Source organism: Pseudomonas sp. DR208 (genome assembly GCF_019823005.1).
Taxonomy (GTDB): domain Bacteria; phylum Pseudomonadota; class Gammaproteobacteria; order Pseudomonadales; family Pseudomonadaceae; genus Aquipseudomonas; species Aquipseudomonas extremorientalis.
Genome location: NZ_CP081944.1, coordinates 5,923,349 through 5,981,019, shown reverse-complemented (window position 1 = coordinate 5,981,019; position 57,671 = coordinate 5,923,349). Strand labels below are relative to the sequence as shown.

Genomic DNA, 57,671 nt, shown 5'->3' with positions numbered 1-57,671 from the left:
TCACCCAGCAAACCGTAGCCATGGCCCACGCCTGCGGCGTGTCTGTTGAAGGCGAGCTGGGCTGCCTGGGTTCCCTGGAAACCGGCATGGCCGGCGAAGAAGACGGCATCGGTGCCGAAGGCGTGCTGGATCACAGCCAAATGCTGACCGATCCGGAAGAAGCCGCCGACTTCGTGAAAAAGACCCAAGTCGACGCCCTGGCCATCGCCATCGGCACCAGCCACGGCGCCTACAAGTTCACCAAGCCACCTACTGGCGACGTGCTGGCCATCGACCGAATCAAGGAAATCCACAAGCGCATCCCCAACACTCACCTGGTGATGCACGGTTCTTCCTCGGTGCCGCAAGAGTGGCTGGCGATCATCAACCAGTACGGCGGCGACATTAAAGAAACCTACGGCGTGCCGGTTGAAGAAATCGTCGAAGGCATCAAGTACGGCGTGCGCAAGGTCAACATCGATACCGACCTGCGTCTGGCGTCCACCGGTGCGATGCGTCGCCTGATGGCCACCAACCCGAGCGAGTTCGACCCGCGTAAGTTCTTCGGTGCGACCGTGACCGCGATGCGTGATGTGTGTATCGCTCGCTACGAGGCCTTCGGTACTGCCGGCAATGCTTCGAAGATCAAGCCGATCTCGTTGGAAGCGATGTATCAGCGGTATTTGAAAGGTGAGTTGAACGCTAAGGTGAACTAAGCCAATAGCGCCAAAAAAACCCGCAGAAATGCGGGTTTCTTATAGGTATGAAGTATTTTTCTAAGGGCAGTGAACAGTTTTTCATCGTGGGTAACGCAATAGTTTTTCAGGTGTTGGATAAGCCATCTTAGTAATTACTATAGTTATACAACTGTAAATCTCAGGTTCTGTCCGATCTCCGTATATGTTTGAGATGCATTTTCAAGCTCCCAGTAAACATCATAGACTCCTGGGTTTGGAAGGTAGCAGGGTATTTCCTTCTCAAAATGTTCGCGTTTATTGTTGATGTAAATTTGTAGCAGCGCGGCAGTAAGAGTTATTTGTTCCAGAAACATCGTAGGAAGACCTGCGGACGGCACAGGGTAGCAATAATAAGTCAGCACATCGCCTATCCTGGTGTTGTTGCTCAATAAGTGTGACAAGACGAGATACCTGAAGGGCCTGGTGACAACTGGCATGTTTTGGGGCGGCGTCGCAAAAGAACCAGGTGGGGTGGCATTGTATATTTTTGGTTGCGACCCGGCGCCAAACCCCGAGACGGCAGGTTGGTTAATGGTGGCTATCGTTGGCATGTGTTTAACTCCTGAATGGGTACATGAGTCGGACGCACATGATTTTATAAGATGTGCCCTAGGGTGCGCACTGCAAGAAGTACTATTTTTATGCTGTTTTGCTATAGGGGTAAGACGATCGTCGGAGTTCGTTATATCCAAGTAATCATTCCCCCGCCGTAGCGGGGGATGATTGAAATAATCTTGCTCGTGATCAATATCCAACTTGGCGAACGTCACCCGCGCCCCTTCCTTGCTGTCGCCACTGTTGTCCTGCACATACGCTCCCGCCTTGAAGTACAACGGCTTGGCGCCCCACGCCGCGCCGATGCGTTCGTTCCACTCGCCGTCCGCGGCATACACACTGAGAAGCCCCGCCTTGTTGAGGTTGATCACATAGGTGAAGGTTTTTTCCAGCGGCACATTCGATGCCACGGTGATCACCCGGCCTTCATCCTCATCCGGGCGCATGCGCACCTTGGCGACGATGTTGCCGGTCTGGGTTTTCTCCTTGAATTGATACTCCAGCTTGATCAGTGGTTTCTGGCTGTCATAGGCGTGAATCTGCCCGATCACGATTTTGCCGGAGGACGGCACTTGATTGACGGCCAGAGTGGCACGCAGGAAGTTGTCCGCATCCGGATAGGTCCAGTTGCGCAGGCGGCCATCGGCGTAGGTCTCGCGCAATTCACTGCGCGGGTAAATGGCGTTTTCGGTACGGGTGCCGGTGACCGGGGTCCAGAATTGGACGTTGCTGCCTTCGGCCTGGAAATATTGGTCGTTGAAGCCGCTCACCAATCTGGGGGTTTCGATGGTCGCGGGTGGAGAGCCGACAGGGATGCTGAGGTTCCAGGTGGATAGGTCGATCATGGCGTAGGCCTTTTTACAGAGGGGTGTAGGCTATGGCCCTTGGGCCAGACAGGTTCTTTATAGGTGGTGTTAACCGTCTTGTTAAATCATTGCTGGCAACTTATTGGCGCCAACGGAATGCCAAAAAGCCATGTTTCCCGTGGTTCGTGGCTTGTAGCGGTTGACCGTTAGTCGGCTTCCTGAACTTTGGCGCAATGATGGCACTGAGGTTACTTCTGCTTTTTCTGAACCGGGGCTAGAGTGAGGCCTCAGTGTTTGTCCGGGTTTTCTGTCAGAAATGACCGGAGTAGTCCTAAGGAAGAGACGTAGCATGGAATGCGCTCCACACCACGGCGATGGTCATTCGGTTCTTCTTGTGGTCGATGACTACCCAGAGAACCTGCTTAGCATGCGAGCGCTGTTACAGCGTGAAGACTGGCATGTGGTGACCGCTGCGTCCGGTGTGGAAGCCCTCGAGAAGTTGCTCAAGCACGAAGTCGACCTGGTGCTGCTGGATGTGAAGATGCCCGGCATGGACGGCTTCGAGGTGGCGCGCCTGATGCGTGGCAGCCAGCGCACGCGCATGACCCCGATCATTTTCCTCACCGCCAATGCCCAGTCGCCCGCCGCAGTACTCGAAGGCTATGCCAGTGGCGCCATCGATTACCTGTTCAAACCGTTCGACCCGCATATCCTCAAACCCAAGGTCCAGGCGTTGCTGGAGCATCAGCGCAATCGCCGGGCCTTGCAGCGTCTGACTCATGAGCTGGAGTCCGCACGGGCGTTCAATGCCTCGGTGTTGGACAACGCCGCCGAAGGCATTCTGGTGGTGGGCGAGGGCAGTGTGATCGAGTATGCCAACCCGGCCATTTCGCGACTGCTGAACGCTACCATGGCCGAGTTGCGAGGCGAGAGTTTCCTGAGCTTCCTGCAAAAACCCCATGTGCCGGCCTGGCTGGGGTTCGAGATGTACCTCGCTTATCGCCAGGGCCAGACCTGGCGCTTGCACGATGCGATCCTGCGTACCAGCCGCGGCCAGCAGGTGCCGGTGGCGTTGTCGTGTGCGCCGCTGCCGGCTGAACAGAAGGCCATGGTGGTGACCGTGCTGGACATGTCCGAAGTGCGTCACCTGCATCAACAATTGGAGTTCCAGGCAGTCACCGACCCGCTGACCGGGCTGTTGAACCGGCGCGGGTTTTACCAGGCGGCGGAGAACATTTTGCTGCGCAGCGAGCGCAACGAGCAGTCTCTGGTGCTGCTGTACCTGGACCTTGATGGCTTCAAGCGGGTCAATGATTCTCTCGGTCATGACGCCGGCGACCGGGTGCTGCGCTGGGTGTCGGAGCAGTTGCAGGGTTGCCTGCGTTCCTACGACATTCTCGGGCGCATGGGCGGCGATGAGTTCACCGCGCTGCTGGAGCTGGAGTTCCCCGAGCAGGCGGCGAAGATTGCGGAAAAACTGATCGAACGGGTGTCTATCTGTCAGCAGGTTGACGGTTTGGATGTGATGCTCGGTGTCAGTATCGGTATCGCCACGTTCCCGGATTGCGGCTCGGACGTTAACGGCCTGTTGCGCGCGGCGGACATCGCCATGTACGAAGCCAAGCGCGCAGGTCGTCAGCAATATCGCTATTACGACCAGGAAATGAACGGCCGCGCCCGTTCGCGCCTGATGCTCGAAGACGGCGTGCGCACGGCGATTCAAAACAAGGAGTTCACCCTGGTGTACCAGCCCCAGGTGGCGTTGGCGGACGGACGTGTGCGCGGCGTGGAAGCGCTACTGCGCTGGCAGCACCCCAGTGTCGGTGATGTGCCACCCGGTCTGTTTTTGCCGTTGCTGGAAGAGGCCCGGCTGATCAGCCAACTCAGCACCTGGATTTACCAGCAGGTCGGCGGCCAGCTCCAGGCCTGGCACGCCGGCTTGGATGATGAACTGGTGTTGAGCGTGAGCCTGAGCAGCAGTCAGTTCAACATGCCCAACCTGGCGAGCCAACTGCAGCAGGTGCTTGAGCGACATGAGCTGCAGGGGCGGCAACTGGAGGTGGAAATCAGTGAAGACTGCCTGATGAGCAACCTTGAAGAGTCGATCAAGCAGCTCAAGTTGCTGCGCCAGATCGGCGTGCGCACCGCCCTGGATGACTTTGGCCTGGGCAACTGTTCCCTGGCGCACCTGCGCGACCTGGCCTTCGACACCCTCAAGCTCGACCCGCAATTGGTCGCTCGCCTGCCAGGCTCAGCGCGGGATGAGGTGATGGCGCGCAGCATTATCGAGCTGTGCGGGCATTTTGATGTAGTGGTGGTGGCTGAGGGGGTGGAAACCCAGGAGCAGGCCCAATGGCTGAAGGCTAATGGCTGCCCTTTCATTCAGGGGCCGATGGCGGCACAGCCGTTGGTGGCTGAGGAAGTGGCACACTGGTGCCACGCTCGCCTGCGCTGAATTCGTTACACTGGCGCCTATCCGAATCTGTTGCAGACCCCATGACCGCGCTGAAATACCTCCAGGCCTATCCCGCCGCCCTTCAGGAACAAGTGCGCCAACTGATCGCCAAGGACCAGTTGGGTGCCTACCTGGAGCAACGTTACCCCGAACGCCACGCGGTGCAGAGCGACAAGGCCCTGTACGCCTACGCCCTGGCCTTGAAGCAGGAACATCTGCGCAATGCGCCGGCCATTGACAAGGTGCTGTTCGATAATCGCCTGGACCTGACTCATCGCGCCCTCGGCCTGCACACCACCATCTCGCGGGTACAGGGCGGCAATCTGAAATCGAAGAAAGAGATCCGCATTGCTGCGCTGTTCAAGGAGGCCGCGCCGCAGTTCCTGCGCATGATCGTGGTGCACGAACTGGCACACTTCAAGGAGTCGGACCACAACAAGGCGTTCTATAAACTCTGCGAGTACATGATGCCGGGCTACCATCAGGTGGAATTCGACCTGCGGGTGTACCTCACGTACCGCGACCTGCTGGGCAAACCCTGACCGCACAAGGCAACCGACCATGGATGTGAGCAAGACCAAGAGCAGCTTCTACCGTCGCCTGTACGTGGCCTACCTGATCGACAGCGGCCAGGCCAGCAGCGTCCCGGCCCTGACCGACGCCACCGGCATGCCTCGGCGTACGGCGCAGGACACCATTGCGGCGTTGGCCGACCTGGATATTGTGTGTGAGTTCGAGCAGGAAGACGGTGCCCGCAACCATGCCGGGCACTATCGGATTCGCAGCTGGGGCGCGATTGATCGGCGCTGGATCGAGGCGAACCTCGGCCAGATCAAGCAGGTGCTGGGTTATCCCTAGTCCTTTCGCATGCCGATGTGTGGAATATCATCCTCAAGGTACTCCTCACCTGCCACGACAAAACCATACCGCCCGTAGTACCCCTGCAAATGCGCCTGGGCTGACAGGAATATCGGTGTCTCGGGCCACGTATCGGCAATCTGCTTGAGCGTCTCTTCCATCATCCGATGGCCCAGCCCGGTGCCGCGCGCCACCGGCGCTACGATCACGCGGCCGATCACCACGTCGCCGCCCTGGGATTCCGGGTCCAGCAGGCGCAGGTACGCCACCAGTTGGTCGTCTTGCCACGCCATCAGGTGGTGGGTATCGCCCGATAAATCCTGCCCATCGAGATCCTGGTACACACATTTCTGCTCGACAACAAACACCTCGTTGCGCAAGCGCAGGATCGCGTAAAGCTGCTCCTTGCCCAGGTCATCGTGGTGTTTGCACACCCATTCAACGGTCATGGCCAGTTCTCTTATCAATGTCTGATGCGGATAGTAAGCGCAGCGGGCAATGCTGTCTAAATCAACTATTTTTGTGAGTGAAATCAATTTGCCATCATTGAGTGCGTTCGGTGCCGGTTTCTTTGTGTAATCTGAGCTACTGTTAGAACCTCGGGCCGCGCCTGAGCCAAGGCCACCGCCTGCCTGCCAAGGACTTTGAGCATGCCGCGATTCTCTCGTGCCGTTGCTTTGATTGGAGTGTTGCTGCTGGCCCAGCCGGCATTCGCGCAGCGTCTGCGTCTGGTGGCAGATGCCTGGCCGCCTTTTACCGATTCCACCTTGATCAACGGCGGGCTGGCCACCGATATCGTCAGTACCGCCCTGGCCCGTGCGGGTTATGCCAGTGACTTCGAGCAAGTGCCCTGGGCCCGTGCGCTGATGGGGGTGGGCGACGGCCGTTATGACGTGCTGATCAACGCCTGGTACGACGATGCCCGTACGAAACTGGGCCAGTTCTCAGGTGAATACCTGCTCAACCGTGTGCGCTTTATCAAGCGCCGCGACGATCCCATCGAATTCCAGAACCTTGCGCAATTGCACGACTATCCCATCGCCGTGGTGCGTGGCTATGCCTATTCGGCGGCGTTCGATGGGGATGCGCAGTTGCAGAAAGTCCCGGTGCACAACTTCGCCATGGCCGTGCGCATGCTCGCGGCGCAGCGGGTGCGGCTGACGCTGGAGGATGAGTATGTGGCGCGCTATTACCTGTCGCGCGAGTCGGCGCGGGTGCGCAACGCAGTGGAGTTTTTGCCCCAGCCGCTTAGTGAAAACAGCCTGCATATCCTGGTCAGCCTGAAGAACCCGGAGCATGAGCAGATCGTGGCCGGGTTTGATCGGGAGATTGCCAAAATGAAGGCTGACGGTAGCTATGAGCGGTTGATGAAGCAGCACGGTATGTAGCGGGTGCCTCTTGTGGCAAGCCCGCTCGCCACAGGTCAGGCCGCGCTGGTGTCCTTGATCAAATGCGCCGCCAAGGTGCGCAACGGCCCCAGTTGCCGGCAAATCAACGCCAACTGCGTCTGTACCAACCGCTGCCCTTCATCGATCTCATCCGGCATCTGCTCCAGGTCCGCCGCCAGCGCTTCCTCGGCATCGCTCTGGATCGCGATCGGCTGCTTGTTGGCCAACCCCGTGGCGATCTCATCGATGCTCGCCGCCAGGGTCTTGCCGGCGCCATCGATCAGATGCTCACGCACCTCGGCCGGCAATTGGGTTTCACGGTGCGCGCCCAGCCCTGACAAATAACTGAGCAAAGTGTGCGACAACACCAGGAACCGAAAACCCACGTCCGCTTCCTTACGGAAGTGCCCCGGTTCCATCAGCATGTTCGCCAGGGTGGTGGACAGCGCGGCATCGGCGTTGTGTGCGTTGCGTCGGGCCAGGCGGTAGGCCAGGTCGTCGCTCTTGCCGGCGGCGTACTGCTGCATGATCTGGCGCAGGTAGATGCTGTTGCAGGTCAGGGTATTGGCCAGCACTTTGTTCAAGCGGCGACCTTGCCAGTCCGGCAGGAACAGGAACACCGCGAGGCCGGCGATCAGGCTGCCGAGCAAGGTATCGAACAGGCGTGGCAGGAATAGTCCGTAGCCATCGCCGACCTGGTTGAAGCAGAACAACACCATCAAGGTGATGGCGGCGGTGGCCAGGGTGTAGCGGGTGGTGCGGTTGATAAAGAACACCAGGCCGGCGGCGATGGCGAACATCGATTGCACCAGGGGGCTCGGAAACAGGTCGAACAGTGCCCAGGCCACGGTCAGGCCGATGGCCGTACCGATGATCCGCTGGCCGAGCTTGCGCCGCGTGGCGCCATAGTTCGGCTGGCACACAAACAGCGTGGTGAGGATGATCCAGTAGCCCTGGGACGCGTGGATCGCATGCAGCATGCCGTAGCCGACGGTCAGCGCCAACGACAGGCGCAACGCGTGACGGAACAGCAGTGACGTCGGCGTCATCTGCGTGCGCAGGCGCGTCCACATTTCCTTGAGGTTGCGCGGGGCGCGGTCCAGCAGGTTGCTGTCGGTGGCGTCCGCCAGGCTGTCGGGGTTGCTGGCGTCGCCGAGCAGGCGGTCCAGGGTCGACAGGTTGGCCGCCAGGGCGCGCAACGAACGCAGCAGGCCGCGCCAGGCTGGGTTGCTCTGGATGCGCAGGTGTTCCAGGGACGCGTTGAGGTCGCCCAGGGCTTCGGCGAAGCTGTCGTCATAGATGAACGGTTGGCGCATCTGGATCGATTCGGCCAGGGTCTGGCAGGCCTTGCCTTGCTGGCGTAGCAGGCGCTGGCAACGGAAGAGTACGTCGCTGTGGAAGAAGGCCTCGGCCAGGGCGTTGTACGGGTAGTGCGACGAGCTGGCGCGTTCGTGGATGTCCTGGGCTAGGAAGTAGAGCTTCAGGTAACGGCTGACTTTCGAACCGGGTCGACCATTGCCCACGCGATGCAGGATGATTTCCTTCGCCGCATTCAACGCCGCCACCACGCGACCGTTCTGCTGGGCCAGTTCCAGGCGCCGCGCTTCCACGTCCAACTGGCGGATTGGCTCGAACAACGATGACTTGAGCTTGAGGTACCGTCCAAGCTCACGGAACAACCGCGCCAGGCTCTGTTGCACCGGCTGGTTGGAAAACAGCGCCTGCCACAGCACCGACAGCGCGCCATACCAGGCTGCACCGGCCACCAACAACAGCGGCTCATGCCAGAAATCGCTGACGGCGCCGCCGCGCTGGTCCACGCCGATCATGGTGTATACCGACAGAATCAACGTTGCCGAAGCAATCGCCCCATAGCGCTCGCCCAAGGCGCCGAGCATGGTCAGGCAGAAGGTGGCCAGGGCCAGTGAGACCGCGAAGATCAAGGGATAAGGGAACAGCAACTCTACCGACAGCGCGGCGATGCTGAAACACACCAGCGTCACCGCCAGGGCGTTGAGGCGGCCCTGCCAACTGTCATCGGTCTCGGCCAGGGCGCTGGCGATGATCCCCAGGAACAACGGGATCAGCAGTGCCATTTCATCCTGATACCAGCACAGCGCCATGCTGCCGGTGAGGGCAATGAATACCCGAATGCTGTAGCTGAATTTATCCAGTGCCCACAGGCGCCGCAGGGACTGCTTGAACGAGGTCGATGACATGAAGTCTGGAGTCTTCCGGGACGATGCCGCTAAATTGAGCTATCAAGGACGCTGCGGCAAGCGTGGCGATCACATCCAACAGCAAAATTTATTCCATGTGGGAGGGGACTTGCCCCCGATAGCGGTAGATCAGTCACAGTCGTACTGATTGACACACTGCCATCGGGGGCAAGCCCCCTCCCGCATTTGACCGATTACACTCTTCAGGCGTACTGCGCCGCCGCGTAACCCGAAGCCCAGGCCCACTGGAAGTTGAAGCCGCCCAGGTGACCGGTCACATCCAGCACTTCACCGATAAAGTACAGGCCGGGGCTTTTCAGCGATTCCATGGTCTTGGACGACACTTCCCGTGTGTCCACGCCACCCAATGTGACTTCCGCCGTGCGATAACCCTCGGTGCCCGCCGGCACCCATTGCCAGTTGCCGAGTTTTTGCGCGATGTCGGCAATTTCGGCATGGGTGTACTGCTTCATCGGCTTGGACACGAACCATGTCTCGGCCAACAGGTTGGCCATCTTCTTGGTGAAGATCTCGCCCAGCAGGGTTTTCAACTCGCTGTTGGGGCGCTCGACTTGTTGCTGTTGCAGCCAGGTGTGAGCGTCGTGGTCGGGCAGCAGGTTGATTTCAACCGTGTCGCCGGATTCCCAGTAAGAAGAAATCTGCAGAATCGCCGGCCCGCTGAGGCCACGGTGGGTAAACAGGATGTTCTCGCGAAAGCTCTGGCCGTTGCAGCTGACCAGGCAATCCACCGACGTCCCCGACAACTCGCCACACAAATCCTTGAGCTGGTCGGTGATGGTGAACGGCACCAGCCCGGCGCGGGTCGGCAGCAATTCGTGGCCGAACTGTCTGGCCACCTGGTAACCAAAACCGGTCGCGCCCAGGGTCGGGATCGACAGGCCGCCGGTGGCGATCACCAGGGATTCACAGCGCAACTCGCCCAAGGTGGTCTGCAACTGGTAGCCGCTGTCCAGCTTGGCAATCTCCTGGACCGACGTGTCCAGGTGCAGGCTCACGCCGACCTGGATGCACTCATCGAGCAGCATGCCGAGGATGTCGCTGGATTTGTTATCGCAGAACAACTGGCCGAGTTTTTTCTCGTGGTACGGCACGCCGTGCTTGGCCACCAGCCCGATGAAGTCCCACTGGGTGTAGCGGGCCAGGGCGGACTTGCAGAAGTGTTCGTTGTGCGACAGGAAGTTGGCCGGCTCGGTGTACAGGTTGGTGAAGTTGCAGCGGCCACCACCGGACATCAGGATCTTCTTGCCGGCCTTGTTCGCATGGTCGATCAACATCACCTTGCGCCCACGCCCGGCGGCGGTCAGCGCGCACATCAAGCCTGCGGCGCCGGCGCCAATGATCACAACTTCGGTCGAGCGCAAAACGGTGTCCTCATACAAGTTCTGATTTGGAATACAGTCAAATGTGGGAGGGGCTTGCCCCCGATAGCAGTGTGTCAGCCAGTGCATCGGTAACTGATAGATTGCTATCGGGGGCAAGCCCCCTCCCACATTGGATCTCCATTGAAGCGGAGATCGTGTTACAGGATACGCACGCGCAACGAACGGCCTTTGATCTTGCCGTCATTCAAGCGCTGCAAGGCCTGCTTGGCGATCCCGCGTTCCACGGCCACGAAGGCCTGGAAGTCAAAGATCGCGATCTTGCCGACCTGGGCACCCGGGATGCCAGCTTCACCGGTCAACGCGCCGAGGATGTCGCCTGGGCGAACCTTGTCTTTACGGCCTGCAGCGATGCACAAGGTGCTCATCTGCGGCAGCAACGGACCACCGCTTTGCGGCTTGAGGTTGTCCAGTTGGTCCCAGTTCAGCGGCGATTTCTGCAACTGCTCGATGGCCTGGGCGCGGTGCGCTTCGGACGGAGCGACCAGGCTGATGGCGATGCCGGTCTCACCGGCACGACCGGTACGGCCGACGCGGTGGATGTGGATTTCCGAATCGCGGGCCAGTTCGACGTTGATCACCATGTCCAGCGAGTCGATGTCCAGGCCACGGGCTGCAACGTCAGTGGCAACCAGCACCGAGGTGCTGCGGTTGGCGAACATCGCCAGCACCTGGTCGCGGTCGCGCTGTTCCAGGTCGCCATGCAGGCCAACGGCGGAAATGCCCTTGGAGGTCAGGTGATCCACGGTTTCCTGTACTTGCTGCTTGGTGAAGCAGAAGGCCACGCAGGAGGCAGGGCGGAAATGCGCCAGCACCTTGGTCACGGCGTCCATGCGCTCTTCCGGCGAGATCTCGTAGAAACGCTGCTCGATCTGGTCATCGGAGTGGAACGCTTCGGCTTTGACTTGCTGCGGCGCGCGCATGAACTTTGAGGCCAGCTGCTTGATGCTCACCGGGTAGGTGGCGGAGAACAGCAGGGTCTGGCGGCGCGGCGGGGTCTTGCTGATGATGTCTTCGATGGCGTCGTAGAAGCCCATGTCGAGCATGCGGTCGGCTTCATCGAGGATCAGCGTGTTGAGGCCGTCCAGTACCAGCGAACCTTTGCGCAAGTGCTGCTGGATGCGACCCGGTGTGCCGACGATGACGTGGGCGCCGTGCTCCAGGGAAGCGATCTGCGGGCCGAGGGAAACGCCGCCGCACAGGGTCAGCACCTTGATGTTGTCTTCGGCACGGGCCAGGCGGCGGATTTCCTTGGCGACCTGGTCGGCCAGCTCACGGGTCGGGCACATGACCAGGGCCTGGCAGCCGAAGTAGCGCGGGTTGATCGGGTTCAACAGGCCGATGCCGAAGGCGGCGGTCTTGCCGCTGCCGGTCTTGGCCTGGGCAATCAGGTCCAGCCCCTTGAGGATCACCGGCAAGCTTTGCGCCTGGATCTGCGTCATCTCGACATAACCCAGCGAGTCGAGGTTAGCCAGCATGGCGGCGGACAGGGGCAAAGTATTAAAAGCGGTGGCGATGGTAGTCACGGGACTGGCTCTGCAAAACAAAATGTCGCGCAGTGTACCAGTCCCGTGGGAATTTCCCTGCAAGTTCTAGACGAGAAGCCTGTTAATGCTCGATGTCGTGCTCGCGGCTGACTACTCGTTTGCCATCGGTTGGCGACAATTGCAGGAAGATCGCCGCCGCCAGCATCGCCATGATGCCCACTGTCAGAAAGGTCAGTTGGAACGCGCCGAGTACGCTTTCCACCCCATCATTACCGGTTTCGGCGGTGAACCCGCCGAGCAGCGCACCCGCGCAGGCCACGCCGAGGCTGAGGGACAACTGCGCCACCACTGACAGCAAACTGTTGCCGCTGCTGGCCTGGGCGTCGTCGAGGTCGATCAGGGTGACGGTGTTCATCGCGGTAAATTGCAGGGAATTGATCGCCCCGAGTACCGCCAGCATGCACAACAGCAGCGGGTAGGGCGTGTGCTCGCTGACCAGGCCCATGCTCGCCAGCATGATGCCCAGCGCCAGCGTGTTGCCGGTGAGCACGATGCGGTAGCCGAGGCGTTCGATCAGGGTGCGGGCGATGGATTTGGCAAACATCGCCGCCGCCGCCAGGGGCAGCATGCTCATACCGGCTTCGGACGGTGAGTAACCCAGCGCGACCTGCAACAGCAACGGCACCAGAAACGGCAACGCACCGCTGCCCAGCCGCGCAAACAGGTTGCCGAGGATGCCGATGGCAAAGGTGCGGGTCTTGAACAGCACCGGCGAAAACAGTGGGTTGTCGATATGCCCGGCGCGCAGCCAATACGCCGCCAGGCACGCCAGCCCGCCGAACAGCAGCAACATCACCCGCAGGTGCGGCAGGTGCAGTTCGCCCAGGCCTTCCATGGCGATGGTGATCAACACCATTGCTGCGCCAAACAAGAGAAACCCGACGCCATCAAAGCGCGTGCGTTCGCTGCCGCGCAGATCGGGGATGAGTTTCCACACGGCGTAACAGCCGACCATACCCACCGGCAGGTTGATCAGGAAGATCCAGTGCCAGGTCAGGTATTGCACCATCCAGCCACCCATGGTCGGGCCGAGTAGCGGGCCGAGCAGGCCGGGAATGGTAATGAAGCCCATGATGCGCACCAGTTCGGAGCGGGGGTAAGCGCGCAGCACCACCAAGCGGCCGACCGGCAACATCAGCGCGCCGCCCAGGCCCTGGATCACCCGGGCGCCCACCAGCATGGTCAGGCTGCTGGACAAGGCGCACAGCAGCGAACCGATGCTGAACAGCATGATCGCGCCAAAGAAAATTTTCTTGGTGCCGAAGCGGTCGGCGATCCAGCCCGAAGCCGGGATCAGCAAGGCAACGGTGAGCATGTAGGCGATCACCACCCCTTGCATGCGCAGCGGGTTTTCAGCGAGGTCCCGGGCCATGGCCGGCAACGCCGTGTTGAGGATCGTCCCGTCCAGCGACTGCATGAAGAAGGCAATCGCGACCACCCAGGGGAGCCAGCGGGCGGTCTTGGCATCGAGCGGGACGCGATTGGGCATAGAGAACCTTTTTGTTAGCTGGCTATGTGTCGGCGATTATGCGCCAACCGGGGTGCTTTTTCCCACCAGGAAATCCAGCAGTTCACGGTGTACCGCTGCGGCGGCTTCGTTGGATTCGAGGTCGAGCAAGTGGCCAGTGTGTTCGGCCACGGCAAAGCTGCTGCGCCCTACGTACTGCTTGAACAATTGCGCTTCGGCGGCGGGGGTGTATTCGTCGAGTGCGCCGTTGAGGAAGTGCACCGGTGTTTCAATCTGCTTGAGTGTCGGCAGGTAGTTGCCGTCGCCCAAGGCCAATACCTGATGGATGTGAAAACGCGCCTGGCGGTATTCGGTGGTGGCCATGCTCGACAAGTGCCGGTGGTTGTTGCGCTTGAGGCGGGGCGACAGGTACTTGCCCACGGTCTCGTTGAGCAAGTGGCCGACCGCGGACTTGTCATCGGCCTCGATCAGCACGCGCACGCGCTCCACATAATCGAGCATGGCCTGGTTGAGGCTGGGCGCCAGGGCCATCACCACCGAGCTTTCGATGGACGGCGGGTTATGGGCCAGGGTCAGCAACGTCGAGATGCCGCCCCAGGAGGCCGACACCAGGTGGTTGACCTGGAAGCGCTCGACCAGGGCGCGCAGCATCTGCACCTCGTCGTCCTTGGTGACCAGGTCAAGTTCGGCGTTGTGTTCCCGGGAATAGCCGGAGAACGGCAGGTCGAACAGCAGTACATTGAAATGCCCGGCCAGGCATTTGCTGGTGCGGGCGAAGGAACGCGTGGTGGACAGCGCGCCGTTGACCATCAGGACGGTCTTTTTTTCCGAATCGTTTCCTAGCTGCTCAACATGAACGTTGTAGTGCTTGAACAGCTTCTCTATGACAAAACTTCCATGGTTCATGTCAACGCTCCAGCTTGCCCTTCCCGGGCAAGGCCATGCTCTCGTGGGTGGGGTGGCGGGGTGCCACTAACCCTTATAACGAGGAATCTGGAGGTGAACAACAGGCCGAATGGCCAAAGTGTGGAGAAGGGAAGCTTCGCTACGGCGCAGGTAAATCCCCTGTAGGAGCCGGCAAGCCGGCGCCCACGAAGGATGGGGTTTACAGGGTGAGGGTCAGGCGTTTGACCAGGGCTCCCGGCAACAGGTTGGAAGCGGTGTTGCGCTGGCTGTAGGTGCTGGCCGAGAGCAGCAATTCCCGCTCAGCGGTCAGGGCTTCAAGCTGCGAGCCGAGCAGGTTGTACACGCTGTCATCAAAGCGCATGGTGCTGACCGGTGCCTTGATCTCGCCGTCTTCCACCCAGAAGGTGGCGAAGCGTGTCATGCCGGTCAGGCGCGCCGCCGGCAGGTCCGAGTAGTTCAAATACCACAGGTTGCTGATGTACAGCCCGGTGCCCAATTGCTTGAGGATATCGGCCTGGGCCAGGTTGCCGGCGGCCATCTGCAAGGCGCTGGGGGATTCGTCGCTGCTGGCGCCGTTGGTGCTCAGGCCGTATTCGGCGGCGCTGCGCGAGTTGATCAACTGGCCTTCGCCTTTGCCCGCGCTGATCAGTGTCACGTCACTGCGCGGATAGCCCTCGGTGGAAAACGCCTGGCTCAGGGAGCCGCTGATCTGTTCGTCCACGGTCACCAGCGGGCTCAGGGATTGTTCACCGGCATACAGCTTTTGCAGCGAACTGCCTTTACTGGCAATGGCCTGGGCGGAAAAACCACCCCAGGTGATGAGGCTGATGATTTCTTCCAGCGCCGCCGGGGCGAGGTAGGCGCGGTACTGCCCGGGTGCCAGCGTGTGCAGCGGGCGGCCAAGGAATTCCAGTTGCTCGCGGGCTTGCTGGAAGCGCGCGGCGAACTCGGCGCTGTTCCAGGTGTGCCCGGCATAGCTGGCCTTGACCGCTTCACCATTGGCGTGGAACAGGCTGAAGTCGAAGTTGAAGCTGTTGGCGCGGTGCCAGCCGAACGCGCCGTCCGAGCTGGCAAAGCCACGGCTGATCGGGCCGGCAGCGTAGAAACCGACCAGATCAATACCTTCAGCAGCCTGGCTGATGTCTTCCAACACCCGGGCCAGGTCCGGCAGCGGTCGCGTTTGTTCGTTGCTGCTTTGCCAGGCATTGTGGTTGAGCAGCAGGTACGGGTCCTTGGGTAGCAACGGCAAGGTGTCGCGCAGTTGTTGCAGGCCGTCGGCCAGGCGTTGGCGGTCCAGCCCCGCTTCGCCGGACAAGGTGATGCCCAGGTCGGCATGGCGGCCATCGTTGATCAGTTTCAGGGTGAGGCTGGCTTGTTGCACCTGGCCGGCCTGGCGCACCTTGGCGTGGTTGAAGCGTACGAATTCGGAGGCTTCATCCGCATAGCCGAGGTGGAATTGTTCGTTGTCGGTGATGGCCTGCTTGAGCCACTCCACCAGTGCCTTGAAATTGTTCATCAGGCATCTCCCCCAAATACGTCGACATCACTGAATACGCAGGCCGGCGACGCATGGCCGACGCGAATCACCTGGTTGGGTTCGCCTTTGCCGCAGTTCGGTGTACCCAGCACCTTGAACGTACTGGCATCGCCGACGGCGCTGAGATTGCGCCAGAAGTTCGCGGAAATAGCCCGGTAGTTGGGGTTTTTCACCACGCCTTTCAACTCGCCATTTTCGATCAGTTGGCCCCATTCGCAGCCGAACTGGAATTTATTGCGCGCATCGTCGATGGACCACGAGCGGTTGGTCGACATCAGGATGCCGTTTTCGATGCCGCCGATCAGTTGCGCGAGGCTCTTGTCGCCTGCTTCGATATTCAAGTTGGCCATGCGATCGATGGGCGCGCGGTTCCAACTGCTGGCCCGGCTGTTGGCCACGCCTTGCATACCCGCGCGAAATTGCGACAGCGCTCCACCGAGGGGTTTGAGCAGCAGCCCCTCACGGATCAGGAATTGCTTGCTGGCTTTGGTGCCTTCGTCATCGTGGCCGTAGCTGGCCAGTTGCTCGGGAATGTCCGGGTCGAAGGTCACGTTCAGCAGCGGGGAGCCGTATTGCAGGTGGCCGAAGTCGCTGGCCTTCACAAAGCTGGTGCCGGCGTAATTGCGCTCGTCGCCGAGGATGCGGTCCAGTTCCAGGGGGTGGCCGATGGATTCGTGGATCTGCAGGATCATCTGGTCGGGCATCAACAGCAGGTCACGCGGACCGTTGGGCGTGTTCGGCGCGGCCAGCAGTTGCAGGGCCTCATCGGCGATGCGCGGCGCGGCGCCGACCAGGCCGAAGCGGCTGATCACGTCGAACCCGCCTTGCTGGCCGAAGTTGCTGCCGCCGAGGGTGCGGGTCTGGCTGTCATCACCGTCGTAGGCGGTGACATTGACGCCGGGGAATACAAAGCGCTGGGCCTGGCGCAACTGGGCACCGGCATTGTTCAGGTAGATCTGCTCGACGTGGGTCAGGCCCAGGCTGACTTCCCAGCTCACAAGGCGCTCGTCCTTGGGCACGGAGGCCGATTCGCTGCCGAGCAACTGGTAGCAATCGCTCAGGGACGGGAAGGGCTGTTGAAGCTCGGGCGACAGGTAATCGGCGACGTCACTGGAGACGTGTTGCTCGCGCAGGTCGAGCAAGGCGTGGGGGCTGATCAGGCGGGCTTGTTGTTCGGCACGCTCAAGGGCGGCTTGCAGGCCGGCGAGGGAAATGTCGTTGGTCGCGGCGTAGGCTTCCACACCGTTGAGACGCACGGTGAGCATGGCGCCCTCGTCGTGGCTCAGGTGGGGCGGTTCGGCGACGTTCTTGCGTACGGCCAGGTATTGGCCGGACTCGCGTACGTAGCGCAGCGAGAAGAATTCGGCGCGGGTGCGCAGGGCACTGAAATGCTGTTTGAGTGTGGCGTGGTGGTCGAACATGGGGCCTTCCTTGTGGGCGGCTCGTCGCGGGCAGGCAGACAGAGTAGCTGATCAAGGAGGGGTTTTGCAGTGACTGGTCGGGCCTCTTCGGGGGCAAGCCCCCTCCCACACTTGATCGGGTTCACACGGTCAAAAATGTGGGAGGGGGCTTGCCCCCGATGGGAACACCGCGGTGTATCCGTTACTGCGCGGTAGGGCCCACTTCACGCAGCGGCTTGCCACGTACCGGCGCGTCGCCTGCCACGTAGTAGTCGGCGGTGCTGCGTGGCAATGGCTTGCGGCCACGGATCTTGTCGGCGATTTTCTCGGCGATCATGATCGTTGGCGCGTTCAGGTTGCCGGTGGTGATGATCGGCATGATCGACGCATCGACTACACGCAGACCCTGCATGCCATGCACGCGGCCTTCGCCATCGACTACTGCCATTTCGTCGGTGCCCATCTTGCACGAGCAGGACGGGTGGAACGCCGTTTCGGCGTGCTCACGGATGAACTTGTCCAGTTGCTCATCGGTTTGCACATCGATACCCGGGCTGATTTCGCGGCCACGATAGGGGTCCAGCGCCGGCTGCTGCATGATTTCACGGGTCAGGCGGATGCCGTCGCGAAATTCCTGCCAGTCCTGCTCGGTGGCCATGTAGTTGAAGAGGATGCTCGGGTAGTCCCGTGGGTTCTTCGACTTCAACTGGATGCGGCCACGGCTCGGCGAGCGCATGGAGCCCATGTGCGCCTGGAAGCCGTGCTCTTTCACACCGTTGCTGCCGTTGTAGTTAATCGCCACCGGCAGGAAGTGGTACTGGATGTTCGGCCATTCGAATTCTTCACGGGTGCGGATGAACCCGCCCGCTTCGAACTGGTTGCTGGCGCCGATGCCGGTACCGTTGAACAGCCACTCGGCACCAATGGCCGGCTGGTTGTACCAGAGCAGCGACGGGTACAGCGACACGGGCTGGGTGCAGGCGTATTGCAGGTACAGCTCAAGGTGGTCCTGCAGGTTTTCACCGACGCCTGGCAGGTCGTGGACCACCGGGATGTCGAGGCTTTCCAGCAGTTTGGCCGGGCCGACACCGGAGCGTTGCAGCAATTGCGGCGAAGCGATGGCGCCGCTGCACACCAGCACTTCCTTACGGGCGCGGGCTTCGACGCGCTCTTCGGCGGCGCCGATCAGGTAACGCACGCCAACCGCACGTTTGCCTTCGAACAACACTTTGTCGGTGAGGGCGTGGGTGACGATGGTCAGGGTGGAACGCTTCTTGGCGGTGTCCAGGTAACCGCGTGCGGTGCTGGCGCGACGGCCTTTAGGCGTGACGGTACGGTCCATCGGGCCGAAGCCTTCCTGCTGGTAGCCGTTCAAGTCTTCGGTACGTGGGTAACCGGCCTGCACGCCGGCTTCGACCATCGCGTGGAACAGTGGGTTGTTGCCAGGCTTGGGCGTGGTCACGCTGACCGGGCCATCGCCGCCGTGCCAGTCGTTGGGGCCGATATCGCGGGTTTCGGCCTTGCGGAAGTACGGCAGGCAGTCGAGGTAGGTCCAGTCTTCCAGGCCCGGCAGCTTCGCCCAGTTGTCGTAGTCCATGGCGTTGCCACGGATGTAGCACATGCCGTTGATCAGCGAGGAACCACCCAGGCCCTTGCCGCGCCCGCATTCCATCCGGCGGCCGTCCATGTGCGGCTCTGGATCGGTTTCGTAGGCCCAGTTGTAGCGGCGGCCTTGCAGTGGGAACGCCAGGGCGGCTGGCATTTGCGTGCGGAAGTCGAAACGGTAGTCGGGGCCACCGGCTTCCAGCAGCAGGACGGTGACGCCTTCGTCTTCGGTCAGACGGGTCGCCAGGGTGTTACCGGCGGAGCCGGCACCCACAATGATGTAGTCGTATTCTTGGGACATTGGATGCACCCTCTTTGATGTGTGGTCAGGTCGGGCCTCATCGGGGGCAAGCCCCCTCCCACATTTTTGAATGTATTCGCAAATCAAAGTGTGGGAGGAGGCTTGCCTCCGATGGCGGCCTCAGGCAATACATGGCCCGGGTCTTAGAACACCGAGGCGTAGTCGCCCAGCTCAACCTGTACCGATTTGATGCGGGTGAAGTTGTTCAGCGAGCTGATGCCGTTCTCACGGCCCACACCCGATTGCTTGTAGCCACCGACCGGCATCTTCGCGTCGGATTCGCCCCAGGCGTTGATCCAGCAGATACCCGCTTCCAATTGGTGAATCACGCGGTGAGCGCGGTTCAGGTCTTTGGTCACCAGGCCAGCGGCCAGGCCGAAGTCGGTGTCGTTGGCGCGGCGGATCACTTCTTCTTCGGTCTCGTAGGTGAGGATGCTCATCACTGGGCCGAAGATTTCTTCACGGACGATGGTCATTTCGTCGGTGCAGTCGGTGAACACGGTCGGGGCCACGTAGGCGCCTTTGGCGAAGTCGCCGTCGGTCAGGCGGTCGCCACCGCACAGTACGCGTGCGCCTTCTTCCTTGCCTTTGGCGATGTAGCCCAGCACGCTTTCCATGTGGGCGAAGCTGACCAGCGGGCCGAAGTTGGTGTTGTCGTCCTGCGGGTCGCCGACGCGGATGCGCGCAACACGCTCGACGATCTTGGCTTCGAATGCCGCTTGCAGGTGCTTGGGTACGAACACGCGAGTGCCGTTGGTGCAGACCTGGCCGGAGCTGTAGAAGTTGGCCATCATCGCGATGTCGGCGGCGCGATCCAGGTCGGCGTCTTCGAACACGATCAACGGCGACTTGCCGCCCAGTTCCATGGTCACTTCCTTGAGCGAGGAGCTCGACGCGCTCGCCATGACTTTCTTGCCGGTGTCGGTGCCGCCGGTGAACGAGACTTTCTCGATGCGAGGGTGCTCGGTCAGCCAGGTGCCGACTTCACGCCCGCTGCCGGTCAGCACGTTGAACACGCCCGCCGGAACGCCGGCTTCGGAGTAGATCTCGGCCAGTTTCAGCGTGGTCAGCGAGGTGACTTCGCTTGGCTTGAAGATCATCGCGTTGCCGGCGGCCAGGGCCGGTGCGGATTTCCACAGGGCGATCTGGATCGGGTAGTTCCACGCGCCGATACCGGCGACCACGCCCAGCGGCTCGCGGCGGGTGTAGACGAACGAGGTGTCGCGCAGCGGGATCTGCTCGCCTTCGATGGCCGGCACCAGGCCTGCGTAGTATTCCAGCACGTCGGCGCCGGTAACGATGTCGACGTATTTGGTTTCGGAGAAGGCTTTACCGGTGTCCAGGGTTTCCAGGGCGGCCAGCTCGTCGTTGCGCTCGCGCAGGATGTCGACGGCACGACGCAGGATGCGCGAGCGCTCCATGGCGGTCATCGCAGCCCAGATTTTCTGGCCTTTCTCGGCGCTGACCACGGCACGTTCAACGTCTTCTTTCGTCGCGCGTTGCACTTGGGCGAGAACTTCACCGTTAGCCGGGTTGATGGCTTCGAAGGTGGCATCGCTGCCAGCGTCGCTGTAGCCGCCGTCAATGTAGAGTTTTTGCAGTTCGAAACGGGCCATAAAGTCCTCGCAAGTGCATAAGTGGTTGGCGTTGACTGCCGTACCGTAAGCCGGTGCGGCAGCGTTCAGGGGTTGAGCGTTTATGTGTGCTCTAACTCACCTGCTTGGCCAATTGGAAATCCATGTATTCGTAAGCGATCCGTTGCGCCTGCGCCGTGTCGAAAGCGTCTCCCGACAGGGCGCCGCGCAACCACAAACCGTCGATCAGGGCCGCCAGGCCGCGGGCTGCTTTGCGTGCGTGCGGCAGCGGCAGCACTCGGCGGAACTGGCAGCACAGGTTGGAATACAGACGTTGATCGTTGATCCGCTGCAACCTGTGCAATGACGGGTGGTGCATGCTGGTGGCCCAGAAGGCCAGCCAGGTTTTCATTGCCGGTCCGTTGACCTGGCTGGCGTCGAAGTTGCCCTCGATGATCACCTGAAGGTGCGCCCGTGGGCTGTCGTCCGTCAGCGCCTGCCGGCGTTCATGGACGTTGTCGATCAGTGCGTTCATCAAGTAGCGCATCGTCGCTGCAATAAGGCCGTTCTTGTCCTTGAAGTAGTGACTGATGATGCCGTTCGAGACACCGGCCAAACGGGCGATCAGCGCAATGCTGGCATCTCCCATTCCGACCTGATCGATGGCCGTCAACGTGGCTTCGATCAACTGCTGGCGGCGTATGGGTTGCATACCGACCTTGGGCATGTAGCACCTCTCCTTAGGCCTGCGGCGGGCGATAAACGTCCGTCGGCTTGATGGCCAGTCTATTTTGTTTTGATTGAACGTTCAATCAACAAAGAATAAGATCTGCGACAAATGGTCGCGTCCTACAGGTATTTCCCACCTGCAGGCGCGACATCCGGCACCTGGTTAAACCCCTGAAACGTCCCTGGGCACTGCGCCCGTGGGGGACAGGGATTTAAGGGGTGTCTTTATAACACCCGTCCGTCGACTGCCGAAAAATCGATGTCCCGGGATAACCGTTGCCTTGTGTTTCTCTCTCGCACTGCCCGGAGCATCTGCGCCATGAGTTCTGCCTCTCTTATAAAAACCCCACCGGAAAAGGTGCGGGTCAACGGTTGGGTGTTCTACACCTCCACCGCGCTGATTCTGTTGTTGACTGCCATTCTGATCATCGCCCCGCAGGAGGCCGGGCGCATGCTCGGTGTTGCCCAGGCGTGGCTTTCGAAAAGCTTCGGCTGGTACTACATGGTGGTCATCGCCGCCTACCTGGTGTTTGTGGTGGGCCTGGCGTTTTCGTCCTACGGCAAGTTGAAACTGGGCAGCAAGGACGACACCCCGGACTTCAGCTACGGCGCCTGGGCCGGCATGTTGTTCTCCTCGGGCATCGGCATCTCGCTGCTGTACTTTGGCGCCTCGGAGCCGCTGGACCATTACTTCAACCCGCCCGAAGGCGCAGCCGCCAGCAATGGCGCCGCACGCCAGGCGCTGCAACTGACCTTCCTGCATTGGGGTCTGCATGGCTGGGCGATCTATGCCCTGGTCGGCCTGGCCGTGGCGTACTTCGCGTATCGCCATAACCAGCCGCTGGCCCTGCGTTCGGCGCTGTACCCGCTGGTGGGCGAGCGTTGGGTGAAAGGCGCGGCCGGCCACGCGGTGGACGGTTTCGGCATGTTCGTGACCCTGCTGGGCCTGGTGACGAACCTGGGGATTGGTTCGATGCAGGTGTCGTCCGGGTTGGAAAACCTGTTCGGCATGCAGCACAGCAACACCAACCTGTTGATCGTGATCATCGTGATGAGCACCGTGGCGACCATTGCTGCCGTGTCGGGCGTGGAGAACGGCATCCGCCGCCTGTCCAACCTCAACATCGTGCTGTTCAGCGGCCTGTTGATCTTTGTGCTGTTGTTCGGCCCGACCCTGCATTTGCTCAACGGCCTGGTGCAGAACACGGGGGACTACCTCAACGGCATCATCCTGAAAACCTTCGACCTCTACGTGTACGAAGGCGACGCCGACAAGACCGAACGCTGGATGGGCCTGTGGACCCTGTTCTACTGGGCGTGGTGGATTTCCTGGGCGCCATTTGTGGGTATGTTCATCGCGCGGATTTCCCGTGGTCGCACGGTGCGTGAACTGGTGGCCGGCGTGCTGCTGATTCCGCTGGGCTTTACCCTGGCGTGGTTGTCGATCTTCGGTAACTCGGCCCTGGACCTGGTGCTGAACCATGGTGCGGTGGAGTTGGGCAAGACGGCGCTGGAGCAGCCTTCCATGGCCATCTACCAGTTGCTGGAGCATTACCCTGCGTCGAAAATTGTTATCGGCGTGTCGATCTTCGTCGGCTTCGTGCTGTTCCTGACCCCGGCGGATTCCGGCGCGGTGATGATGGCCAACCTGTCGTGCAAAGGTGGCAACGTGGATGAAGATGCGCCGCACTGGCTGCGGATCTTCTGGTCGGCGGTGATCACCCTGGTGACTATCGGCCTGCTGTTTGCCGGCAACTTCGAAGCCATGCAAACCATGGTGGTGCTGGCGGGGCTGCCGTTCTCGGTGGTGCTGATCTTCTTTATGTTCGGCTTGCACAAGGCGATGCGCCAGGACGTGGCCATCGAACAGGAGCAGGCGCAATTGGCCGAGCGTGGTCGCCGTGGTTTCAGCGAGCGTCTGACGGCGCTGGACCTGCAACCGAGCCAAGGCACCGTGCAGCGTTTCATGGACAAGCATGTGACGCCGGCGTTGGAAGAGGCGGCGACGGCGTTGCGTAATCAGGGCTTGGAAGTGCAGACCCTGCTCGGTAAGTCCAAGCGTTGCATCGGTGTGCGCATCGAGATGGAAGAGGGCAACCCGTTTGTCTATGAAGTGAGCCTGGATGCCTACTCGTCGGCGCCGAGCGACCTGCCCGAGGAAGAGCGCACTCGCTACTACCGTGCCGAGGTATACCTGCACAACGGACCTCAGGAATACGACCTGATGGGCTTCACCCAGGAACAGATCACCCGGGATGTGCTCGATCAGTTTGAAAGCCATCGGCAACTCCTTGGCCGGGTCTATAGCTGATAGTTGAAGACGGGTGGTGTCCTCACTGACACCACCTGTTTGCACAGTGAGATGTGCAGTGTTAGCCCAGGTTCTTGCCCAAGAGGGCGTGGTACAGCTCACTGTCTCCCAGAATCCCCACCACCTGGTTGTTGTCATGCAACACCAGCTTGTTGCCGGTGTGATAACGAATCTGCAACGCATCGCGCATGCCGATGTTCGAGTCCACCAGTGTCGGCAACCGACCCAAACCTTCCACCGCTTGCCCCGGCGCCCAGTTCTGCAGGTTCATCACCGCGCCGTTCTGGCGGGCGCCCTTGATGGTGTTGCCTTCGGCCAGGTCCAGCCACGAGTCGCCGCCCGGATCCAGGCATACCGAACCGTTCACGCGCTTGCAGTTGTCCAGGGTGCGCATCAGGCTGCGACCGCACAGCACGTTCAGCGGGTTGGTGTGGGCGACGAAGGTACGCACATAGTCGTCCGCCGGGTTCAGCACGATCTCTTCCGGCACGCTGTACTGGATGATCTTGCCGTCTTTCATGATTGCGATACGGCTGCCCAGCTTGAGCGCTTCGTCGAGGTCGTGGCTCACGAACACGATGGTTTTGCTCAGCTTGCGTTGCAGTTCCAGCAACTCGTCCTGCAGGCCTTGCCGGATCAGCGGGTCGAGGGCGGAGAAGGGTTCGTCCATCAGCAGGATATCGGCGTCCATCGCCAACGCTCGAGCCAGGCCGACGCGCTGCTGCATGCCGCCGGAGAGTTCGTCCGGCTTCTTGTTGCGCCACTGGGTCAGGCCCACCAGTTCAAGCTTTTCATCCACCAGCTTGCGCCGGTCTTTCTCTGGGTGGCCCTGCATCTCCAGGCCGAAGCTGATGTTTTCGCGCACCGTCAGCCAAGGCATCAGGGCGAACTTCTGGAACACCATGGCGATGCGCTTGGTGCGCATCATTTTCAGCTCGGCGGGCGTGCAGGACGCGATGTCGATCTGGCGGCCTTCATGCTCCACGAACAGCTGGCCACGGCTCACGGTGTTGAGACCGTTGATGCAGCGCAGCAGGCTCGATTTGCCGGAGCCCGACAGGCCCATCAGCACGCAGATCTCACCTTTCTCGATATCCAGGCTGGCTTTTTCCACGCCGACAATCTGTCCGGTCTTTTTCAGGATCTCGTTACGGCTCATGCCCTGGTCCAGCAGCTTGAGCGCTTCGCGTGGGTCTTTGGAGAAGATCACGTCGACTTTGTCGAATCGGATAATGCTCATGCATCACCCCCTACTTTGGCGTCGGGTTGTTTGCAGATGCGGTCGAGCATGATGGCCAGCAGGACGATCGCCAGGCCCGCTTCAAAGCCCAGGGCGATGTCAGCGGTGTTGAGCGCGTTGACCACCGGCTTGCCGAGGCCGTCGGCGCCCACCAGGGCCGCGATCACCACCATCGACAACGACAGCATGATGCATTGGGTAATGCCGGCGGCAATGCTCGGCATGGCGTGGGGCAGTTCAATGCGCGAGAGCAACTGACGACGCGAGCAGCCAAAGGCCTTGCCGGCGTCCATCAACTCTTGCGGTACATCACGGATACCCAGGTAGGTCAGGCGGATCGGCGCGGCAATCGCGAACACCACCGTGGAAATCAGCCCGGGCACCACACCCAGCCCGAAGAGGGTCAGGGTAGGGATGAGGTAGACGAAGGTCGGTACGGTCTGCATCAGATCGAGCACCGGCCGCATCATGGTGTAGAACAATGGTTTGTGCGCGGCAACAATGCCCAGCGGCACACCGATGACCACGCAGACCAGGGTGGCGAACAGCACCTGCGCCAGGGTCTCCATGGTTTCCTGCCAGTAACCCAGGTTGAGGATCAGCAGGAAGGAGGCGATGACAAAAACAGTCAGTCCCCATTTACGTTGGATAAAGTGAGCCAGCAGCGCAATCAGACCGATCAATGCCAGCGGATTGAACCAGGTCAGCGCAAACGTCACGCCGTGGATCATCGTTTCCAGTGTCGATGCGATCGCGTCGAAATAGTTGGCGCCGTGTTGGGTCAACCATTCGACGAAGGCAGCGATGTACTGGCCTAGTGGGATTTTCTGTTCAGTCAGCATGGTAGTGAATGTCCACATGCGAAGAGGGAAAACATCCCGGGGCAGCGCACCGCCCCGGGGTCAGCGGCATTACTTGGAGAGGTAAGCTTTCACGGCCTCCAGGCCAGGTTTGCCATCAACGGTGGTGACACCGGCGAGCCAGGTGTCGAGTACTTGAGGGTTCTTCTTCAGCCAGGCTTTCGCCGCGGCGTCGGGTTTCATCTTGTCGTCCAGGACATTACCCATCAGGGTGCTTTCCATGTTCAGGGTGAACACCAGGTTCTTCAGCAACTGACCCACGTTGCTGCATTCCTGGGTGTAGCCCTTGCGGGTGTTGGTGTAGATGGTGGCCTGGCCGTAGTTGGGGCCGAAGGAATCATCACCCCCCGTCAGGTACTTCATCTTGAAGCGGGTGTTCATCGGGTGCGGTTCCCAGCCGAGGAACACGATGGCCTGGTCGCGCTTGGTGGCGCGTTCGACCTGGGAGAGCATGCCGGCTTCGCTGGACTCGACGACTTTGAAACCGGCGGTTTTCAGGCCGAAGGCGTCTTTGTCGATCAGCGTCTGGATGGTGCGGTTGCCGTCGTTGCCCGGCTCGATGCCGTAGATCTTGCCGCCCAGCTCATCCTTGAATTTGGCGATATCGGCGAAGTTCTTCAGGCCTTTGTTGTACAGCGCTTCCGGGACCGCCAGGGTGTACTTGGCGTTCTCCAGGTTGGCGCGCACGGTTTCCACGGTGCCGGCATCGCGGTACTGCTTGATGTCGTTTTCCATGGTCGGCATCCAGTTGCCGAGGAAGATGTCCATGTTCTTGCCGTCGGCCAGGGACTTGTAGGTCACGGGCACCGAAATCATCGTGGTGCGTGGCTTGTAGCCCAGGCCCTTGAGGATTTCGCTGGTGGTGGCGGTGGTGACGGTGATATCGGTCCAGCCGACATCGGAGAAGTTGACGGTCTGGCATTGTGCCGGTTCTGCAGCGTGCGCCACGACTGGCAGACTCAGCATGGCGGCCAACAACAACGAGGGTGAAGCTTTCATGGGGCTAGACTCCTGTGTTTTTTCTGGCGGCGTTCGCCGCGCTTTATAAGTGTTGCGGTTGGAGCGTGCGACAACAGCTCTGGCACGGTGCCTTGCAAACGAGTCGAGACTGATCATGTACCAGTGAAAATCTGACGCCTACAGGGGGCGTCGTATCCAGTACAGGGAGGGTCGTATCCAGTGTCGGTGACGTCGCTTACAGGTTTTTCCCAAGGCAAAACTGCAGTTTTTGCCCATCTGCACCGCTAAAAACGGCCAAAACCGGTGATCGCACAGGCGCGACGCTGGTGAGCATGGGTGCGTCGGTGTGAGACGCCGTGACGGCAAGTAAAAGCTTGATGATGCCGCCATCTGGGCGATCTGAGCGTAGCAGCTCGTTGGTGTCCGGCCTGTTCACCTGCGGAGTTCCACGTTAATGGCTATCAGTGTTTTCGACCTGTTCAAGATCGGCATCGGACCTTCGAGTTCTCATACCGTCGGCCCCATGCGCGCCGCGGCGTTGTTCGTTCAAGGGTTGCGTGAACGTGATCTGTTGGAACAAGTGCGGCGCGTCGAAGTTCAGCTGTATGGCTCGCTGTCGGCCACCGGCATCGGCCATGGCAGCGACACCGCGACCATCATGGGCCTGATGGGCGAATGGCCGGACGCCATCGACCCTTCGCAGATCGGCCAACGCATCCACACCCTGCGCGAGACCGACACCCTGCTGCTCGACGGGCGCTTGCCGGTGCCCTTTGTCTGGGCCCGGGACATGCGCCTGCTCGACGAAAACCTGCCGTTCCATCCCAACGCCATGACCCTGGTGGTGTCGGGTGACAACGGCGAGCTGCACCGCGACACCTACTATTCGGTGGGTGGCGGTTTCGTGGTGGATGAAGCCCAGGCGCAAAGCGGCGTGGCCGATATGGACCGCACCGAATTGCCTTACGACTTTTCCAGCGCGGTGGAGCTGTTGCAGCTGTGCAAGACCCACAACCTGCGCGTGGCCGAGTTGATGATGGCCAACGAGAAGGTCTGGCGCTCTGAAGATGAAATCCGCAGCGGCCTGATGAAACTCTGGCGCGCCATGCAGGATTGCGTGGAACAGGGTCTCAAGCACGAAGGCATCCTGCCCGGCGGCCTCAACGTGCGCCGGCGTGCTGCCAAGTTGCACCGCAGCCTGCAGGAGTTGAACAAGCCCAATGTGATTGGTTCGACCCTGAGTGCCATGGAATGGGTCAACCTGTTCGCCCTGGCGGTGAACGAAGAAAACGCCGCCGGTGGACGCATGGTCACGGCGCCCACCAACGGCGCTGCCGGGATCATCCCGGCGGTGCTGCATTACTTCATGAAATTCAGCGAAGAAGTCACCGAGGCCAATGTGGTCGACTACCTGCTCGGTGCGGCGGCGGTGGGCATTCTGTGCAAGAAGAACGCCTCGATCTCCGGCGCCGAAGTCGGCTGCCAGGGCGAAGTGGGCTCTGCCTGCGCCATGGCCGCCGCCGGGCTGGCCGAGATCCTCGGCGCCACGCCGGAGCAACTGTGCAATGCTGCCGAAATCGGCCTGGAACACAACCTGGGGCTGACCTGCGACCCGGTGGGCGGCTTGGTGCAGGTGCCGTGCATCGAGCGCAACGCAATCGCGGCGGTGAAGGCGATCAACGCGGCGCAAATGGCGCTGCGCGGCGACGGCCAGCACTTTATCTCCCTGGACCGGGTGATCCGCACCATGCGCGATACCGGGGCGGACATGCATGACAAGTACAAAGAGACATCGCGCGGTGGGTTGGCGGTCAGCGCGGTGGAGTGCTGAGACCGCGTTGCCTGCATCGGGGGCAAGCCCCCTCCCACATTTGGATTGGTGAACACAGTCAAAGGTGGGAGGGGGCTCGCCCCCGATAGCAATCATCCAGGCGCCGCTGCGCAAAAAGTGAACACCCCAACCAAAAGCGCCACCTTTTAGCGCGTCGCAAATAGATAAGTAGCTTGCGAACGATTTTCGACCTGACCACTGACCTCCCGCGCTTTGGGTGACAGACTTCTCCCACACCCGCAAAGCGCCTTCCCACAAGTGCTACCGATCTGCTCACACACCTTGCCCGGGCGTGTTCCTACGGCCAATTCCAGCCATAACCGTACGTGCGGCGCGGGCTTATTTAGACGCGTCATGAGGTCGTTTTTAGGAGTTATTGGACGGCCATTCAAATTTAGGCATGGCATTTGCTCTATCAATTCAAAGCCTCTCTCCTCGCCGGATGAAGAGCGCAATAACAAGAGCCTCGCCTGAGGCCATCACCCGCTTTGTGTGAGGAGATACCGCGATGACGTCGTTCAACTCCGGGGCCCAACCCCAGAACCGTGCGCCTCAATCCATCGGCTTTTTGCTGCTGGACAATTTCACGCTGATTTCCCTGGCCTCCGCAGTCGAACCGCTGCGCATGGCCAACCAGCTCTCCGGCCGCGAGCTGTATCGCTGGACGACCTTGAGCGTCGATGGAAACCAGGTGTGGGCCAGCGACGGTCTGCAAATCACTCCCGATGCTTCCATGCACAAAGCGCCCGCCCTGGACACCGTGATCGTGTGCGGGGGTGTGGGTATCCAGCGTACCGTGACCCGTGAACATGTGTCGTGGCTGCAAAGCCAGGCACGCCAATCGCGCCGCTTGGGCGCGGTATGCACCGGCAGTTGGGCCTTGGCTTGCGCCGGTCTGCTCGATGGTTTTGATTGCAGTGTGCATTGGGAATGCCTGGCTTCGATGCAGGAAGCCTTCCCCCGCGTGGCCATGAGCACACGCCTGTTTACCCTCGACCGCAACCGCTTCACCAGCTCGGGCGGCACCGCGCCGCTGGACATGATGCTGCACCTGATCAGCCGAGATCACGGTCGCGAACTGTCGGCCGCCATCTCCGAGATGTTTGTGTACGAACGCATCCGCAACGAGCAAGACCACCAGCGCGTGCCGCTCAAGCACATGCTCGGCACCAACCAGCCGAAGCTTCAGGAAATCGTCGCGCTGATGGAAGCCAACCTGGAAGAACCGATCGACCTGGATGAACTGGCGGTATACGTCGCCGTCTCACGTCGCCAGTTGGAGCGGTTGTTTCAGAAGTACCTGCATTGCTCGCCGTCGCGTTACTACCTCAAGCTGCGCCTGATCCGTGCACGGCAGTTGCTCAAGCAAACGCCGATGTCGATCATCGAAGTGGCGTCGGTGTGCGGGTTTGTCTCCACGCCACACTTCTCCAAATGCTACCGCGAATATTTCGGCATTCCGCCACGGGATGAACGCGTCGGCTCCAACACCACCCAACAGGTGGCGATGATGCCAATTCCACAGGCGCTGGTGTTGTCGCCGTTGTCGGGGCCGATGTCGGCGTTGAGTCAGGCGCGCAATGAGTCGACGTTTGCCAGCGTAAGGCTCTAGACCGAGGTGTCTGTATCGGGGGCAAGCCCCCTCCCACATTTGGATGGGTGAACACAGTCAAAGGTGGAAGGGGGCTTGCCCCCGATAGCAATCTATCAGGCGCCAGAGTTCTGCTTGAACTGCACCAGTGCCGGCAACAACTGCTTGTCGATTGCCTGACGCACGGCCGGCAGAATCGTCGCACTGCCGGTGTACATCTGCTCCACCATGCCCTTGAGCGCCTTGGCCCGTGCCTCGCTCAAGCCGCGTACCGCGCACTCGCAGGCCTGCTCGGCAGTGGCGCCGCTGGACACTTCGAAACCCAGCGAGCGCAGTTGGCCCAGCAGGTCATCCTGGTCAATCAAATCCGCGTGCATCATGACGTTTATCCTGGTGAGGTGAACGGGGTCTGACTGGGATTCTGGTAGCCACCCAAGGGGGCGGCAAGCGCAGATTGCACGAATGCCTCAGATGGCTATGAGCATGTCGTTTTCGGGCCATTTAACGAAGGCGGTAATGGGCACACTGACTATCAGCAAACAGCTTGAAGGTTTGGTCACCCTCGAGATGTCACGCTCACACAAGGCCCTCTGCCTCGATCCAGTCACGGCTGGATCGGGGCTTTTTTGTGGGGGCGGGCTTGCTCGCGAAGGGCGCGCCACGGTCTACCGTTGCAACACCAAAATGCGCGAGAGCAACTCATCCCTATCGATATAACACCCTTGAAAATGCCGAGCCCCGGAAGCCGGGTCAAAAGCATGACGCGCATGCAACGTGCGGCGGTTATCGAAGCACCACAGCTCACCGGGGTTCAGGCGCTGCACCACACGAAAGCGATCTTCCCGCGTCATCGCGATAAAGCGCCGATAGGCGCGATACAGCAACGGCATCTGTTCCACACTCGTCTCAAACGGCCCGCGTAGAAAATTGGCCATGCGGATCTCCGCGATATCGCCCAAGGCATCCAGCGCAATGATCGGCGCCAACTGGCGGTAGTCGCTGTGACGGTCCTTGTTGCGAAACTCCACTGGGATGTCGCACAGCGCCAGGAACGCTTCGGGGTCTTCGGTACGCAGGGCGCAGGCGATGGCAAACCCATCGACAAAAATACTTTCGCCACCGTCGGCATCGTTCACCAGGCAATGCAAAAACTGCAGGCCCGGTTGCAGCTCCCGCGTGGGCAAGTCACTGTGCAACGGCAGGTTGAAGGCGGTGTACGCATTGCTGTCGGCATCGGCCTTGGATTGCACGTTGAACAGCACGCCGAAGTTGCTCTCGCGGATGAATGAAATGCGCTTGGCGACCAGCGCCAGGGCGCCGGGCTCGGTGGGCACGCCGCGGATTTGCGTGAGGCCGCAGTCACGTAGCGCCAGCAGCCACTGCAACAATGCGTGGGGGTCTTGCATGACCGCTGAATAGTCGAACACCGGCAGTTGGAAGCGGCTGTCCCACAGCTGGGGTTTGGGCTTCGCCGCCCAGCGTTCGGCGCGGGACTCATCGTCGTAGGCATGCGCCCGCAGCCAGCCTGGCTCGTACTGGCTGCGGTGGCCGCCGCTCCATTGCACGCTCAACAAGCCTTGATCGATGCGTGCGTCGACAGCGCTGAGGTGCTCGTCCACATCGACAATCTCCAGCACCTGCTCGCGGGTCACGCTGTACACGCATTCCGCGCAGGGGCAGTTGTCCCGCAGCCACTGATGATGAAACGGGCTGACCCGCCCATCGGCCCATTGCACACGAATCTGATCATTTAGCACCCGCACCTGCGCAAGGTCGCAGATCTTCGGGTAGGTACGGAAATCGGCAACAGCGGCAGCGGTTTGCATGGTGTCTCCTTATTGTTTTTTGGGTGGCAGTCCAATCACTCGGCCGAGCAGGGCGGGGCGAGGCAGGTCAGCCTGCTGGGCGCTGATGGCAGTGAGTCTTTCCAACGTGGCATCGGTGAACGGCGCGGCATGCGGGCCGGCCAGGTCAACGTGCAACAGCATCTGTTCGTTGCCCGCCAGTTCCTTCTCATCCCCCACCAAGTGTAGGCTGTGATAGAGGTGCAGGCGCTTGGCGTCATGGGCGATCAGTTGGGTATGCACCTCCACGTCGGCGCCGAGTTTCACTTCGTGCAGGTAGTTCAGGTGCAGCTCCAGGGTGAACAGCGAATGGCCGCTGGCTTCGCGGTTTTCACTGTCCAGCCCGAGGATGTCCATCAGCGCGTCGGTGGCGTAGCTGAAGATCAGCAGGTAGAACGCGTCGCGCAGATGGCCGTTGTAGTCCACCCAGTCGGGGTGGACCTGGGTGGTGTAAGTGGTGAGTGCGGGCATGTCAAGGGTTCCGTTATTCAGCGAAGGTCATGCCGTGCTTGGCCTTGGTGGTTTTCACCGCTTCCAGCACCGCCAGCAGGCAATCATCACGATAGCGCTCCAGCGCCGAAATGCTGTGCTTGCCCAACTGGTCGCTGGTGCCGTCGACCACATCATCAATCAGCTTGTCGGTCAGTTCCGGCGCCGGCAGGTAGGTCCACGGCAATTGCAGTGCCGGGCCGAACTGCGCCATGAAGTGCCGCATGCCGGCATCGCCGCCCGCCAGGGTGTAGGTGAGGAACGTGCCCATGAACGACCAGCGCAGGCCGGCGCCAAAACGGATTGCGTCATCGATCTCGCCGGTGGTCGCCACGCCATCATTGACCAGGTGCAATGCTTCACGCCACAACGCTTCGAGCAGGCGATCGGCGATGAACCCCGGGACTTCCTTGCGCACATGCAGCGGGCGCATGCCGAGGGATTCATACACCTTGATCGCGGCCTGGATGGCTTCTGGCGCGGTGTTCTTGCCGCCAACGACTTCCACCAGCGGCAACAGGTAAACCGGGTTGAACGGGTGGCCGACCACACAGCGTTCCGGGTGGGTCGAACCTTCGTAGAACTCACTCGGCAACAGGCCCGAGGTGCTTGAACCGATCAACGCATTCGGCTTGGCTGCCGCACTGATCTTGCTGTGCAGGTCCAGCTTCAGCTCCAGGCGTTCCGGGGCGCTTTCCTGGATGAAGTCGGCGTCTTTCACGCATTCTTCAATGGTGTCGACAAAGCGCAGGCGCTCTTGCGACGCACCCGGCGCCAGCCCTTGTTTCTCCAGGGCGCCCCAGGCGTTGGCGACGCGCTTGCGCAGCGCAGCTTCGGCACCGGGTGCCGGGTCCCAGGCGACCACATCCAGGCCATGGGCCAGGGCGCGGGACACCCAGCCGCTGCCGATGACACCGCTGCCGAGGGCGGCGAAGGTTTTGATTTCGGTGATAAAGCTCATGGCAAATTCCTAAAGAGGTTGGTAATCCCCTGTGGGAGGGGGCTTGCCCCCGATAGCGGTGTGTCAGTCGATACAGCTGGTGCTGATCCTCCGCCATCGGGGGCAAGCCCCCTCCCACGTTTTGATCAGCGGCGTTTGGTGAGGCCCATCTTCACGCGACCTTCGGCCGGGGTCATGACCCGTGCACCCAGGCGGCTGAGGATTTCGCTCGCCCGTTCCACCAACTGGCCGTTGGTCGCAAGCACACCCTTGTCCAGCCACAGGTTGTCTTCCAGACCGACCCGCACGTTGCCGCCCAGCAGCACCGCTTGCGCCGCCATCGGCATTTGCATGCGGCCAATCCCAAAGCCGGCCCACACGGCGTCGGCGGGCAGGTTGTCGACCATGGCTTTCATGGTGGTAGTGTCGGCCGGTGCGCCCCACGGGATGCCCAGGCACAGCTGGAACAGCGGGTTGTCGAGCAGGCCTTCCTTGATCATCTGTTTGGCGAACCACAGGTGACCGGTGTCGAAGATCTCCAGCTCGGCCTTTACGCCCAGCTCCTGGATGCGTTTGGCACCCGCCCGCAGTTGTGCCGGGGTGGACACGTAAATGGTGTCGCCATCGCCGAAGTTCAGGGTGCCGCAGTCCAGGGTGCAGATTTCCGGCAGCAGTTCTTCGACGTGGGCCAGGCGGGTCAGCGGGCCGACCAGGTCGGTGTTGGGGCCGAATTCCATCGGGTTCTCGCCGCCACCGATCTCCAGGTCGCCGCCCATGCCGGCAGTGAGGTTGACGATGATGTCGATGTCGGCCTCGCGGATGCGCTCCATCACTTCGCGATACAGCGCCACGTCACGGCTGAACTTGCCGGTGTGCGGGTCGCGCACGTGGCAGTGCACAACGGTCGCGCCCGCTTTGGCGGCTTCCACGGCGGCGGCGGCGATTTGTTTGGGGGTGACCGGCACGTGTGGGCTTTTGCTGGTCGTGTCGCCAGCACCGGTGAGTGCGCAGGTGATGATGACGTCGTGGTTCATGAGGCAGGTTCCTTACAAGCGGGCGTAGGGGGGCCGTGCGCAGCCGGGAGTGGCTGCGACACGGTGATTCGAATCAGGTTATTTGCTGGTCAATTGCAGGTTGGCCGCCGCCGGTTTGCCGTCGAAGGTGGTCACACCTTCCAGCCAGCGGGCCTGGTCTTGCGGGTGATCCTTGAGCCATTGCTTGGCGGACTCGATAGGGTCTTTGTGATCCAGCAGCGGCTGCATCATCCGGCTCTCGTCGGCGGCGGTGAAGGTCAGGTTGGTCAGCAGTTTGTGCACGTTGGGGCATTGTTCGGCGTAGTTCGGTGCGGTGACGCTCCACACGGTGGCCATGCCTTCGTTCGGCCCCAGGGCGTCGTCGCTGCCGGTGAGGTAGGTCATGGCGACGTTGACGTTCATCGGGTGCGGCGCCCAGCCGAAGAACACTACGGCTTCCTTGCGGCGCACGGCGCGGTCGACGGCGGCGAGCATGCCGGCTTCACTGGACTCGACCAGCTGGAATTTGCCCAGGCCGAACTGGTTCTTGGCGATCATCGCCTTGATCTGGGTGTTGGCGCCCGAGCCTGGCTCGATGCCGTAGATCTTGCCGCCCAGTTCTTTCTCGAACCTGGCGATGTCGGCAAAGGTTTTCAGGCCTTTGTCTGCCAGGTAGGTAGGCACGGCGAGGGTGGCACGGGCGTCTTCCAGGCTGGGCTTGTCGAGCACCTTGACTTGCTTGGCGTCGACGAACGGCGTGATGGTCTGGGTCATCAGTGGGTTCCAGTAGCCCAGGAACAGGTCCAGGCGCTGGTCGCGGATACCGGCGAAGATGATTTGCTGGGAGGCGCTGGTCTGTTTGGTCTTGTAGCCGAGGCCGTCGAGCAACACTTGGGTCATGGCGCTGGTGGCGATTACGTCGGTCCAGTTCACCACGCCCATGCGCACGTTCTGGCAGGATGCCGCGTCGGCAGCCAGTACGTTCGTGCTCAAGATGGCGCTGGCGCTGAGTGCGAGCACGCAGCGGCTGATCAGTCGGTTCATGGTGGATCCCTCGGCAGGTCGTTATTGTGGGGTCCGGCGTCTTTGTGCGCCGTGGGATCAAATTACGCAGCTTGAGGGCCGACAAAACGCACGGCGGCGACCAGCTCTTGCACTGCAGCGACCTGTGCTCTTGAATGGCTCGTTGAACTGGCGTATCACAGTGAGCACGCTGTCCGTCCTACGAGAGCGCACCATGTCCCAGGATTTCTACTTTCTGCTGATGCCGGGCTTCTCGGCCATCGGCTTTATCTCTGCGCTGGAACCGCTGCGGGTGGCCAACCGCTTTCGTGGCGAGCTGTACCGCTGGCATGTATTGAGTGCCGATGGCGGCGCGGTATTGGCGAGCAATGGCATGTCGGTCAACGCTGACGCCGCGCTGGAACCGTTGAAAAAGGGCGCGACGTTATTGGTGGTGGCGGGCTTCGAGCCGCTGCAGTTCGCCACGCCTGCGCTGGAGCACTGGCTACGGCGCCTTGACCATGATGGCGTGACCCTCGGCGCCATCGACACCGGCGCTTGTGTGCTCGCCGAAGCCGGGCTGCTCGACGGCCACCGCCTCACCCTGCACTGGGAAGCCATCGACGCGTTCAAGGAATCCTATCCGCACCTGACGGTCACCCAGGAACTGTTCGAAATCGACCGCCGCCGCATCACCTGCGCTGGCGGCACCGCTTCCATCGACCTGATGCTCGACTTGATTGCCCAGGCCCACGGCCCCGAACTGGCGATCCAGGTCTCCGAACAATTCGTGCTCGGCCGCATCCGCCCACGCAAAGACCACCAGCGCATGCAGATCGCCACGCGCTACGGCATCAACAACAAGAAACTGGTGCAGGTGATCGGCGAAATGGAGCAACACACCGAGCCGCCGTTGAGCACCTTGGCCCTGGCCGAGGCGATCAAAGTCACCCGGCGCCAGTTGGAGCGGCTGTTCCGCCTGCACCTGAACGACACCCCGAGCAATTTCTACTTAGGCCTGCGCCTGGAAAAAGCCCGACAGCTCTTACGCCAAAGCGGTATGAGCGTGTTGGAGGTAGGTATTGCGTGCGGGTTCGAGTCGCCGTCGTACTTCACCCGCAGTTATCGGGCGCGGTTTGCGAAGTGTCCGAGGGAGGATCGGCGACGGGAGGTGGTGTAAGGGCCAATTATAGTCAATTATACTCGCGACTATAATTTATAGTCCTTTCCATAATTGAGTATAAAACCATGTCCAAGCACAGCGGCTTTGTATTCCGCCGCCCCACCCTGGCCAGCAGTATTGCTGACGGCCTAGTGGGCGCCGGCATTCAGGATTTCACCTCTGGCCTGTTTCTCGCGGCGCCGCGTCGTACGGGCAAAAGTACTTTTTTGCGTGAGGATCTGATCCCGGAGTGCCAGCTTCGGGGTTGGCTTACCGTGTATGTCGATCTGTGGGCCGACAAAGAGAAAGATCCCGCGGAGTTGATTGCCAGTGCTATTGCTGCCGCGCTGGTGCCCTATGAAAAGGGCATTCGCAAGCTGGCCAAGCACATTGGAATCGAGAAACTGAGCTTTCTGCGTACCCTGTCCTGGGACTTCAGCAAGCCTCAATTGCCGGTTGGCGCGACGTTGACCCAGGCCTTGGAGTTGCTCCACCGCGCAGCGGAAAAACCTGTCGTCCTGGTGATTGACGAGGCTCAGCACGCTTTGACCAGCGATTCAGGCATCAATGCGATGTTCGCGCTCAAGGCTGCCCGGGATCAGCTCAACCAAGGCCGTGACGAGGACGGCAGCGGTTTGCATCTGGTATTCACCGGCTCCAATCGCGACAAGCTGGCTCACTTGGTACTGGGTAAAAGCCAGCCGTTCTTCGGCTCCAGCATCACGCCGTTCCCGCTGCTGGGTAAAGAGTTCACCCAGGCCTACACCGCGCACCTCAACGCGCACCTGGCCAAGACCAACCAATTCAACGCCGCCGATATTGATGAAGCCTTTGAGCTGGTAGGCCGGCGCCCCGAGATGTTGCGCACGATCATCGGTGAAGTGGCGCTGGAGTTGGGCGAAGCCAGCAACCTCGGCCAGTTGCTGCACAGTCGTGCCGAACTGCTGCGTGCCGGTGTGTGGACCGAATTCGAAAGCGCCTGGAACAACCTCACCATCCCCCAGCGCGCCGTACTGCAAGTGATGGTGGAGCGCTCGCAAAACAACGAACCCTTCGCGCCGTTCACCGACAGCACCGTAACGGCGGTCAGCAAGGCGCTGGAGGACATGGGCAGCGATGTGGTGCCGGGCACCCAGACGATTCAGGCCTGTATCGATGCCCTGCGCGACAAGGAACTGGTGTGGAAGTCGAGCCGGGGAGGGTATGCCCTGGAGGACAAAACCTTCGGCGACTGGCTGCGCAACAAGCGCTGACATGTGGGAGGGGGCTTGCCCCCGATGACAGGCTGTCAGTTGATACAACTTCGGCTGACCCACCGCTATCGGGGGCAAGCCCCCTCCCACAGTAGATTAATGATGTGGCCTATTTCTTCAGCAGCGCCGAACACGCTGCTTTGTACGCTTCATGCTGGTATTTGTTCAGCGTCGCCGGCAGTTCGAAGTTGTGCTTCTTGTTCTGCGCATTAAGGGTCTGCGGCGACAGCAAGGTCACCTCAACCCCGTCCAGCAGCTGGAACACCCCTTCAATCTTGAACGTGGTCGGGCCACCGGCGAACTCGCCTTTCTTGCTGCGCTTCTTGATCGCGATACGCTCGATGGCGTTTTCCTGCACAAATGCCTTTACCTGTGCGGCGAAGGCTTTGACGTTGGCGGCCTCGTCATCGTCTTCCAGGGCAATTTTCTTGGTCGCCAGGGTGACGTGGGCAAGTGCCTGATTGTCCAGGGAGGCGACGGCGATGATGGCTTCGCTGCCTTTGATTTCGATGCCGCAAGTCTTCATGAATAGCCTTGGTTCAGAGTAAAAGTGGCGGAGATTGTCGCTTATTCCTGCCCAATCGACTCCAAAAACTCCGACCGCTCATCACTCATCCGCGCCAGGCAGTCGTTCTGTGCGATCGCGTAGGTCTTGGTGCCGGTCACCGCCGGAAAGGTGTCCACCGCGCAATCAGCGTCACGCAATTTTTCCCACTTTTGCTGGGCATCCTTCAGACGAGCGGTAATGTCCGCCAGCTTGGTCTTGTCGCTGCCGTAGGTCGACGCCATGCGTTCTAGCAGGCCCTGGTAGTTATCCTTGAGCAGCTGTTCAGCAGTGGTTTTGTTATAGGTGGCGCATTCCAGGGTTTGCTTGTCGTTTTCGATGCCGTCGCACGGCGTGCTGTCGGTGTCTTCAGCCGCGTGAACGCCGGTTGCGATGAGTGCCAAAGCCAGGAAAATCGATTTCATTGCGCCGTCTCATATCAGTTGATGCCCGAATTCTGGCTCAAGCGTAAGACAAAGAACAGCCGCGAGTCAGACCTCTCTTGGTAGCCTTTGTCGCGGATTGACGCTTTCGGCAATTCCCCTGTCGTTTTTGCACCCGGCTCTGTCGGCCCCTGGGCATATGCTGGCCCCAAAGCGCCGGCAGACGATTCGGCGCATGAATCGCCAATAAGGGGACGCCTGATGAGCCCAGCCGAATTGCACGCCGACAGCATCGTTATCGACGGGCTGATTATTGCCAAGTGGAACCGCGACCTGTTCGAGGACATGCGCAAAGGGGGGCTCACCGCCGCCAACTGCACGGTGTCGGTGTGGGAAGGGTTCCAGGCCACCATCAACAATATCGTGGCCAGCCAGACTTTGATCCGTGAGAACAGCGACCTGGTGATCCCGGTGAAAACCACTGCGGACATCCGCAAAGCCAAGGAACAGGGCAAGACCGGCATCATCTTCGGCTTCCAGAACGCCCATGCCTTCGAAGACCAACTCGGCTACGTCGAGATCTTCAAGCAGCTCGGCGTCGGTGTGGTGCAGATGTGCTACAACACCCAGAACCTGGTCGGCACCGGTTGCTACGAGCGCGACGGCGGCCTGTCGGGCTTCGGTCGCGAGATCGTCGCCGAGATGAACCGTGTCGGCATCATGTGCGACCTGTCCCACGTGGGCTCCAAGACGTCCGAAGAAGTCATCCTCGAATCGAAAAAGCCGGTGTGCTACTCCCACTGCCTGCCGTCGGGCCTTAAAGAACACCCGCGCAACAAGTCCGATGAAGAGCTGAAGTTCATCGCCGATCACGGGGGGTTTGTCGGTGTGACCATGTTCGCGCCGTTCCTGGCCAAGGGCATCGATTCGACCATCGACGACTACGCCGAAGCCATCGAATACACCATGAACATCGTCGGTGAAGACGCCATCGGCATTGGCACCGACTTCACCCAGGGCCATGGCCAGGATTTCTTCGAAATGCTGACCCATGACAAGGGCTACGCCCGCCGCCTGACCAGCTTCGGCAAGATCATCAACCCGCTGGGCATCCGCACCGTGGGCGAGTTCCCCAACCTCACCGAGACCCTGCTCAAGCGCGGCCACCCTGAGCGCGTGGTACGCAAGATCATGGGCGAGAACTGGGTCAACGTCCTCAAGGACGTCTGGGGCGAATAAGCCACCGCTAACGCATCTTCTCCCCGGCCATCCGCGCCGGGGCACTACACAAGAATTTTCTGGAGTTAAGTTTCCATGGCCAAGATCGCCCCGCAATTGCCTATCGAAGTCGACAGCGAAACCGGTGTCTGGACCTCCGACGCCCTGCCGATGCTGTACGTGCCACGCCATTTCTTCGTCAACAACCACATGGGCATCGAAGAAGTGCTGGGCGCCGAGGCCTATGCCGAGATCCTCTACAAGGCCGGCTACAAATCCGCCTGGCACTGGTGCGAGAAAGAAGCCGAATGCCACGGCCTGGAAGGCGTCGCGGTGTTCGAGCATTACATGAAGCGCCTGTCGCAACGCGGCTGGGGCCTGTTCAAGATCCAGGACATCGACCTCGACAAAGGCACCGCCAGCGTCAAGCTCGAACACTCGGCGTTTGTCTACGTGTACGGCAAGGTCGGGCGCAAGGTCGACTACATGTTCACCGGCTGGTTTGCCGGTGCCATGGACCAGATCCTTGAGGCCCGAGGCAGCAAGGTTCGCACTGTGGCCGAACAAGTCTACGGAGGCTCCGAAGAGGGCCACGATGACGGCCTGTTCACTGTCAAGCCGTTGTAAGCCGAGGACCGTGCCATGGCTTTCGAAGCAATGTTCCAGCCGATCCAGATCGGCAAGCTGACTATCCGCAACCGCGTGCTCAGTACCGCCCACGCCGAGGTGTATGCCACCGATGGCGGGATGACCACTGACCGCTATGTGAAGTATTACGAAGAAAAAGCCAAGGGCGGTATCGGCCTGGCAATCTGCGGCGGTTCCTCGGTGGTGGCCATCGACAGCCCGCAGGAATGGTGGAGCTCGGTGAACCTGTCCACCGACCGCATCATCCCGCACTTCCAGAACCTGGCCGACGCCATGCACAAGCATGGCGCCAAGATCATGATCCAGATTACCCACATGGGCCGCCGCTCGCGTTGGGACGGCTTCAACTGGCCGACGCTGATGTCGCCGTCTGGCGTGCGTGAGCCGGTGCACCGCGCCACCTGCAAGACTATCGAGCCGGAAGAAATCTGGCGCGTGATCGGCAACTACGCCCAGGCCGCACGCCGGGCCAAGGCCGGTGGCCTGGACGGTGTGGAACTGTCCGCCGTGCACCAGCACATGATCGACCAGTTCTGGAGCCCGCGGGTCAACAAGCGGACCGACGAGTGGGGCGGCACGTTTGAAGGGCGCATGAAGTTCGGCCTGGAAGTGCTGAAGGCCGTGCGTGCCGAGGTGGGTGACGACTTCTGCGTGGGCATGCGCCTGTGCGGTGACGAGTTCCACCCGGATGGTTTGTCCCACGAGGACATGAAGCAGATCGCCAAGTATTACGACGACACCGGCATGCTCGATTTCATCGGCGTGGTGGGTTCGGGTTGCGATACCCACAACACCCTGGCCAACGTGATCCCCAATATGAGTTATCCACCGGAGCCGTTTTTGCACCTGGCCGCCGGTATCAAGGAAGTGGTCAAGGTCCCGGTGCTGCACGCGCAGAACATCAAGGACCCGAACCAGGCCACGCGCATCCTGGAAGGCGGTTATGTGGACATGGTCGGCATGACCCGCGCGCACATTGCCGACCCGCACCTGATCGCCAAGATCAAGATGGGCCAGATCGACCAGATCAAGCAATGCGTCGGCGCCAACTATTGCATCGACCGCCAGTACCAGGGCCTGGATGTGTTGTGCATCCAGAACGCCGCGACGTCCCGTGAATACATGGGCGTGCCGCATATCATCGAGAAGTCCACCGGGCCGAAACGCAAAGTGGTGGTGGTGGGTGCCGGCCCGGCCGGGATGGAAGCTGCACGCGTGGCCGCCGAACGTGGCCATGATGTGACGCTGCTGGAGAAGAAAGAATTTATCGGTGGGCAGATCACCACCGCTTCGAAAGCTCCGCAGCGTGACCAGATTGCGGGTATCACCCGCTGGTTCCAACTGGAGCTGGCACGTTTGAAAGTCGACCTGCGCCTTGGCGTGGCGGCGGATGCCGACACCATTCTGGACCTGCGTCCGGACGTGGTGGTGCTGGCGGTGGGCGGGCATCCGAATGTGGAGCAGAACGAACACTGGGGCGCCGCCGAAGGTTTGGTGGTGAGCAGTTGGGATGTGCTCGACGGCAAGGTAGCACCGGGCAAGAACGTGCTGGTGTACGACACCATCTGCGAATTCACCGGCATGTCGGTGGCGGATTTCCTCGCGGACAAAGGCAGCCAGGTCGAGATCGTCACCGACGACATCAAGCCGGGCGTGGCCATCGGCGGTACGTCGTTCCCGACCTACTACCGCAGCATGTACCCCAAGGAAGTGATCATGACCGGCGACATGATGCTGGAAAAGGTCTACCGCGAGGGCGACAAGCTGGTGGCGGTGCTGGAGAACGAATACACCGGCGCCAAAGAGGAGCGGGTGGTCGACCAGGTAGTGGTAGAGAACGGCGTGCGGCCGGACGAAGCCATCTACTACGCGCTCAAGGAAGGCTCGCGCAACAAGGGCCAGATCGACGTCGAAGCCTTGTTCGCGATCAAGCCGCAGCCGTGCCTGAGCGAGACGGGTGATGGGTACTTGCTGTTCCGCATCGGTGACTGTGTGGCGCAGCGTAATACCCACGCTGCGATCTATGACGCTCTGCGCCTGTGCAAAGATTTCTGAGCGAGCCTTGAACCAATGTGTACTCGGTCCAAATGTGGGAGGGGGCTTGCCCCCGATGGCGGAGTGTCAGTTGATACAGCTGTAGCTGACCCACTGCTATCGGGGGCAAGCCCCCTCCCACATTCAGCGCCAGTTTCACAGTAGACCTGTGCGGTCTGTGGGAGCTTCACCATGTTGAACACCTTGCTGCCTATTCTCTTGTTTACCGCCCTGGGCCTCGCCGTCCTCGGCGCCCTGCGCCGGGTGAACATGTGGCGCCGTGGCCGTGCTTCAAAGGTCGACCTATTGGGCGGCCTGCTGGCCATGCCCAAGCGCTACATGGTCGACCTGCACCACGTGGTCGCCCGCGATAAATACATCGCCAATACCCACGTCGCCACCGCGTTGGGCTTCGTGCTGTCGGCCTTGCTGGCGATCCTGGTCCACGGTTTCGGCCTGCAAAGCCGTATCCTCGGCTACGCCTTACTGTTGGCCTCGGTGCTGATGTTTGTCGGGGCCACCTTCGTCTATCTGCGTCGGCGCAACCCGCCGTCGCGCCTGTCGAAAGGCCCGTGGATGCGCCTGCCGAAAAGCCTGATGGCGTTCTCGGTGAGCTTCTTCCTGGTGACGCTGCCGGTGGCCGGGATCCTGCCGGCGGACTTCGGCGGCTGGCTGCTGGCCGCATTGCTCAGCGTCGGTGTGTTGTGGGGCGTGTCCGAAATGTTCTTCGGCATGACCTGGGGCGGCCCGATGAAACACGCCTTCGCCGGTGCCCTGCACCTGGCCTGGCACCGCCGCGCCGAGCGTTTTGGCGGTGGCCGTTCCACCGGTTTGAAACCGCTGGACCTCAGTGACAAGACTGCGCCCCTGGGTGTGGAGAAACCCAAGGATTTCACCTGGAACCAACTGCTCGGTTTCGACGCCTGCGTGCAGTGCGGCAAGTGTGAAGCCGCGTGCCCGGCGTTCGCCGCCGGCCAGCCGCTGAACCCGAAAAAGCTGATCCAGGACATGGTCGTCGGCCTGGCCGGCGGCACCGATGCCAGGTTCGCCGGCAGCCCGTATCCGGGCAAAGCGGTGGGCGAGCACAGCGGCAACCCGCACCAGCCGATCGTCAACGGCCTGGTCGACGCCGAGACCCTGTGGTCGTGCACCACCTGCCGTGCCTGCGTGGAAGAGTGCCCGATGATGATCGAGCACGTGGACGCCATCGTCGACATGCGTCGCCACCTCACGTTGGAAAAAGGCGCCACGCCGAACAAGGGTGCCGAAGTCCTGGAAAACCTGATCGCCACCGACAACCCCGGTGGTTTCGCACCGGGCGGTCGCCTGAACTGGGCGGCGGACCTGAACCTGCCGCTGCTCAGCGAAAAAGGCAGTGCCGAGGTGCTGTTCTGGGTCGGCGACGGTGCCTTCGACATGCGTAACCAACGGACTTTGCGTGCCTTCGTCAAAGTGCTGAAAGCGGCCAAGGTCGACTTCGCCGTGCTCGGCCTGGAAGAACGCGACAGCGGTGATGTCGCCCGGCGCCTGGGTGATGAAGCGACCTTCCAACTGCTGGCTTCGCGCAATATCCAGACCCTGGCCAAGTACAGCTTCAAGCGGATCGTCACCTGCGACCCCCACAGTTTCCATGTGCTGAAAAATGAATACGGCGCTTTCAACGGCAACTACCGGGTACAGCATCACAGCACCTTCATGGCCGAGTTGATCGGTGAGGGAGCGCTGAACCTGGGCCAGCACAAAGGCAACAGCGTGACCTATCACGACCCTTGTTATCTCGGCCGCTACAACGGCGAGTACGAGGCGCCGCGCCAAGTGCTGCGTGCATTGGGGATTGAGGTCAAGGAAATGCAACGCTCGGGGTTCCGTTCACGCTGCTGCGGTGGCGGCGGCGGTGCGCCAATCACTGACATCCCCGGTAAGCAACGTATCCCGGACATGCGCATGGAAGACATCCGCGAAACCGGTGCCGAGCTGGTGGCGGTGGGTTGTCCACAGTGCACGGCGATGCTTGAGGGCGTTGTAGAACCAAGACCCTTGATCAAGGACATCGCCGAGCTGGTGGCCGACGCGCTGCTCGAAGACGCCGCGCCTGCCAAAGCCCCATTGAAGCGTGAACCTGCGGAGGTGCACTGATGAGCGACATTATCCGCCGCGACCCACGGGCCGAGTGGATCGCCCGCAACCGCCTGCACCCGCTGCATGCGGCGATGCAACCGGTGCAGCACAGTTGGATGGGGCCCAATGGCGTCATCCGCAAGAACGTGCACGGCGTCGGTTTTATCGGCCCCAATGGCATCAAGCGTATCGACCGCAGCGGCGCGCAGCAGGGCGGCTCGGCCAAGCGTACGGCGGCGGTAGAAGTGCAATTGCCGCTGCATCAGATTGCCGCCCCCGCGTTCTACATCAACGTGGTACCGGACATGGTTGGCGGCCGCTTGAGCAGCCACGATCGCGACCTGTTTGGCCTGGCGCGACAACTGGCCGGCAGCGACGGCGCGGTGCTGGCGGTGGTGTTTGGTGATCACAAGGAAAGTGCGTTTGCCACGGCGGGTGTCGACCGTTTGCTGGTGCTGGAAGGCCACGCATTCGACGGTTATTCACCGGAGCAACGCGTCCAGGGCCTGCGGGCTGTGGATAACCAGTTCAACCCGCGACACTGGCTGCTGCCGGACAGCCGCAGCGGCGGTGGCGAGTTGGGTCGGCGCTTTGCCGCCAGCCTCAAGGAGCGCCCGGCCACGCGGGTGTGGCAGATCAAGGGCGACGAGTGCATCGGCCGCGCCGGTGCCGGCCAGGAAGACTTGGCCCGGCCACTGCCGCGCCTGGTCCTGGCGGCTGCCGAATGTGCCGATCCGGTCAGCGAAACCCGTCACGAAGTGCTGCCAGTGGAGTTATCCATAGCCCTGGCGCGCAGCCTGCCACGCATCGAAGACCTCGGCGCGGTGGCGGTGGACCCGGCGGCGATTCCCATGGCCGAAGCGGAATTCATTTTCTCCGGCGGCAACGGCGTGAAGGACTGGGCGCTGTTCCACCAGACCGCCGCCGCCCTGGGCGCCACCGAAGGCGCCTCGCGGGTGGCGGTGGACGATGGCTTCATGGCGCGTGATCGCCAGGTCGGTGCCAGCGGCACCTGGGTCACGGCGCGGGTCTACGTGGCCGTGGGTATTTCCGGGGCGATCCAGCACCTGCAAGGTATCGGCGCCTGCGACAAAGTGGTGGCGATCAACCTCGACCCGGGCTGCGACATGATCAAGCGGGCCGACCTGTCGGTGATCGGTGAAAGCGCCGCAATACTGCAAGCCTTGATCGCGGCGGTCGAGGCCTACCGCAACGGCGCCAAGCGCGATGCAGCATGAGGATACGACCATGACGACGAATGTAATCAGCCTGGTGTCCATCGGCGCCCACCCGACTTCCGGGCGCCCGCGCCGTGCCGAGCAGGATGCCCGTGGTGTGGAACTGGGCCTGCAAATGGCTGGGGATAAGTTGCAGGTGCTGCACGCCGGCAACATCGCCGAACCGACCCTGCGCAGTTACCTGGGCATGGGCCTGCCGCAATTGCATGTGCTGGAGCAACCGGCGGGTAGCGATGCGTTGCCGGTGCTCAGTGAGTACCTGCGCGATGCGGGTGCCCAAGTGGTGCTCGCCGGCAGCCAGGCCGAAACCGGTGAAGGCTCGGGCATGCTGCCGTTCCTGCTGGCCGAGCAACTGGGTTGGCCGCTGATCGTGGGGCTGGCGCAGGTGGAGTCCATCGACGGCGGTGTGGCCCATGTGCTGCAAGCCTTGCCCCGTGGTCAGCGGCGGCGCTTGAAGGTGCGCCTGCCGTTCCTGGCGACGGTGGATAACGCTGCGCCCAAGCCACGGCAAAGCGCCTACGGCCCGGCGCAACGCGGTGAGTTGGCGGCCCATGAAGTCCGGATTGAAGAGGATGAGCTGTTCCATGCGGCGGTGTTGCAGCCGGCCAAGCCACGGCCCAAGCGTCTCAAGGTGATCAAGGCCAAGAGCGGCGCTGACCGGATGAAAGCCGCCACGGCCAAGGCCAGTGGTGGCGGTGGGCAAGTGCTCAAGGGTGTGAGCCCGGAAGAGGGCGCCCAGGCGATCCTCAAGCTATTGGTTGAGGAAGGTGTGGTTCGCTGAACATGAACAGGGACTGTGGTTTACCCACAATCCCTGTTGACCTGTCTGTGGATAACCTGTTCGCGGTTGTCCACACCCCTGATGAATCAAGCGCTAGAGTCCCATGTACGAAAAATAACCAAGCTAACTGAAGGTTTTTGATGGGGTTTTTCGCTGCATCGGTGTATTTCTCTGAACCGACTTGCCCCCATAGTCTGTTGGTGCTTCTGTGGATAACGTGTTCGCTCTCGGCTGAGGGCCTTATTAATAAAGGCCTGCATGGAGTTGATCAAAATCTGATCGATGTAAGCGGTTTCTCAGCTGAGACGCCTGAAAGCCTAGATTCATGAAGCTTTGAGGTGGTTTTCCACAGCGTGATCGGAGTTGCCCCCAAAGTCTGTTGGTGCATCTGTGGATAAGGTGTTCGTGTACTGCTACAAGCCACGTCAATCATGGCTTTCATTAGGTTGTTCAAAAAACGAACAAAGCCGGCCCAGACTCACTGCTTTGAATAAGTCACGGATTTTATTCACTTAATTTCAGGCTGGTGCGGCGCTTGTCCACAATTGCTGTGGGTGGCTCTGTGGATAAGTTGTTGGGCAAAGGCTGGAGGGCAGGGGAAACAAGGGGAAGCAGGGGGTTGAATGTTTTTTGTACAATTCAGCCCCCCGGACCAACGTGTCATTCGTGAGCGGCAACACCCTTGAGGTAGGGCGCCGGAGCGGCCCCAAGGTTGTGCAGCATGCGCTCGCTATACCAGTCCACGAAGTTCACCACGCCGAACTCATAGGTCTTGGAGTACGGGCCAGGCTGGTAAGCGGTGGAGTTGATCCCGCGCTGGTTCTCTTCGGCCAGGCGACGATCCTGGTCGTTGGTGGCGTCCCACACTTCGCGCATGCGTGCCACATCGTAGTCCACACCTTCCACGGCGTCCTTGTGCACCAGCCACTTGGTGGTGACCATGGTTTCCTGGGCGCTGATCGGCCACACAGTGAACACGATGATGTGGTCGCCCATGCAGTGGTTCCAGGAGTGGGGCAGGTGCAGGATGCGCATCGAGCCCAGGTCCGGGTTCTTGATGCGGCCCATGAGTTTGGCGCAGCCCTGTTTACCGTCCATGGTCATCGACACGGTGCCTTTGAGCAGCGGCATGCGCACGATACGGTTACGCAGGCCGAAGCTGGCGTGGGCGTAAGGGATCTTCTCGGCATCCCAGGCGGCGGCGGAGGCGGCTACATGGTCCTTGAACGCCTGGTCGGCGCGCGGATCGGTGACGTCGTCCCATTCCAGCAGGGTTTTCAGCAGTTCCGGGTGCGACGCGTTGCAGTGGTAGCACTCGCGGTTGTTTTCCAGCACCAGCTTCCAGTTGGCTTTTTCCATCAAGGTGGTTTGCACCGCCACCTTGGTGTTCTCCATGTCGTAGGGTTCCATGTAGTGGTTCAGCGTCGACAGGAAGTCGTCGATGGCTGGCGGGTTCTCCGCCAGGCTGATGAAGATGTAGCCGCCGGCGGTCTTCACGTTCACTGGCTTGAGGCCGTACTGCTTCATGTCAAAGTCGGCGCCCATCTCGGTGCCGGCGAACAGCAGGCGGCCGTCCAGCTCGTAGGTCCACTGGTGGTAGTGGCACACGAGTTTGGCGACCTTGCCCTTGTCGCTGGTGCACAAGCGCGAGCCACGGTGGCGGCACACGTTGTGGAACGCGTGCACCACGCCTTCGGCGCCACGGATCACGATGATCGGGTTCTTGCCCACTTGCAGGGTCAGGTAGTTGCCCTTGGTGGGGATCTCGCAGGTCATGCCGGCGATCAACCACTCTTTCTGGAAGATCTCCTGCATGTCGATATCAAACAGCCGCTCATCAGAGTAGAACGGCTGTGGCAGCGAGAAAGTGCGCTCGCGCTCTTGCAGCATCTGCGCGGTGGCCTTGCGTGCGGGTTCCAGCGGATCGCCCAAGCTTAAGGTTGCGGTGACGTCCATCGTGTGTGTCCTCATGGCCATTCTGTGTGGCCGGCGAATAGTGGCTACGGTTGTACTACGCAAGGCATAAAGAAAGCGTCGTTGTTGGGAGCGAGTGTGGGGCCGCGCAACGTCAGAACCTTATCCGTGGGCGACATGGCCCAATCTGTTCCCGACGCGCAACCCTAGGTCGTTGGGGGCTGGTCGCGATAAGTATGTGAATGTCGCAGATAGGTAAATGGGCGGTTCCGGCGTTACGCAGAATCGCCACCATAAGGCCGACGTCGGCGGTGGAGAACAACATGTCCAATAATTTCCTGAATCCGGTAACCACCCAGACCTGGGCCAATGGTCGGCACATTGTCCGGTGCGTCAAAGTCATCCAGGAAACCTGGGACGTACGCACCTTCTGCTTCATGGCTGATCAGCCGATCCTGTTCTTCTTCAAGCCAGGGCAATTCGTCACCCTGGAGCTGGAGATCGAAGGCCAGCCGATCATGCGTTCCTACACCATTTCCAGCTCGCCGTCGGTGCCTTACAGCTTCTCGGTGACCATCAAGCGTGTACCGGGCGGCAAGGTTTCCAACTGGCTGCACGACACCCTGCACGAAGGCCAGGAGCTGGCGGTGCACGGGCCGGTGGGCCTGTTCAATGCCATCGACTATCCGAGCCCGAAGGTGCTGTACCTCAGCGGCGGCGTCGGCATCACGCCGGTGATGTCCATGGCCCGTTGGTTCTACGATACCAACGCCAATGTCGACATGACCTTTATTCACAGCGCCCGCTCGCCCAAGGACATCATCTACCACCGCGAGCTGGAGCACATGGCGTCGCGAATCGACAACTTCAGCCTGCACCTGATTTGCGAGAAGCACGGGTTGGGCGAGCCATGGGCCGGTTATCGCGGTTACCTGAACCACAAGATGCTCGAACTGATGGTGCCGGACTTCCTCGAGCGCGAAGTGTTCTGTTGCGGGCCTACGCCTTACATGAACGCAGTGAAGCGCTTGCTGGAAGTGGCCGGTTTCGACATGACGCGGTATCACGAGGAGTCCTTCGGCGCCACGCCGCCGGAAGCCCGTGCCGATGCGGTGGAACAAGCCGAACAGGCCGCCGAAGCGCCGGAAATCGACTTGGCGGATCTGCATCAGGTGGAGTTCATTGCGTCGGGCAAAAGTATTCGCGTGGCCCCTGGCGAAACTGTCCACGCCGCTGCTGCGAAGCTTGGATTGCTGATCCCGAAAGCCTGCGGCATGGGCATCTGTGGTACGTGCAAGGTGATGAAGCTGGGTGGCGAGGTCGAGATGGACCACAACGGCGGGATTACCGAGGAAGATGAAGCCGAGGGTTACATCCTGTCGTGCTGCAGCGTGCCGAAGGGTGATGTGCGTATCGAGTTCTGACTAACGAAGCCGTTCTAAATGTGGGAGGGGGCAAGCCTCCTCCCACAGTCAGTGCTTAACGCACAAACAGGTTGATGATGTACGAGCCCGATGCTGTCATTTCGAACTCTTTTCCGGTGACGGTAAAGGTGCGGGATGGCTCGACGATGGTGTCGCCGACGTTCGCCAGCTTCCTCAGGTCATCCAGGCTGACGAGCGTGGCATTGACGTCGCCGCGCAGTTGAGAGTCAGTGGTGTAGCATTGAATTTCCATGATGTTGCCCTCGATAGGATTTCCATTTCCAGCCGATTATTCGGCAGGCAGTCAGCCCGAAAAAACGCGTCCGTTGTTTCGGGGTGACGGGATCTTATCCAGGGCAGGGGCTAGATAGATACTGTCGGAAACACGTACAAACAGTCTCTGAGAATGGGCTGAGAGGCCCGTCTTTTCAGGCTTCCATCACTTTCCGAATGTCCGCAGCCAATTCTCTTACACGCTCTTCCTCGGTATCCCACGCACACATAAAGCGCGCGCCGCCCTTGCCGATGAAGGTGTAGAAACGCCAGCCCTTGGCCGTCAACGCTGCGATGGCCGGCTCCGAGAGTTGCAGGAACACGCCGTTGGCCTGCACCGGGAACATCAACTCCACACCGGGAATATCCGCCACCAGGCTGCTCAGCAGCTGCGCGCAGTGGTTGGCATGGCGTGCGTGTTTGAGCCAGGCGTCGTTTTCCAACAGACCTACCCACGGGGCCGAAAGAAAGCGCATTTTCGATGCCAGCTGCCCGGCCTGTTTGCAGCGGTAGTCGAAGTCTTCGGCCAGCTTGTGGTTGAAGAACAGGATCGCTTCACCCACGGCCATGCCGTTCTTCGTGCCGCCAAAGCACAGCACGTCCACACCGGCTTTCCAGGTCAGGTCGGCGGGCGAGCAGCCGAGGAACGCGCAGGCGTTGGAGAAGCGTGCGCCGTCCATATGCAGGTTCAGGCCCAGCTCTTTGCAGGTGGCGCTGATGGCGCGGATTTCTTCCGGGGTGTACACGCTGCCGACTTCCGTGGCTTGGGTCAGGGTGACCACGCGTGGCTTGGGGTAGTGGATGTCCTGGCGCTTGAGGGCGATCTCGCGGATCGACTCCGGGGTCAGCTTGCCGTTTTCGGTGCGGGCGGTGAGCAGCTTGGAGCCGTTGGAGAAAAACTCCGGCGCGCCGCATTCGTCGGTTTCGACGTGGGCGGTTTCCGAGCAAATCACGCTATGGTAGCTCTGGCACAGCGAAGACAGCGCGAGCGAGTTGGCGGCGGTACCGTTGAAGGCGAAGAACACTTCGCAGTCGGTTTCGAACAAGTTGCGGAAACCGTCGGCGGCGCGGTGGGTCCATTCATCATCGCCGTAGGCGCGTTGATGGCCCTGGTTGGCTTGTTCCATGGCGGCCCAGGCTTCCGGGCAGATGCCGGAATAGTTGTCACTGGCGAATTGTTGGCTCTTGTCGGTCATGGCCCATTCCTGTGGTCGATGTTGGTGCGCACTGTAACCAAGATTGTCGCGGGTGCGCACGCACTGTAAATGCAAAGTCACTGGGGAATTATGCACGGTACTGGAACGATGCCTGTCGGACGTGTCCGCGATGGGGCTCTGGATCTGCTCAAGTGGCTGGCGCTGTTGAGTATGGTGCTGGACCACCTGCGCTATGTCGGTTTAAGCCTGGATGGCCTGTATGTGCCGGGGCGCCTGGCGTTTCCGTGGTTTTGCCTGGCAATTGCGGCCAACCTGCATCGGGTCGCAGGCACGCCGGTGACGCGTCAATGGCATTACGTGGGGTGGCTGTTGCTGTTCAGTGTGATCAGCGAAGTGCCATACCGGATGTTTATCGAGGATGCCGATACGCTGAACGTATTGCCGACGTTGGCGCTGGGTTTGCTGGTTGCCAGAGGATGGCATCAGAAGGCGCTTCTTGATCGAGGATTGGCGCTGATTGCTGTCATGATCGCAGCCGTGTTTTCCACGCAGCTGATGTTTGGCTTTTTTGGCGTATTACTGCCACTGGCGATGGTGCTGGTGTTTTGTCGTCCCTGGTATTTCAGCATATTACCGGGCGCGGTCTGCGTCGTAGCCAATCAATGGCAGGCCCTGCTCAACAGCGGTACGTTTTTGGCGCTGTCGGGACTGACGGTGTGCATGGTCGCGCCACTGCTCGGCTTGGTCCTGCTGCGACATGCCAAAAACGCCGCGCCACCCGCCATGCGGCGCTGGGCGTATAGCCTTTACCCCGCGCATTTTATAGTGTTGCTTGCCGTGCGACAGGTGATTGCTTGACCGCGCAAGGGCCGTATTGGCTATGGCTTTTCAAGCCAGGGAGGAGGGAACGGATGGGCACGATACAGTTCACGCATTCTTTTTACATCGCTCTCGAACCAGTCCCGTATCCATCGTCGGTACTGCAGGGAAATAACCTGTTGATTCGTTGGGTTGTCACATCCTTCGATGACAGCCTGGGCGGCCATCATTCCTGACATTAGTGCTTTAAGAACCCCATGAGAGGCGCCCGGATCTATCACCGTGCTGGCGTCTCCCGCGATGAAGTAGCCATTGCCTGCCGATTGCTCGCAGATTCTCCAAGTAACATCGGCACCCTGCATTTTCCCCACGTGGGTCAGGTGTTCGAAGGAGGATGGAACAGCAGATGCCTTGCAGATCTGAGCGTGCTCAAAATAGAGGCGTGTCCAGTGATACAGCTTTCGTCCTACCTGTGCGGTCCAATACCACCCCAGCCGATCGGCGAAAATACCCAGTGCACTTTCGTCGACCGTTCCGCTCGTATAACCATACAGGGCCGTAAGTGGCGGTGAGTAGCAACGTGATCCCAGCCCGAGCTGACGTGTGAGCCAGCCATGAGCGCCGCTGGCATCCACAAGCTGGCGGCAAGACAGAGCCCCGGTAAGGGTTTGCACGCCCATGACGCGACCGTTTTCCAGGAGTACCTTTTTTGCATGGCAAGGCTGCAGGGCCTGGACCCCCAGCGCGATTGCCTTCGCCAATAAAAAACCATCCAATGTGGACCTGGGTATTTGAAACCCTGACCAAGCGCCATCGGCATCATTTCCGAAGGGAGTAAAGTTTCGTTCCTTATCCCACGTTACCCAGTTTCCAAAAGGCCTGATGAATTTGCCCGCCTGCACTTGGTTCATCACACCTAACTGTTTAAGAAGAGGCTCTATGCCAGGATGCAGTGTTTCGCCAGGACGTTCGCGAGGAAATGAAAGGCGCTCAACAATGGCCACCCTCAAGCCATGTTGAGCGCAAGCAATAGCCGTCGCGCATCCTGCTGGGCCGGCGCCTATTATGACGACATCGTAGTCAGTCATCGTGTCGGACTTTAGTTGTGGTTAAACGGGTTGCCATGGACGCGTGCCTGATTGGTGAAAAATGACATGTGGCCAGACGAGATAATTTGAAGTTTCTATGACTTTGATTAAGGTTTTATTGAAGTGTGGAGAGGCGCTTGGTTCATAGCGATAGAGTTCGAATCGATAAGCGGCGGCATCAAGTTTGACGTTTGAATTTAGAGGGGCGTCGAGCTCTCTTAAATCGTCGGACGTTATAGTTTTGAACGAGCGTATAAACCATTTTTCATGCAGGGAGCCGAGTGCAAGTTTGACACGTCGGAATGCATCAATACGTCTTTGGTATTCCAAGGTATCAATCTTGCCGGTCAAGGCGAGTGAGAACTTACCTTCCAGAGCGCTTTCCGTATAATCACCATAGCGATAACTGTGATAAGCAATTTGTGTCACGTTGTTGGCAATAATACTGTGTGGTGCGGGGATGCCGTCCCAAGAAAAACCGGCGGTGATGCCTATTTCCTGATCGAGCATCGGTTTAATCGTCGGGCCCGCTCCGGCGTCGGGTTCAAAGGATTGAGCGGCGTCAGGAGCGACTGCCGGCCAAAATGAACTCAGCGCGGCACACAGTTTTGCGTCCTCTGGAAAAGGGCTGCCTAGCCTGTACGCTGCGAGGTGCGGCACGGCGCCCGAGCTACTCTCGTATTCGACAGCACCGACATCCCAGCCAGGAGCAAAGACTCCCGCTGCGGCATCTGGAAGGCATGAGGCACGTTTGGCCGACGCTGTATCAGGTTTGGCCGCAGTCGACTGTCCAACAGTTGACCCATGGTGACCCACAATCGCAGTTATGCTGACATCAGTGCTGGAAAAGAGGGTGGGAAAAGACTGGATATTGGCCGCATAGCGAGAATCGGACAGGCATTCAGGGGCTGTCCGAAACACGGTTTTTTGAATGTCCGGACTCAGGGTCTCCAGCCACTCGCTCAGATGCCGCTGATTACACAGAGGGTAGAAGTCGGGAGCGCACAGCAAAGAGTAGGCGGGTATGCGATTTGGAAAAGCGGTGTCCAGCGCTGGGCATTGAGCTTGAATCCAGCCGTCTGCGGTAAAGTCCAGGTAATGCAGGGCTTGGAAGTCGCCTTTTTCCAGCTCACTGAGGATGCCTGGCTGTTGGTTGAAGTTAACAAGGTTGCCGGCGTCGTCAACTTTATGGCGAATGTGCACATATTCCGGAGCGTTTTCGGGCCCGATCAGGGTGGATGCTAACAGCCTTGGCGATTTTGGTACGTTGAAGGTCAACGGCTTACCTTTGTATTGCGCCGCTTCAACCAGAAATCTGCGTGGCGAGGCTGCCATGAGCCCCGCGCCGAATTCCAGTTCGCAAAGCCAGTTGCCGAGCCCTTCGGTTATGACAAAAGGTGGTTGACTGATGTCTGGTTCTTCCCAGCCCGACCCGGCGCCCAACATCAAGTGTAGGCGGCGTATTTTCTCGTTTTTGTGCATCGCTGTCAGTTGGACGTCAAGGTTCAGACCCTCAATGCACTCGGTGCCGTGGAACAGTTTGTGCAGGGGTACCCAAAAATCGTGGGTTTCGTCCTTTTCGCGCACGCGCATAGGACCGAAAGTTGTGGCGTCTCCTTTGCGTTGGATGGCGATGTAGGCGGCGTATCGAGCAGGCAAGACACGAATGGCGTGGTTGTCATCTGCAACAAAAGGTAGGAACCCTCTACTTTGTGCATCGTACAAAGGTTCAGCGGTGCCAACGCGTGATATGCCGGTTCGTGAAAAACACATATCGGCCTGTTCTTTGTGAACTGTATCAGGTGCCGGTCGGTACTCATTAGCAAAGACGACCACTGCCATGGGCGCACCATTGGCGAGTTCTTTTAATTGCTGGAGGCTGGGTGGTTGGCTGCCGTAAACATAGTTCATGACTGTTTCCAGCTCGGCAGCCGTGGGGTAAATCTGAAGGGGATTACCTTTCGCATCCATTGTTACGTTAGCGTTGGCCAGTGCGTGAAACAGCAAACTGAGTGCGGGCTTGCCGGGTTCAATGCCGCGTACACCGCTTGACGCGAAGTCTTCAAAGCCGGCGAGTGTTCGATCCACCTTTAAGACGTTACGCAGTTCATCTTGCAAGGAAGGTGCAAGGATGTTGAGGCCGTGATGAAGCAGTAAGTTATGCCAGCCACCAGGGGCCAGTCGGGTGCAAATATCTTTGACTTGATCAATTAAAGCCATGTTTGTTCTCCTGCGGTTTAAAAGTCAGTTTCAAGATAGCGTTGCCGGATTGTTGCGCGAGTCGAGGTATTGCTCGGGGAGCAATTAAGTTCTGATGTAGGGTGAAATGCAAAAGACGTTTTGTAAGTGGTTATTTGGTTGGGTGTTTTCAAAGTTTATTTTAATGTTTGCCTATTAGTGGTTTTTGTAAGAAGCCTCTTTCAGTAGGTTTGTTTGTATATAAAACTTTCTGCCGGGCAGGTGCCTGCCTCTTCGTGTACGTTGAAAACGAGGTCGACCAGCAACCCATGTCGTAAACGCACCTTTGCATGGCGTGCGCAGGCATTTGACCTGTCTGCGCCAGCCCTACCATCGCATCAAAGGGCCCTGCACGGGCCTCAACAATACGAAAGGCTGGGAGAGACGCGATGTTCAGCAAACAAGACCAGATCCAGGGATATGACGACGCACTGCTGGCGGCCATGAATGCCGAGGAGCAGCGCCAGGAAGATCATATCGAGTTGATCGCGTCAGAGAACTACACCAGCAAACGCGTGATGCAAGCCCAAGGCAGCGGCCTCACCAACAAATACGCCGAAGGCTACCCAGGCAAGCGCTACTACGGTGGCTGCGAGCATGTGGACAAAGTTGAAGCCCTGGCCATCGAGCGCGCCAAGCAGCTGTTCGGCGCCGATTACGCCAACGTGCAGCCACACTCCGGCTCGTCCGCCAACAGCGCTGTGTACCTGGCCCTGCTGAACGCCGGCGACACCATCCTGGGCATGAGCCTGGCCCACGGCGGTCACCTGACCCACGGCGCCAAGGTGTCGTCCTCGGGCAAGCTGTACAACGCGGTGCAATACGGGATCAACACCGACACCGGCCTGATCGATTACGACGAAGTCGAGCGCCTGGCGGTGGAGCACAAGCCGAAAATGGTCGTGGCCGGTTTCTCCGCCTACTCCAAGACCCTGGATTTCCCACGCTTCCGTCAGATCGCGGACAAAGTGGGGGCGCTGCTGTTCGTCGACATGGCCCACGTCGCCGGCCTGGTTGCCGCCGGCCTGTACCCGAACCCGCTGCCCTACGCCGATGTGGTCACCACCACCACCCACAAGACCCTGCGCGGTCCTCGTGGCGGCCTGATCCTGGCCAGGTCCAATGAAGAGATCGAAAAGAAACTCAACGCCGCCGTATTCCCCGGCGCCCAGGGCGGCCCGCTGATGCACGTCATCGCCGGCAAGGCCGTGTGCTTCAAGGAAGCGCTGGAGCCAGGCTTCAAGGCTTACCAGCAGCAAGTGATCGACAACGCCCAGGCGATGGCCAGCGTATTTATCAAACGCGGCTACGATGTAGTGTCCGGCGGCACCGATAACCACCTGTTCCTGGTCAGCCTGATCCGTCAGGGCCTTACCGGCAAAGAGGCGGACGCCGCCCTCGGTCGCGCCCACATCACCGTCAACAAGAACGCCGTGCCGAATGACCCGCAGTCGCCGTTCGTGACCTCGGGCCTGCGCATCGGCACCCCGGCGGTGACCACGCGTGGTTTCAAAGTGCCGCAGTGCATCGAACTGGCCGGCTGGATCTGCGACATCCTCGACAACCTCGGCGATGCCGACGTCGAGGCCAACGTGGCCAAGCACGTGTCTGCCCTGTGCGCTGATTTCCCGGTTTATCGCTGAGCGCGGTTTTGGAGTAATGACTATGCAACGCTACTCGGGCTTCGGCCTCTTCAAGCACTCCCTCAGCCACCACGAAAACTGGCAGAAGATGTGGCGCACGCCGACCCCCAAGAAGGTCTACGACGTGGTCATCGTCGGCGGCGGCGGGCATGGTCTGGCGACCGCCTACTACCTGGCCAAAGAGCACGGCA

47 protein-coding genes and 1 pseudogene (2 of these 48 running past the window's edge) are annotated in these 57,671 nt (G+C 60.5%); 20 read left to right on the top strand and 28 right to left on the bottom strand.

Going from position 1 to position 57,671, the window contains the following annotated elements; translation table 11 throughout:
* Positions 1-695, top strand: the 3' portion of a protein-coding gene (fba, locus tag K5K89_RS27095; RefSeq protein WP_003177554.1) for a class II fructose-bisphosphate aldolase. It extends 370 nt beyond the left edge of the window; the window shows 695 of its 1,065 coding nt (coding positions 371-1,065); its start codon lies off the left edge, out of view; the stop codon is at positions 693-695.
* 758 nt (positions 696-1,453) lie between these two features.
* On the opposite strand, the pseudogene K5K89_RS27090 reads toward fba, so the two are convergent.
* Positions 1,454-2,116: pseudogene (locus tag K5K89_RS27090) on the bottom strand (polysaccharide lyase family 7 protein); the annotation flags it as partial.
* A 310-nt stretch (positions 2,117-2,426) separates the two neighbouring features.
* Here K5K89_RS27090 and K5K89_RS27085 point away from each other — a divergent pair.
* Genes K5K89_RS27085 through K5K89_RS27075 form a run of 3 tightly spaced genes read left to right on the top strand, consistent with a single transcriptional unit; the run spans position 2,427 to position 5,390 of the window.
* A complete protein-coding gene (locus K5K89_RS27085) occupies positions 2,427-4,532 on the top strand; it encodes a putative bifunctional diguanylate cyclase/phosphodiesterase (RefSeq protein WP_222540565.1) in 2,106 nt (701 codons plus the stop codon).
* 41 nt (positions 4,533-4,573) lie between these two features.
* The gene (locus K5K89_RS27080; RefSeq protein ID WP_058426613.1) at positions 4,574-5,074 is read left to right on the top strand and encodes a M48 family metallopeptidase; all 501 of its coding nucleotides are present in this window, start codon (positions 4,574-4,576) and stop codon (positions 5,072-5,074) included.
* A gap of 19 nt (positions 5,075-5,093) precedes the next feature.
* Entirely contained in the window at positions 5,094-5,390 is a 297-nt protein-coding gene (locus K5K89_RS27075; RefSeq protein ID WP_033898013.1) for a helix-turn-helix domain-containing protein, read from the top strand.
* Here K5K89_RS27075 and K5K89_RS27070 read toward each other — a convergent pair.
* Positions 5,387-5,839 (bottom strand): GNAT family N-acetyltransferase, encoded by a 453-nt coding sequence (locus K5K89_RS27070; protein WP_092242104.1) that lies wholly within the window; start codon positions 5,837-5,839, stop codon positions 5,387-5,389. The genes K5K89_RS27075 and K5K89_RS27070 overlap by 4 nt on opposite strands.
* A 201-nt stretch (positions 5,840-6,040) precedes the next feature.
* Between K5K89_RS27070 and K5K89_RS27065 the strand changes: the two genes are divergently transcribed.
* A complete protein-coding gene (locus K5K89_RS27065; protein WP_071490320.1) occupies positions 6,041-6,778 on the top strand; it encodes a substrate-binding periplasmic protein in 738 nt (245 codons plus the stop codon).
* Positions 6,779-6,813: 35 nt separating this feature from the next.
* Here the strand turns inward: K5K89_RS27065 and yccS are convergent, their stop codons facing one another.
* The 10 genes from yccS to betI all read right to left on the bottom strand — a co-directional run bounded on the left by yccS (position 6,814) and on the right by betI (position 21,462).
* Positions 6,814-8,997, bottom strand: coding sequence for a YccS family putative transporter (gene yccS / locus K5K89_RS27060; RefSeq protein ID WP_071490319.1), 2,184 nt, complete (start codon positions 8,995-8,997; stop codon positions 6,814-6,816).
* Positions 8,998-9,200: 203 nt separating this feature from the next.
* Positions 9,201-10,379: an NAD(P)/FAD-dependent oxidoreductase gene (locus K5K89_RS27055; RefSeq protein WP_071490318.1), complete on the bottom strand. Its 1,179-nt coding sequence runs from the start codon at positions 10,377-10,379 to the stop codon at positions 9,201-9,203.
* A gap of 158 nt (positions 10,380-10,537) precedes the next feature.
* A complete protein-coding gene (gene dbpA / locus K5K89_RS27050; protein ID WP_231501119.1) occupies positions 10,538-11,875 on the bottom strand; it encodes an ATP-dependent RNA helicase DbpA in 1,338 nt (445 codons plus the stop codon).
* 130 nt (positions 11,876-12,005) lie between these two features.
* Complete coding sequence (gene mdtD / locus K5K89_RS27045) at positions 12,006-13,433, bottom strand: multidrug transporter subunit MdtD (RefSeq protein WP_071490317.1); 1,428 nt, start codon at positions 13,431-13,433, stop codon at positions 12,006-12,008.
* A 36-nt stretch (positions 13,434-13,469) separates the two neighbouring features.
* Positions 13,470-14,318, bottom strand: a complete 849-nt coding sequence (locus K5K89_RS27040) for an alpha/beta fold hydrolase (RefSeq protein ID WP_071490316.1) — start codon at positions 14,316-14,318, stop codon at positions 13,470-13,472.
* A 199-nt stretch (positions 14,319-14,517) separates the two neighbouring features.
* Positions 14,518-15,834, bottom strand: a complete 1,317-nt coding sequence (locus K5K89_RS27035) for a TldD/PmbA family protein (protein WP_222540564.1) — start codon at positions 15,832-15,834, stop codon at positions 14,518-14,520.
* Entirely contained in the window at positions 15,834-17,276 is a 1,443-nt protein-coding gene (locus K5K89_RS27030) for a TldD/PmbA family protein (RefSeq protein WP_222540563.1), read from the bottom strand. The genes K5K89_RS27035 and K5K89_RS27030 overlap by 1 nt, the downstream gene beginning before the upstream one ends.
* 181 nt (positions 17,277-17,457) lie before the next feature.
* The gene (gene betA, locus K5K89_RS27025) at positions 17,458-19,161 is read right to left on the bottom strand and encodes a choline dehydrogenase (protein WP_071490313.1); all 1,704 of its coding nucleotides are present in this window, start codon (positions 19,159-19,161) and stop codon (positions 17,458-17,460) included.
* A 143-nt stretch (positions 19,162-19,304) separates the two neighbouring features.
* Entirely contained in the window at positions 19,305-20,777 is a 1,473-nt protein-coding gene (betB, locus tag K5K89_RS27020; RefSeq protein ID WP_222540562.1) for a betaine-aldehyde dehydrogenase, read from the bottom strand.
* Between the two features lie 91 nt (positions 20,778-20,868).
* A complete protein-coding gene (betI, locus tag K5K89_RS27015) occupies positions 20,869-21,462 on the bottom strand; it encodes a transcriptional regulator BetI (RefSeq protein ID WP_017735982.1) in 594 nt (197 codons plus the stop codon).
* 378 nt (positions 21,463-21,840) lie between these two features.
* Here betI and K5K89_RS27010 point away from each other — a divergent pair, with 378 nt between their 5' ends.
* Positions 21,841-23,775: a BCCT family transporter gene (locus K5K89_RS27010; RefSeq protein ID WP_231999537.1), complete on the top strand. Its 1,935-nt coding sequence runs from the start codon at positions 21,841-21,843 to the stop codon at positions 23,773-23,775.
* A 61-nt stretch (positions 23,776-23,836) separates the two neighbouring features.
* Here K5K89_RS27010 and choV read toward each other — a convergent pair whose 3' ends face one another.
* The 3 genes from choV to K5K89_RS26995 form a co-directional block, all read right to left on the bottom strand.
* A complete protein-coding gene (gene choV / locus K5K89_RS27005) occupies positions 23,837-25,015 on the bottom strand; it encodes a choline ABC transporter ATP-binding protein (protein ID WP_222540561.1) in 1,179 nt (392 codons plus the stop codon).
* Positions 25,012-25,857, bottom strand: a complete 846-nt coding sequence (choW, locus tag K5K89_RS27000) for a choline ABC transporter permease subunit (RefSeq protein WP_016972877.1) — start codon at positions 25,855-25,857, stop codon at positions 25,012-25,014. The genes choV and choW overlap by 4 nt, the downstream gene beginning before the upstream one ends.
* A 69-nt stretch (positions 25,858-25,926) precedes the next feature.
* Positions 25,927-26,874, bottom strand: a complete 948-nt coding sequence (locus tag K5K89_RS26995; RefSeq protein WP_222540560.1) for a choline ABC transporter substrate-binding protein — start codon at positions 26,872-26,874, stop codon at positions 25,927-25,929.
* A 415-nt stretch (positions 26,875-27,289) separates the two neighbouring features.
* Here K5K89_RS26995 and K5K89_RS26990 point away from each other — a divergent pair, with 415 nt between their 5' ends.
* Positions 27,290-28,666, top strand: coding sequence for an L-serine ammonia-lyase (locus tag K5K89_RS26990; RefSeq protein WP_071490309.1), 1,377 nt, complete (start codon positions 27,290-27,292; stop codon positions 28,664-28,666).
* A gap of 508 nt (positions 28,667-29,174) precedes the next feature.
* Positions 29,175-30,278 carry a GlxA family transcriptional regulator gene (locus K5K89_RS26985; RefSeq protein ID WP_005792167.1) on the top strand — a complete coding sequence of 368 codons (1,104 nt, stop codon included), beginning with the start codon at positions 29,175-29,177 and terminating at the stop codon, positions 30,276-30,278.
* A 95-nt stretch (positions 30,279-30,373) separates the two neighbouring features.
* Here K5K89_RS26985 and K5K89_RS26980 read toward each other — a convergent pair whose 3' ends face one another.
* From K5K89_RS26980 to K5K89_RS26955, 6 genes are all read right to left on the bottom strand, one after another.
* Positions 30,374-30,637 carry a hypothetical protein gene (locus tag K5K89_RS26980; protein ID WP_010207120.1) on the bottom strand — a complete coding sequence of 88 codons (264 nt, stop codon included), beginning with the start codon at positions 30,635-30,637 and terminating at the stop codon, positions 30,374-30,376.
* A gap of 285 nt (positions 30,638-30,922) precedes the next feature.
* Positions 30,923-32,083, bottom strand: a complete 1,161-nt coding sequence (locus K5K89_RS26975; protein WP_222540559.1) for a gamma-butyrobetaine dioxygenase — start codon at positions 32,081-32,083, stop codon at positions 30,923-30,925.
* Positions 32,084-32,092: 9 nt separating this feature from the next.
* Positions 32,093-32,572 carry a thioesterase family protein gene (locus tag K5K89_RS26970; RefSeq protein WP_222540558.1) on the bottom strand — a complete coding sequence of 160 codons (480 nt, stop codon included), beginning with the start codon at positions 32,570-32,572 and terminating at the stop codon, positions 32,093-32,095.
* Between the two features lie 13 nt (positions 32,573-32,585).
* Positions 32,586-33,551 (bottom strand): L-carnitine dehydrogenase, encoded by a 966-nt coding sequence (locus K5K89_RS26965; RefSeq protein ID WP_222540557.1) that lies wholly within the window; start codon positions 33,549-33,551, stop codon positions 32,586-32,588.
* A gap of 125 nt (positions 33,552-33,676) precedes the next feature.
* Positions 33,677-34,564 carry a 3-keto-5-aminohexanoate cleavage protein gene (locus K5K89_RS26960; RefSeq protein ID WP_071490305.1) on the bottom strand — a complete coding sequence of 296 codons (888 nt, stop codon included), beginning with the start codon at positions 34,562-34,564 and terminating at the stop codon, positions 33,677-33,679.
* Positions 34,565-34,642: 78 nt separating this feature from the next.
* Positions 34,643-35,587 carry a choline ABC transporter substrate-binding protein gene (locus K5K89_RS26955; RefSeq protein ID WP_071490304.1) on the bottom strand — a complete coding sequence of 315 codons (945 nt, stop codon included), beginning with the start codon at positions 35,585-35,587 and terminating at the stop codon, positions 34,643-34,645.
* A gap of 193 nt (positions 35,588-35,780) precedes the next feature.
* On the opposite strand from K5K89_RS26955, the gene K5K89_RS26950 reads away from it, so the two are divergent.
* Entirely contained in the window at positions 35,781-36,725 is a 945-nt protein-coding gene (locus tag K5K89_RS26950) for a GlxA family transcriptional regulator (protein WP_071490303.1), read from the top strand.
* 68 nt (positions 36,726-36,793) lie between these two features.
* Entirely contained in the window at positions 36,794-37,960 is a 1,167-nt protein-coding gene (locus K5K89_RS26945; protein WP_071490302.1) for an AAA family ATPase, read from the top strand.
* A 109-nt stretch (positions 37,961-38,069) separates the two neighbouring features.
* Here K5K89_RS26945 and K5K89_RS26940 read toward each other — a convergent pair whose 3' ends face one another.
* Both K5K89_RS26940 and K5K89_RS26935 read right to left on the bottom strand, forming a co-directional pair.
* A complete protein-coding gene (locus K5K89_RS26940) occupies positions 38,070-38,486 on the bottom strand; it encodes a DUF3010 family protein (protein WP_058426637.1) in 417 nt (138 codons plus the stop codon).
* 41 nt (positions 38,487-38,527) lie between these two features.
* The gene (locus tag K5K89_RS26935; RefSeq protein ID WP_222540556.1) at positions 38,528-38,929 is read right to left on the bottom strand and encodes a lysozyme inhibitor LprI family protein; all 402 of its coding nucleotides are present in this window, start codon (positions 38,927-38,929) and stop codon (positions 38,528-38,530) included.
* Between the two features lie 219 nt (positions 38,930-39,148).
* Here K5K89_RS26935 and K5K89_RS26930 point away from each other — a divergent pair, with 219 nt between their 5' ends.
* The 6 genes from K5K89_RS26930 (at position 39,149) to K5K89_RS26905 (ending at position 46,924) form a co-directional block, all read left to right on the top strand.
* Positions 39,149-40,126, top strand: coding sequence for a dipeptidase (locus K5K89_RS26930; RefSeq protein WP_010207105.1), 978 nt, complete (start codon positions 39,149-39,151; stop codon positions 40,124-40,126).
* A 75-nt stretch (positions 40,127-40,201) separates the two neighbouring features.
* Positions 40,202-40,732 (top strand): DUF5943 domain-containing protein, encoded by a 531-nt coding sequence (locus K5K89_RS26925; RefSeq protein ID WP_071490300.1) that lies wholly within the window; start codon positions 40,202-40,204, stop codon positions 40,730-40,732.
* 15 nt (positions 40,733-40,747) lie between these two features.
* On the top strand, positions 40,748-42,808 hold the full coding sequence (dgcA, locus tag K5K89_RS26920; RefSeq protein WP_071490299.1) for a dimethylglycine demethylation protein DgcA: 2,061 nt from the start codon (positions 40,748-40,750) through the stop codon (positions 42,806-42,808).
* Positions 42,809-42,979: 171 nt separating this feature from the next.
* Positions 42,980-44,923, top strand: coding sequence for a dimethylglycine demethylation protein DgcB (gene dgcB / locus K5K89_RS26915; protein WP_222540555.1), 1,944 nt, complete (start codon positions 42,980-42,982; stop codon positions 44,921-44,923).
* Positions 44,923-46,143, top strand: coding sequence for an electron transfer flavoprotein subunit alpha/FixB family protein (locus K5K89_RS26910; protein WP_222540554.1), 1,221 nt, complete (start codon positions 44,923-44,925; stop codon positions 46,141-46,143). The genes dgcB and K5K89_RS26910 overlap by 1 nt, the downstream gene beginning before the upstream one ends.
* A 10-nt stretch (positions 46,144-46,153) precedes the next feature.
* A complete protein-coding gene (locus K5K89_RS26905; RefSeq protein ID WP_222540553.1) occupies positions 46,154-46,924 on the top strand; it encodes an electron transfer flavoprotein subunit beta in 771 nt (256 codons plus the stop codon).
* Positions 46,925-47,584: 660 nt separating this feature from the next.
* On the opposite strand, the gene gbcA is transcribed toward K5K89_RS26905, so the two are convergent.
* Positions 47,585-48,880 carry a glycine-betaine demethylase subunit GbcA gene (gene gbcA, locus K5K89_RS26900; protein ID WP_071490295.1) on the bottom strand — a complete coding sequence of 432 codons (1,296 nt, stop codon included), beginning with the start codon at positions 48,878-48,880 and terminating at the stop codon, positions 47,585-47,587.
* Between the two features lie 281 nt (positions 48,881-49,161).
* Here gbcA and gbcB point away from each other — a divergent pair, with 281 nt between their 5' ends.
* Positions 49,162-50,262: a glycine-betaine demethylase subunit GbcB gene (gene gbcB, locus K5K89_RS26895; protein ID WP_071490294.1), complete on the top strand. Its 1,101-nt coding sequence runs from the start codon at positions 49,162-49,164 to the stop codon at positions 50,260-50,262.
* A 55-nt stretch (positions 50,263-50,317) separates the two neighbouring features.
* Here the strand turns inward: gbcB and K5K89_RS26890 are convergent, their stop codons facing one another.
* Both K5K89_RS26890 and K5K89_RS26885 read right to left on the bottom strand, forming a co-directional pair.
* Positions 50,318-50,515, bottom strand: a complete 198-nt coding sequence (locus tag K5K89_RS26890; RefSeq protein ID WP_071490293.1) for a hypothetical protein — start codon at positions 50,513-50,515, stop codon at positions 50,318-50,320.
* A 175-nt stretch (positions 50,516-50,690) separates the two neighbouring features.
* Positions 50,691-51,731 carry a threonine aldolase family protein gene (locus tag K5K89_RS26885; RefSeq protein WP_058426659.1) on the bottom strand — a complete coding sequence of 347 codons (1,041 nt, stop codon included), beginning with the start codon at positions 51,729-51,731 and terminating at the stop codon, positions 50,691-50,693.
* A 90-nt stretch (positions 51,732-51,821) separates the two neighbouring features.
* Between K5K89_RS26885 and K5K89_RS26880 the strand changes: the two genes are divergently transcribed.
* The gene (locus tag K5K89_RS26880; protein ID WP_222541757.1) at positions 51,822-52,550 is read left to right on the top strand and encodes a TraX family protein; all 729 of its coding nucleotides are present in this window, start codon (positions 51,822-51,824) and stop codon (positions 52,548-52,550) included.
* 20 nt (positions 52,551-52,570) lie between these two features.
* On the opposite strand, the gene K5K89_RS26875 is transcribed toward K5K89_RS26880, so the two are convergent.
* Both K5K89_RS26875 and K5K89_RS26870 read right to left on the bottom strand, forming a co-directional pair.
* Positions 52,571-53,599, bottom strand: coding sequence for an NAD(P)/FAD-dependent oxidoreductase (locus tag K5K89_RS26875; protein ID WP_071490291.1), 1,029 nt, complete (start codon positions 53,597-53,599; stop codon positions 52,571-52,573).
* Between the two features lie 21 nt (positions 53,600-53,620).
* Positions 53,621-55,819: a hypothetical protein gene (locus tag K5K89_RS26870; RefSeq protein ID WP_222540552.1), complete on the bottom strand. Its 2,199-nt coding sequence runs from the start codon at positions 55,817-55,819 to the stop codon at positions 53,621-53,623.
* A 407-nt stretch (positions 55,820-56,226) separates the two neighbouring features.
* Here K5K89_RS26870 and glyA point away from each other — a divergent pair, with 407 nt between their 5' ends.
* Together glyA and K5K89_RS26860 are read left to right on the top strand one after the other, a co-directional pair.
* The gene (gene glyA / locus K5K89_RS26865) at positions 56,227-57,480 is read left to right on the top strand and encodes a serine hydroxymethyltransferase (RefSeq protein ID WP_071490289.1); all 1,254 of its coding nucleotides are present in this window, start codon (positions 56,227-56,229) and stop codon (positions 57,478-57,480) included.
* 22 nt (positions 57,481-57,502) lie between these two features.
* On the top strand, positions 57,503-57,671 hold the 5' end (the start) of the coding sequence (locus K5K89_RS26860) for a sarcosine oxidase subunit beta (protein WP_010207084.1). 1,082 nt of this gene lie beyond the right edge of the window; the window shows 169 of its 1,251 coding nt (coding positions 1-169); the start codon lies at positions 57,503-57,505; its stop codon lies off the right edge, out of view.

Bases quoted from the DNA above. Each gene is read 5' to 3' on its own strand.
- K5K89_RS26905 (WP_222540553.1), top strand. From the start codon at position 46,154: ATGACGACGAATGTAATCAGCCTGGTGTCCATCGGCGCCCACCCGACT.
- K5K89_RS26870 (WP_222540552.1), bottom strand. From the start codon at position 55,819: ATGGCTTTAATTGATCAAGTCAAAGATATTTGCACCCGACTGGCCCCT.
- betB (WP_222540562.1), bottom strand. From the start codon at position 20,777: ATGGCCCGTTTCGAACTGCAAAAACTCTACATTGACGGCGGCTACAGC.
- K5K89_RS27040 (WP_071490316.1), bottom strand. From the start codon at position 14,318: ATGAACCATGGAAGTTTTGTCATAGAGAAGCTGTTCAAGCACTACAAC.
- dbpA (WP_231501119.1), bottom strand. From the start codon at position 11,875: ATGCTGGCTAACCTCGACTCGCTGGGTTATGTCGAGATGACGCAGATC.
- K5K89_RS26910 (WP_222540554.1), top strand. From the start codon at position 44,923: ATGAGCGACATTATCCGCCGCGACCCACGGGCCGAGTGGATCGCCCGC.
- K5K89_RS26950 (WP_071490303.1), top strand. From the start codon at position 35,781: ATGTCCCAGGATTTCTACTTTCTGCTGATGCCGGGCTTCTCGGCCATC.
- mdtD (WP_071490317.1), bottom strand. From the start codon at position 13,433: ATGCCCAATCGCGTCCCGCTCGATGCCAAGACCGCCCGCTGGCTCCCC.
- K5K89_RS26965 (WP_222540557.1), bottom strand. From the start codon at position 33,551: ATGAGCTTTATCACCGAAATCAAAACCTTCGCCGCCCTCGGCAGCGGT.
- K5K89_RS27065 (WP_071490320.1), top strand. From the start codon at position 6,041: ATGCCGCGATTCTCTCGTGCCGTTGCTTTGATTGGAGTGTTGCTGCTG.
- K5K89_RS26890 (WP_071490293.1), bottom strand. From the start codon at position 50,515: ATGGAAATTCAATGCTACACCACTGACTCTCAACTGCGCGGCGACGTC.
- K5K89_RS26985 (WP_005792167.1), top strand. From the start codon at position 29,175: ATGACGTCGTTCAACTCCGGGGCCCAACCCCAGAACCGTGCGCCTCAA.
- K5K89_RS27070 (WP_092242104.1), bottom strand. From the start codon at position 5,839: ATGACCGTTGAATGGGTGTGCAAACACCACGATGACCTGGGCAAGGAG.
- K5K89_RS26875 (WP_071490291.1), bottom strand. From the start codon at position 53,599: ATGACTGACTACGATGTCGTCATAATAGGCGCCGGCCCAGCAGGATGC.
- K5K89_RS26885 (WP_058426659.1), bottom strand. From the start codon at position 51,731: ATGACCGACAAGAGCCAACAATTCGCCAGTGACAACTATTCCGGCATC.
- yccS (WP_071490319.1), bottom strand. From the start codon at position 8,997: ATGTCATCGACCTCGTTCAAGCAGTCCCTGCGGCGCCTGTGGGCACTG.
- K5K89_RS26995 (WP_222540560.1), bottom strand. From the start codon at position 26,874: ATGAAAGCTTCACCCTCGTTGTTGTTGGCCGCCATGCTGAGTCTGCCA.
- K5K89_RS27035 (WP_222540564.1), bottom strand. From the start codon at position 15,834: ATGAACAATTTCAAGGCACTGGTGGAGTGGCTCAAGCAGGCCATCACC.
- glyA (WP_071490289.1), top strand. From the start codon at position 56,227: ATGTTCAGCAAACAAGACCAGATCCAGGGATATGACGACGCACTGCTG.
- betI (WP_017735982.1), bottom strand. From the start codon at position 21,462: ATGCCCAAGGTCGGTATGCAACCCATACGCCGCCAGCAGTTGATCGAA.
- choW (WP_016972877.1), bottom strand. From the start codon at position 25,857: ATGCTGACTGAACAGAAAATCCCACTAGGCCAGTACATCGCTGCCTTC.
- K5K89_RS27030 (WP_222540563.1), bottom strand. From the start codon at position 17,276: ATGTTCGACCACCACGCCACACTCAAACAGCATTTCAGTGCCCTGCGC.
- K5K89_RS26940 (WP_058426637.1), bottom strand. From the start codon at position 38,486: ATGAAGACTTGCGGCATCGAAATCAAAGGCAGCGAAGCCATCATCGCC.
- K5K89_RS26925 (WP_071490300.1), top strand. From the start codon at position 40,202: ATGGCCAAGATCGCCCCGCAATTGCCTATCGAAGTCGACAGCGAAACC.
- K5K89_RS27080 (WP_058426613.1), top strand. From the start codon at position 4,574: ATGACCGCGCTGAAATACCTCCAGGCCTATCCCGCCGCCCTTCAGGAA.
- choV (WP_222540561.1), bottom strand. From the start codon at position 25,015: ATGAGCATTATCCGATTCGACAAAGTCGACGTGATCTTCTCCAAAGAC.
- K5K89_RS27075 (WP_033898013.1), top strand. From the start codon at position 5,094: ATGGATGTGAGCAAGACCAAGAGCAGCTTCTACCGTCGCCTGTACGTG.
- K5K89_RS26930 (WP_010207105.1), top strand. From the start codon at position 39,149: ATGAGCCCAGCCGAATTGCACGCCGACAGCATCGTTATCGACGGGCTG.
- K5K89_RS26975 (WP_222540559.1), bottom strand. From the start codon at position 32,083: ATGCAAACCGCTGCCGCTGTTGCCGATTTCCGTACCTACCCGAAGATC.
- K5K89_RS27085 (WP_222540565.1), top strand. From the start codon at position 2,427: ATGGAATGCGCTCCACACCACGGCGATGGTCATTCGGTTCTTCTTGTG.
- dgcB (WP_222540555.1), top strand. From the start codon at position 42,980: ATGTTGAACACCTTGCTGCCTATTCTCTTGTTTACCGCCCTGGGCCTC.
- gbcA (WP_071490295.1), bottom strand. From the start codon at position 48,880: ATGGACGTCACCGCAACCTTAAGCTTGGGCGATCCGCTGGAACCCGCA.
- K5K89_RS26970 (WP_222540558.1), bottom strand. From the start codon at position 32,572: ATGCCCGCACTCACCACTTACACCACCCAGGTCCACCCCGACTGGGTG.
- K5K89_RS26880 (WP_222541757.1), top strand. From the start codon at position 51,822: ATGCACGGTACTGGAACGATGCCTGTCGGACGTGTCCGCGATGGGGCT.
- K5K89_RS26935 (WP_222540556.1), bottom strand. From the start codon at position 38,929: ATGAAATCGATTTTCCTGGCTTTGGCACTCATCGCAACCGGCGTTCAC.
- K5K89_RS26960 (WP_071490305.1), bottom strand. From the start codon at position 34,564: ATGAACCACGACGTCATCATCACCTGCGCACTCACCGGTGCTGGCGAC.
- betA (WP_071490313.1), bottom strand. From the start codon at position 19,161: ATGTCCCAAGAATACGACTACATCATTGTGGGTGCCGGCTCCGCCGGT.
- K5K89_RS26955 (WP_071490304.1), bottom strand. From the start codon at position 35,587: ATGAACCGACTGATCAGCCGCTGCGTGCTCGCACTCAGCGCCAGCGCC.
- gbcB (WP_071490294.1), top strand. From the start codon at position 49,162: ATGTCCAATAATTTCCTGAATCCGGTAACCACCCAGACCTGGGCCAAT.
- K5K89_RS26990 (WP_071490309.1), top strand. From the start codon at position 27,290: ATGGCTATCAGTGTTTTCGACCTGTTCAAGATCGGCATCGGACCTTCG.
- dgcA (WP_071490299.1), top strand. From the start codon at position 40,748: ATGGCTTTCGAAGCAATGTTCCAGCCGATCCAGATCGGCAAGCTGACT.
- K5K89_RS26945 (WP_071490302.1), top strand. From the start codon at position 36,794: ATGTCCAAGCACAGCGGCTTTGTATTCCGCCGCCCCACCCTGGCCAGC.
- K5K89_RS26980 (WP_010207120.1), bottom strand. From the start codon at position 30,637: ATGATGCACGCGGATTTGATTGACCAGGATGACCTGCTGGGCCAACTG.